Origin of the sequence: Paraburkholderia sp. BR10936 (assembly GCF_040965735.1) — a bacterium.
GTDB lineage: Bacteria > Pseudomonadota > Gammaproteobacteria > Burkholderiales > Burkholderiaceae > Paraburkholderia > Paraburkholderia nodosa_A.
On the sequence record NZ_JBFRCM010000026.1, the window covers coordinates 1 to 57,671 of the forward strand.

The 57,671-nt window shown below is 59.1% G+C and carries 44 protein-coding genes and 3 pseudogenes (1 of these 47 running past the window's edge); 19 read left to right on the top strand and 28 right to left on the bottom strand.

The features are described 5' to 3' along the window. Window positions 1-1,008: 1,008 nt before the first annotated feature. The 5 genes and pseudogenes from AB4Y36_RS35615 to AB4Y36_RS35635 form a co-directional block, all read right to left on the bottom strand. A pseudogene (locus AB4Y36_RS35615) lies at window positions 1,009-1,259 on the bottom strand (SDR family NAD(P)-dependent oxidoreductase); the annotation flags it as partial. 377 nt (window positions 1,260-1,636) lie between these two features. Then, window positions 1,637-1,927, bottom strand: coding sequence for a hypothetical protein (locus AB4Y36_RS35620; RefSeq protein WP_368685454.1), 291 nt, complete (start codon window positions 1,925-1,927; stop codon window positions 1,637-1,639). A 353-nt stretch (window positions 1,928-2,280) separates the two neighbouring features. Further along, a complete protein-coding gene (locus AB4Y36_RS35625; protein WP_368685455.1) occupies window positions 2,281-3,078 on the bottom strand; it encodes a helix-turn-helix transcriptional regulator in 798 nt (265 codons plus the stop codon). Between the two features lie 418 nt (window positions 3,079-3,496). After that, complete coding sequence (locus AB4Y36_RS35630) at window positions 3,497-4,732, bottom strand: diguanylate cyclase (RefSeq protein ID WP_368685456.1); 1,236 nt, start codon at window positions 4,730-4,732, stop codon at window positions 3,497-3,499. Window positions 4,733-5,518: 786 nt separating this feature from the next. Further along, window positions 5,519-5,674 (bottom strand): hypothetical protein, encoded by a 156-nt coding sequence (locus AB4Y36_RS35635; RefSeq protein ID WP_368685457.1) that lies wholly within the window; start codon window positions 5,672-5,674, stop codon window positions 5,519-5,521. 160 nt (window positions 5,675-5,834) lie between these two features. Between AB4Y36_RS35635 and AB4Y36_RS35640 the strand changes: the two genes are divergently transcribed. Then, window positions 5,835-7,055, top strand: coding sequence for an ISL3 family transposase (locus tag AB4Y36_RS35640; protein WP_368685458.1), 1,221 nt, complete (start codon window positions 5,835-5,837; stop codon window positions 7,053-7,055). A 125-nt stretch (window positions 7,056-7,180) separates the two neighbouring features. Here AB4Y36_RS35640 and AB4Y36_RS35645 read toward each other — a convergent pair whose 3' ends face one another. After that, window positions 7,181-7,840, bottom strand: coding sequence for a sensor histidine kinase (locus tag AB4Y36_RS35645; protein WP_368685459.1), 660 nt, complete (start codon window positions 7,838-7,840; stop codon window positions 7,181-7,183). Window positions 7,841-7,948: 108 nt separating this feature from the next. On the opposite strand from AB4Y36_RS35645, the pseudogene AB4Y36_RS35650 reads away from it, so the two are divergent. After that, window positions 7,949-8,097, top strand: a pseudogene (locus AB4Y36_RS35650) (DUF6429 family protein); the annotation flags it as partial. Between the two features lie 62 nt (window positions 8,098-8,159). Here AB4Y36_RS35650 and AB4Y36_RS35655 read toward each other — a convergent pair. Both AB4Y36_RS35655 and AB4Y36_RS35660 read right to left on the bottom strand, forming a co-directional pair. Beyond that, a complete protein-coding gene (locus AB4Y36_RS35655; protein ID WP_368685460.1) occupies window positions 8,160-8,615 on the bottom strand; it encodes a phosphate-starvation-inducible protein PsiE in 456 nt (151 codons plus the stop codon). Between the two features lie 461 nt (window positions 8,616-9,076). Further along, entirely contained in the window at window positions 9,077-10,267 is a 1,191-nt protein-coding gene (locus AB4Y36_RS35660) for a D-alanyl-D-alanine carboxypeptidase family protein (protein WP_368685461.1), read from the bottom strand. A gap of 458 nt (window positions 10,268-10,725) precedes the next feature. On the opposite strand from AB4Y36_RS35660, the gene AB4Y36_RS35665 reads away from it, so the two are divergent. After that, window positions 10,726-11,940 carry a class I SAM-dependent methyltransferase gene (locus AB4Y36_RS35665; RefSeq protein WP_368685462.1) on the top strand — a complete coding sequence of 405 codons (1,215 nt, stop codon included), beginning with the start codon at window positions 10,726-10,728 and terminating at the stop codon, window positions 11,938-11,940. Between the two features lie 1,342 nt (window positions 11,941-13,282). Here the strand turns inward: AB4Y36_RS35665 and cfa are convergent. Beyond that, window positions 13,283-14,497, bottom strand: coding sequence for a cyclopropane fatty acyl phospholipid synthase (gene cfa, locus AB4Y36_RS35670; protein ID WP_368685507.1), 1,215 nt, complete (start codon window positions 14,495-14,497; stop codon window positions 13,283-13,285). Window positions 14,498-15,625: 1,128 nt separating this feature from the next. Between cfa and AB4Y36_RS35675 the strand changes: the two genes are divergently transcribed. After that, complete coding sequence (locus AB4Y36_RS35675; protein WP_368685463.1) at window positions 15,626-16,555, top strand: LysR family transcriptional regulator; 930 nt, start codon at window positions 15,626-15,628, stop codon at window positions 16,553-16,555. A gap of 667 nt (window positions 16,556-17,222) precedes the next feature. Here AB4Y36_RS35675 and AB4Y36_RS35680 read toward each other — a convergent pair. Together AB4Y36_RS35680 and AB4Y36_RS35685 are read right to left on the bottom strand one after the other, a co-directional pair. Next, window positions 17,223-17,570: a transcriptional regulator gene (locus AB4Y36_RS35680; RefSeq protein ID WP_368685464.1), complete on the bottom strand. Its 348-nt coding sequence runs from the start codon at window positions 17,568-17,570 to the stop codon at window positions 17,223-17,225. A gap of 74 nt (window positions 17,571-17,644) precedes the next feature. Beyond that, window positions 17,645-19,069: a PLP-dependent aminotransferase family protein gene (locus AB4Y36_RS35685; protein WP_368685465.1), complete on the bottom strand. Its 1,425-nt coding sequence runs from the start codon at window positions 19,067-19,069 to the stop codon at window positions 17,645-17,647. 197 nt (window positions 19,070-19,266) lie between these two features. Here AB4Y36_RS35685 and AB4Y36_RS35690 point away from each other — a divergent pair, with 197 nt between their 5' ends. From AB4Y36_RS35690 to AB4Y36_RS35715, 6 genes are all read left to right on the top strand, one after another. Beyond that, complete coding sequence (locus tag AB4Y36_RS35690; RefSeq protein WP_368685466.1) at window positions 19,267-21,594, top strand: FdhF/YdeP family oxidoreductase; 2,328 nt, start codon at window positions 19,267-19,269, stop codon at window positions 21,592-21,594. 71 nt (window positions 21,595-21,665) lie between these two features. Then, window positions 21,666-23,060, top strand: a complete 1,395-nt coding sequence (locus AB4Y36_RS35695; protein WP_368685467.1) for a cytochrome ubiquinol oxidase subunit I — start codon at window positions 21,666-21,668, stop codon at window positions 23,058-23,060. Window positions 23,061-23,105: 45 nt separating this feature from the next. Then, window positions 23,106-24,092, top strand: a complete 987-nt coding sequence (locus tag AB4Y36_RS35700) for a cytochrome d ubiquinol oxidase subunit II (protein ID WP_368685468.1) — start codon at window positions 23,106-23,108, stop codon at window positions 24,090-24,092. A gap of 400 nt (window positions 24,093-24,492) precedes the next feature. Next, on the top strand, window positions 24,493-25,527 hold the full coding sequence (moaA, locus tag AB4Y36_RS35705) for a GTP 3',8-cyclase MoaA (protein ID WP_368685508.1): 1,035 nt from the start codon (window positions 24,493-24,495) through the stop codon (window positions 25,525-25,527). 42 nt (window positions 25,528-25,569) lie between these two features. Continuing rightward, entirely contained in the window at window positions 25,570-26,121 is a 552-nt protein-coding gene (locus AB4Y36_RS35710) for a molybdenum cofactor biosynthesis protein MoaE (RefSeq protein WP_368685469.1), read from the top strand. Window positions 26,122-26,160: 39 nt separating this feature from the next. Continuing rightward, window positions 26,161-26,418: a MoaD/ThiS family protein gene (locus AB4Y36_RS35715; RefSeq protein ID WP_368685470.1), complete on the top strand. Its 258-nt coding sequence runs from the start codon at window positions 26,161-26,163 to the stop codon at window positions 26,416-26,418. A 19-nt stretch (window positions 26,419-26,437) separates the two neighbouring features. On the opposite strand, the gene AB4Y36_RS35720 is transcribed toward AB4Y36_RS35715, so the two are convergent. From AB4Y36_RS35720 to AB4Y36_RS35740, 5 genes are all read right to left on the bottom strand, one after another. Then, window positions 26,438-28,111: a peptidoglycan D,D-transpeptidase FtsI family protein gene (locus AB4Y36_RS35720; RefSeq protein ID WP_368685471.1), complete on the bottom strand. Its 1,674-nt coding sequence runs from the start codon at window positions 28,109-28,111 to the stop codon at window positions 26,438-26,440. A gap of 699 nt (window positions 28,112-28,810) precedes the next feature. After that, a complete protein-coding gene (locus tag AB4Y36_RS35725) occupies window positions 28,811-29,758 on the bottom strand; it encodes a cupin domain-containing protein (RefSeq protein ID WP_368685472.1) in 948 nt (315 codons plus the stop codon). Between the two features lie 260 nt (window positions 29,759-30,018). Beyond that, a complete protein-coding gene (locus AB4Y36_RS35730; RefSeq protein WP_368685473.1) occupies window positions 30,019-30,939 on the bottom strand; it encodes a LysR substrate-binding domain-containing protein in 921 nt (306 codons plus the stop codon). 236 nt (window positions 30,940-31,175) lie between these two features. Next, the gene (locus tag AB4Y36_RS35735; RefSeq protein ID WP_368685474.1) at window positions 31,176-31,409 is read right to left on the bottom strand and encodes a rubredoxin; all 234 of its coding nucleotides are present in this window, start codon (window positions 31,407-31,409) and stop codon (window positions 31,176-31,178) included. Beyond that, window positions 31,406-32,353, bottom strand: coding sequence for an NAD(P)-dependent oxidoreductase (locus AB4Y36_RS35740; RefSeq protein WP_368685475.1), 948 nt, complete (start codon window positions 32,351-32,353; stop codon window positions 31,406-31,408). The genes AB4Y36_RS35735 and AB4Y36_RS35740 overlap by 4 nt, the downstream gene beginning before the upstream one ends. Window positions 32,354-32,849: 496 nt before the next feature. Between AB4Y36_RS35740 and AB4Y36_RS35745 the strand changes: the two genes are divergently transcribed. Both AB4Y36_RS35745 and AB4Y36_RS35750 read left to right on the top strand, forming a co-directional pair. Next, window positions 32,850-34,889, top strand: a complete 2,040-nt coding sequence (locus AB4Y36_RS35745) for an FUSC family protein (protein WP_368685476.1) — start codon at window positions 32,850-32,852, stop codon at window positions 34,887-34,889. Between the two features lie 323 nt (window positions 34,890-35,212). Continuing rightward, window positions 35,213-35,881, top strand: a complete 669-nt coding sequence (locus AB4Y36_RS35750) for a hypothetical protein (RefSeq protein WP_368685477.1) — start codon at window positions 35,213-35,215, stop codon at window positions 35,879-35,881. A gap of 137 nt (window positions 35,882-36,018) precedes the next feature. On the opposite strand, the gene pyk is transcribed toward AB4Y36_RS35750, so the two are convergent. From pyk to AB4Y36_RS35765, 3 genes are all read right to left on the bottom strand, one after another. Then, window positions 36,019-37,485 carry a pyruvate kinase gene (gene pyk, locus AB4Y36_RS35755; protein WP_368685478.1) on the bottom strand — a complete coding sequence of 489 codons (1,467 nt, stop codon included), beginning with the start codon at window positions 37,483-37,485 and terminating at the stop codon, window positions 36,019-36,021. Then, window positions 37,469-38,797: a glycerate kinase gene (locus tag AB4Y36_RS35760; protein WP_368685479.1), complete on the bottom strand. Its 1,329-nt coding sequence runs from the start codon at window positions 38,795-38,797 to the stop codon at window positions 37,469-37,471. The genes pyk and AB4Y36_RS35760 overlap by 17 nt, the downstream gene beginning before the upstream one ends. 339 nt (window positions 38,798-39,136) lie before the next feature. Further along, entirely contained in the window at window positions 39,137-39,448 is a 312-nt protein-coding gene (locus tag AB4Y36_RS35765) for a hypothetical protein (protein WP_368685480.1), read from the bottom strand. 285 nt (window positions 39,449-39,733) lie between these two features. Between AB4Y36_RS35765 and AB4Y36_RS35770 the strand changes: the two genes are divergently transcribed. After that, the gene (locus AB4Y36_RS35770) at window positions 39,734-40,468 is read left to right on the top strand and encodes a FadR/GntR family transcriptional regulator (RefSeq protein ID WP_368685481.1); all 735 of its coding nucleotides are present in this window, start codon (window positions 39,734-39,736) and stop codon (window positions 40,466-40,468) included. Between the two features lie 33 nt (window positions 40,469-40,501). On the opposite strand, the gene AB4Y36_RS35775 is transcribed toward AB4Y36_RS35770, so the two are convergent. From AB4Y36_RS35775 to glcD, 4 genes are all read right to left on the bottom strand, one after another. Beyond that, window positions 40,502-42,142, bottom strand: a complete 1,641-nt coding sequence (locus tag AB4Y36_RS35775; RefSeq protein WP_368685482.1) for an L-lactate permease — start codon at window positions 42,140-42,142, stop codon at window positions 40,502-40,504. A 188-nt stretch (window positions 42,143-42,330) separates the two neighbouring features. After that, a complete protein-coding gene (glcF, locus tag AB4Y36_RS35780) occupies window positions 42,331-43,566 on the bottom strand; it encodes a glycolate oxidase subunit GlcF (protein ID WP_368685509.1) in 1,236 nt (411 codons plus the stop codon). 19 nt (window positions 43,567-43,585) lie between these two features. Further along, window positions 43,586-44,653, bottom strand: coding sequence for a glycolate oxidase subunit GlcE (gene glcE / locus AB4Y36_RS35785; protein ID WP_368685483.1), 1,068 nt, complete (start codon window positions 44,651-44,653; stop codon window positions 43,586-43,588). Continuing rightward, window positions 44,653-46,152 carry a glycolate oxidase subunit GlcD gene (glcD, locus tag AB4Y36_RS35790; RefSeq protein ID WP_368685484.1) on the bottom strand — a complete coding sequence of 500 codons (1,500 nt, stop codon included), beginning with the start codon at window positions 46,150-46,152 and terminating at the stop codon, window positions 44,653-44,655. Before glcD ends, glcE begins: the two co-directional genes overlap by 1 nt. Window positions 46,153-47,060: 908 nt before the next feature. Here glcD and AB4Y36_RS35795 point away from each other — a divergent pair. After that, a pseudogene (locus tag AB4Y36_RS35795) lies at window positions 47,061-47,270 on the top strand (IS630 family transposase); the annotation flags it as partial. Here AB4Y36_RS35795 and AB4Y36_RS35800 read toward each other — a convergent pair. From AB4Y36_RS35800 to AB4Y36_RS35815, 4 genes are all read right to left on the bottom strand, one after another. After that, window positions 47,251-47,478 (bottom strand): hypothetical protein, encoded by a 228-nt coding sequence (locus tag AB4Y36_RS35800; RefSeq protein WP_368685510.1) that lies wholly within the window; start codon window positions 47,476-47,478, stop codon window positions 47,251-47,253. The pseudogene AB4Y36_RS35795 and the gene AB4Y36_RS35800 overlap by 20 nt on opposite strands. A gap of 251 nt (window positions 47,479-47,729) precedes the next feature. After that, window positions 47,730-48,692, bottom strand: a complete 963-nt coding sequence (locus AB4Y36_RS35805) for a sterol desaturase family protein (RefSeq protein WP_368685485.1) — start codon at window positions 48,690-48,692, stop codon at window positions 47,730-47,732. Between the two features lie 8 nt (window positions 48,693-48,700). Then, window positions 48,701-49,717: a YncE family protein gene (locus AB4Y36_RS35810; protein WP_368685486.1), complete on the bottom strand. Its 1,017-nt coding sequence runs from the start codon at window positions 49,715-49,717 to the stop codon at window positions 48,701-48,703. 447 nt (window positions 49,718-50,164) lie between these two features. Next, complete coding sequence (locus tag AB4Y36_RS35815; RefSeq protein WP_368685487.1) at window positions 50,165-51,427, bottom strand: PucR family transcriptional regulator; 1,263 nt, start codon at window positions 51,425-51,427, stop codon at window positions 50,165-50,167. A gap of 211 nt (window positions 51,428-51,638) precedes the next feature. On the opposite strand from AB4Y36_RS35815, the gene AB4Y36_RS35820 reads away from it, so the two are divergent. The 5 genes from AB4Y36_RS35820 (at window position 51,639) to AB4Y36_RS35840 (ending at window position 56,965) form a co-directional block, all read left to right on the top strand. Next, a complete protein-coding gene (locus AB4Y36_RS35820; protein WP_368685488.1) occupies window positions 51,639-51,974 on the top strand; it encodes a YtcA family lipoprotein in 336 nt (111 codons plus the stop codon). Between the two features lie 188 nt (window positions 51,975-52,162). Next, window positions 52,163-53,221, top strand: coding sequence for a multidrug transporter subunit MdtN (gene mdtN / locus AB4Y36_RS35825; protein ID WP_368685489.1), 1,059 nt, complete (start codon window positions 52,163-52,165; stop codon window positions 53,219-53,221). Window positions 53,222-53,334: 113 nt separating this feature from the next. After that, the gene (locus AB4Y36_RS35830) at window positions 53,335-55,287 is read left to right on the top strand and encodes an FUSC family protein (RefSeq protein ID WP_368685490.1); all 1,953 of its coding nucleotides are present in this window, start codon (window positions 53,335-53,337) and stop codon (window positions 55,285-55,287) included. Beyond that, the gene (locus AB4Y36_RS35835; protein ID WP_368685491.1) at window positions 55,284-56,771 is read left to right on the top strand and encodes an MdtP family multidrug efflux transporter outer membrane subunit; all 1,488 of its coding nucleotides are present in this window, start codon (window positions 55,284-55,286) and stop codon (window positions 56,769-56,771) included. Before AB4Y36_RS35830 ends, AB4Y36_RS35835 begins: the two co-directional genes overlap by 4 nt. Then, window positions 56,768-56,965 (top strand): hypothetical protein, encoded by a 198-nt coding sequence (locus AB4Y36_RS35840; protein WP_368685492.1) that lies wholly within the window; start codon window positions 56,768-56,770, stop codon window positions 56,963-56,965. The genes AB4Y36_RS35835 and AB4Y36_RS35840 overlap by 4 nt, the downstream gene beginning before the upstream one ends. Before the next feature lie 247 nt (window positions 56,966-57,212). Here the strand turns inward: AB4Y36_RS35840 and AB4Y36_RS35845 are convergent, their stop codons facing one another. After that, on the bottom strand, window positions 57,213-57,671 hold the final stretch of the coding sequence (locus AB4Y36_RS35845; protein ID WP_368685493.1) for a porin. The gene runs 687 nt beyond the window's last position; only the last 459 of its 1,146 coding nucleotides appear in the window; its start codon lies beyond the right edge, outside the window; it ends in the stop codon at window positions 57,213-57,215.

The window sequence follows — 57,671 nt, forward strand, 5'->3', positions numbered from 1 at the left end:
TCGCGCATGCTCAAACTCACCAGCGTCGTGTCCGGCTTCATGGCAGGCCCCGCAGCGGTTGCAGCAGTCTGCCAGCTTGCCAGCGCTCAAAAACACGACATCTGTAAATAGCCAGAACACGACATTAGGACGTAGCCCCCACAAACCAAAAAGTGATCATTTCTTTTATGTAAAATTTCTGGGAATATGGACAAACATCTCGTTGACCGCTGCGGCCGCCAGGATCGCAGCGCTGAATCCTGCGCCGCGCTCGCGTCCGTACGGCTCTTGATTGCCGCGCGCCGCCGGGAGGCCCGCGTGTAAATGGTCCATCCCTCCCATAAGGCTGCCTCGCTTAGGTCGAAGCTCCGTGCCGGACATGCGCTAGGCGCAGTCTCGCCAGACGGCGCAGCAGAAAGCGTGCCGCACCACCGGACCGCGGAGTGCGCGCAGGCCGTCAGGACATAAGAAACAGGCATTGACCGATAACGGCCGACGCCAAACTTCCTTCTATGTGCCGGGGCGCGCCGGAACCGAACCGAGGACGGCCTATCGGCCTCAAAATAGCAGGTTGAAGCGCATGTGAAACCATGTTTCCTGAAATGCCTAACGTCGCGTCTGGCACCGTTGCCACCAGTCGTCGTGACCAAGGTTGCGCAGGAGATCGGCTCGGCGCCGTTCACGACGGTAGTGCGCCATGACCGCAAACGCTGCGACAACAAGTACGCTCGTGCCAACAGCCATTCCCAGCCAAGATTGATCCACGTCAGCCTCCGTAGGTATGTCCGACTGCCTCCTGCTACGGGTGTTACGCACTACGCAAAGCCTTGCCATAGGCGGGTGGAAGCTCAACCACCAACTTCCGCGCCAGGAGGACGAAGTTCGCACGATGGCCCTGACGCCATTTGCGAGTGCAAGGACCAATTGCTCATCGGACATTGATATAGATGTGAAGGCCGCCGTTCAGCGAGACGTCTGCTCCAGTTGCACACGCCTATTCGTCACTCGCTAGCCACGAGACAATCGTCGAACCAGCACATCGATTTCACCAAGCTCCCTCTTTACCTTTGCGAAGGCGACCTCGGCCCAGTCCGCGACGTTCCCCTCCGACGCAGTGAAGTCAAAACCGAGCGGGGCCTGCTCCCCAGCCACCGCTCGCGCCGCGGCGAGTTTGGCCCACAGCCGGCAACAGCGGTAAGCCCGTCGCTATGGAGCCGCTAGCATATTGCGGTTCCAATACCACCCATTCCCCCGGTTACATACGTAATTCGTTTTGCCATATTGACGCACCCACAGTGCGCAAAGTTGATTAACTGAAAATGCGTTCGGGAGTGGTGACGACGAGTAGTACGTTGCTCGTCGTCGTGAATCTCAGTTAGAGCTGTCCAACAATTCGCGAATTCCATTGCCTTCCATGCAGACGATGGCGCGGCGTACAAAATCGCATGCATGACACCATCAACCACGTTGGGTGAATGAGAATCCTAAACGTATCACGCGTCCTTAATCAGTACGTCTGAAGGACGTTAGTGGGTATACCACCCCGATCGGACTCTTCGTCTAGCAATGGAATCACATTGTCCTCGTTATTCTGCCAGTTACCCTTCGGCAAGTGCACACCTATCCGATTTTTCCAGACTGGACAAGGAGCGATGGTTTACCGAGTTGTACCGGGCGATTGACCGCGCTTTACAAATGCCCTAAGCATTTCAACTGCTCTGAGATTTCCCCGTTCCTCCAGCTTCCTGACGAGTGCATGCATGAATATTTTAGATTCTGCGCTTCCGTACGCGGATTCAAACTGGAGAAGGGTTTCTTTCACGGCCGCTTGAATGCTTTCTTCATGTTGCATGCTCGCAATGTGAGAAGCGCTTCGCGCCAAGTCCATTTCATGATCGGCCAGCCACTGCGCATCACCTGCCATCCGGTTGCGGCGACCTGTTGTCATATCGATACCTCTCATATCATACGAATTGACCGGCGGTTCTTCCGCAACACCCGAAAAGGCGCGTCCGTGTACCCGTGCCAAGTAGTACAGAGCTAATTTGATACGTAAAAGCTAATCTCAAAGCTCATGCGTAGGCTTCGCCGTCATGGTGCGTAGGCAATCGCGTTTTCGGTTAATTTAGATTGTGCCGCAAGCCGCACGCAGCGCCTTGAATGAAACTGCTGTTTCCCATTTTGCCCCGTCCGGGGAATAGGAAGAGGGAGCCACCGAAGCCCTGAAATGTGCGATGCGCCGAGGGCCAAGTTACGCTGTCCTGTTCACATACGGGTCTCGCGCGCCATCTTCATGCCAGTTTAATCCCGGTTGTTGAAAGGTTCCTTGCTTATTTGCAGGCGTACGGATTCGGGATTTGAGAGAAACGAGGGACTGAGATCGAAGTACCGCCTGAAGGTCCTGCTCAAATGCGCCAGATCGGAGAATCCCGACGAATGTGCGATTTCGGTGAGCGTCACATTTGCGACAAACATTTCTGCGGCTTTGCACATCTTGAGCCAAAGCAGATATTCGCGAATCGCAACACCCGTCTCTTGTAAAAAAAGATGTGCGAGGCGGCTCTCCGAAAGGCCGCAGATACCGGCCAATCGACGCGGATCCGTGCGTACCGGCACGTGAGTGCGAAGCCAGGAGGCAACCGCGTCAACGCGGGCATCGGCCGATTGGGATCTTGCTGCCTCCGGAAACAGCGCCTTGAGCAGTCGCTGCGAGCCGATACGCACCACTTCGCAGTCTTGTCGTTCATTCAGAGCCGCTGCAGCGGTTCGCATCATAAAATCATCCATTCTGTTCGATAGATCGACAACCCGCTTGTCTTTTAGTACTTGTTTGAGCAGGCACTGGCAAAGCTCGCTCGCCGAGTCCAATTGGACGCTATATAGCCCGGAATCACGCGCCGCGATTGAGCGCCTGACATTGGGGGCAACCAGCAAGACGCGCCCAGTGTGACTCTCATCCATCGTATCGAGCCGCAGCGTGTTCCAGGTACCAATGACCACCACCATCGCGGGGCGGGACGTCGCCTTCGCCGTGATACCTGGCGCCGTGTAAATGATCCGATCCGAGAAGATCGAAAGGGAAGCCATTGGATCAACCATAAACTGAATTACCTTTCGAAAGGATCAACGTCGCACCGGCACTGCGCGGCGAGCGACCGTGATGGCCGCCACCAAAAGACCTATGTCATTCTCCCGCGATGCGGTAGGTCGATTCGACCGCAGTACCGCAATCGTACCCTGAGTCAGTTATCGTCAAGCGAAAGCTTCAACTACATAACCGAGTGTGCAAATGTAATTTTCCCAAAGCGGCTTGCCAAAGCGTCGATTTGAATGATATGAACATTTCAAAAAAAACGCGGCCCGAAAGCCGCATAAAAATGGATGAAAAGAGACCGCTCACTTGGTCAAAGGGGCCGAGGCAAATTTTATCGCTGCGCCGAGCGGAATCTCAGATCACAATCTGGAAACCCATACCGCTTTGTGCCCACTTGCATAAGCCGCCGCTCTTATCAACGTTTCATTCGTTCAGTTCGGCCCCATCGCTTGAGGGGCACAAAATTTCCGCACATCGCGGTTCCGGGGACGAACCGAAGAAATAGGTTGAGCGGCCAATACGCTTTGCTATATACATCGCCGCATCAGCGACATCGAGCAGTTCCTCGACACTCTGCACGCGATCGGGGAATGTCGCTATTCCAACACTCACGCCCACAGGAAAACGGCCGCTGTAGTTGCGCTCTCCTGCGGAACGTACGCAGCCGATCAGACGCCCCGCCAGATCGCGAAGCTGGCTGTCATCGCCGCAATCCTTAACAAGCAATACAAATTCGTCTCCGCCGACCCTTGCAAGTACATCGGCCTCTCGCGTCGCACCGCGGAGCGCCTCAGCGAGCCGGCACAGCAATGCGTCGCCAGCACTGTGCCCCAATGCATCATTGACGCGCTTGAATCCATCGATGTCCATGTACAGCAAGGCAACCCGCGCCGGACCTGCGTGCTCCGTCAAGGCCGCGATGGCCGCGAGCAGCCTGCGACGGTTGGGAAGGCCTGTCAGGGGATCCTGCGCCGCCTGTCTGTCAAGTACATCTGACCACGCGCGCATCCTGGCGAAGGCGCGACGTTGCACGAACAGCGCGTACAGCATTAGTGCGCAGACGAGCACAGCCGTAACGGCTAGCGCAGCCGTTTCCAGCTGGATTCTCTCCTGTGCGTCGCGCGTGGCCGAACGCCGCCTCTGGCGCCACACGTCGAGTAGCTGACCGAGATCCAGACGAAGCGTGTCCATGTAACGCCGGCCTTCGTCTGTCTGCACGAGCGCAATGGCGGCACGGCGTTGCCCCGCGCGCGCGAGTTCTACGGTTCGGGTGAGTTCCGCGACCTTTTCCGTCTTCACCTGCTCGATACGCCGAACGACCTCTAGCGAGTCCGGATCAACACCGACGATCTGCTTAAGCCGCAGCAGCGCGCCATCGAGGTCGTTCATGCCTTGACGGTACGGATTCAGATAGCTTTCATTTCCTGTAAGCAGAAAGCCGCGTTGTCCAGTTTCAGCGCTCTCCAGGTCGTGGAGGACCCAGGTCGCGGCTCCGAGAACCGCGAACGCTTCCTCGTCACGGAGATTGTCCTGAACAATGACGCGTGCTTGATACAAAAACATTGCGGCGGCCAGCAGGAGACTGAAGACGATCCCGTAATAAAGCGTCACGAAACGGTTGCGGTCGCCATTCGCCGAGCGGAACAGACGCGCAGGCACAGAGGGATCCCGGTACGCAGGAGTGAACAATTGCGGAATGTTACATCAAGTCAGTGCTCGCTAAATTGTTCATATGCTGGACCGCGAACGTCGAATGTTCCCGTTACATTTGCGATCGATCGAGACGGTCATCGAAGGGGTGCCAAAAATCCTCAGTCCGGCATTCGACACCACGACTTCCTTTAAACCGCGGCACGGACACGTCGCCACGCCTCTGGAGATTGGCCGCTTTCAGGGCCGGGGCGAGCGAATTTCTGAGTCGTACGCCCTCGTCTATTCGCGGCGTAGCCCCGACTCGACAGGTATTTCAGGGCCGCTCCCGCAATATGCTGGGACGCCACCCCTGATCCGGACAATCTCCAAGTTTTTCCCTCGGAATTTGATAGAGCCTCAACGACAGCCAGATCCCTTGTAGATACGCCTCATAGAATTGTGTGTACTCGCCCTCATCGGAGATGCCAGCGGCGATCCGGAAGACACCGTTGTCCACCACTACGACATATGCCTGATCCGTAAGCGGCGCTCTGAAAGCGGAACATTGCGAAAAAAGCTTCCTTTCGGAACCCATTTTCTCAATGGCATAAACATCGTAGTAAGCACCCACAGCATCCCTCAACTCATCGAACTTCGGGATTCAACTGATCGAACAAAGTGACAAAGCATGATCAGCCGCCTCGCCTGATTCTGCATGGTTTGGCACGCACATCTGTGTGGGTATTATGTGCCTACGTGACGCTTGTTCAGAGTGCACAAAATCGAGGTGTGCGCGCCGCCGGATGAAAGGACTCAGGCGCTGTCAAGCAGACAGAGCACCGCCGTGCCCGAGTCGGTCAGCGAAAAGCGCGCATTCACGACATCTACCAGCCCGGCACTCTGCAGCGCCAGGTAGTCTGGCGTGGCCGCCGTCGTTTCTACAGGCGCGGAGGCGAGCAGCAGCAGCACGGCGATTTCATGCAGACTTAATGCGCGCCACAAGCGCGAACGGGCTCAAGCGCGACGCGAGGAAAGGAGGCAAAAAAAGGTTCTTCGTAGGAAACCGTGGAACTTCTGAGGATGATTGCGTAACCTGAGTCCTGACTTTTATGGAATTCAGGAGGCGGAGTTGCTCGATCGCAAGGCACTTCAGGCGCTGGGCTGCTGGACAGGATATCGGCTGGAACGGGTTGAATGGCCACAAGGTGAAGGCCATACGCTCTCGCTGTATCTGAAGCCGGTGAGCAAGGTCATGTATTGCGAGCAATGTGGAGCGCGCTGTTCGCAGATTCATGAGACGAGCGTGCGACGCGTGCGTGATCTGCCGCTGTTCGAGTACCGGGTGGTGCTGCATGTGCCACGCCGACGCGTGTGGTGCGAACACTGTGGTGGTCCGAGGCTGGAGAAACTGGACTGGCTGGGCCGCTACCAGCGGGTGACCGAGCGGTTTGCCAAGGCCTGCGAGAAGCTGTTGCAGGCGGCCAGCGTGCAGGCGGTGGCCGCCTTTTACGATCTGGGCTGGCATACGGTCAAGTCGATCGACAAGATGCGCCTGCAGGCCCGTGTGGCCGAACCGGACTGGTCGGGCATCCGCTATCTGGCGATGGATGAGTTTGCGCTCCACAAAGGCCATCGCTATGCCACGGTCGTGGTCGATCCAGTCGGGCGCCAGGTGCTCTGGGTTGGGCAGGGACACTCGCGCGAGACCGCCCGCGCCTTCTTTGAGCAGCTTCCTGAGGGTGTCGCCGAGCGTATCGAAGCGGTGGCAATCGACATGACGACGGCCTACGAGCTGGAGATCAACGAGCATTGCCCGCAGGCCGAAATCGTCTACGACCTGTTCCATGTCGTAGCCAAATACGGGCGCGAGGTGATCGATCGGGTGCGCGTCGATCAGGCCAACCAGCTACGCCACGACCGGCCGGCGCGCAAGGTGCTCAAGTCCAGTCGCTGGCTTCTGCTGCGCAACCGTCGCAACCTCAAACCTGAGCAGTCAGTGCAACTGAAGGAACTGCTGCCTGCCAACCAGTCATTGCTATGCGTCTACGTGCTGCGCGACGAACTGAAACGGCTGTGGTTTTACCAGAAACCCGCGTGGGCGCAAAAGGCGTGGGAGCAGTGGTTCGAACAGGCGCAGCAAAGCGGGATCGCTGCCCTGCAGCTATTTGCCCAGCGCCTGCAAGGCTACTGGCATGGAATCCTGGCGCGCTGTCGCCATCCACTCAATACCAGCGTCGTCGAAGGGATCAACGACACCATCAAGGTCATCAAGCGTAGAGCCTACGGGTACCGCGACGAGGAGTACTTCTTCCTCAAGATCCGCGCCGCGTTCCCCGGTAATCCTCGATGAACCCAAAAAAAGCCGTGCCATCGTTATCCGAAATCACCTGAAGTCTACGCCGTGGGCCGTCGCAATCGGACTCGCAATGAACAGGCCCGAGCCCGAGTCCTGCCCCAGCCCGACGGGATGAATCGTCAGACGAAGTGCGCGTCAACGGATCGAAGATTGCCTGCAATGCAGAGGCCGGGATGGGCTCCCCCTTCATTGAACACCGATAAGTTGACCACGCCATTGGAACCGTGGATCGTGAGGATAACCGGGGTCTCGGGCCGGCCGTGATCAAGCGCGTTCTGCAGGAGGTTCGTGACCATCCGTGCGAGCCGCCCGCGGTCCCAACTACCTGACAGGTCACCGTCCACGAGCCACCACGCCGCGCTGTCCGGGTGCATCGTATTGATGTCCGCGATCGCCTGCTGGCAGAAGTTGCCCACGTTACAGGACGCCAGGGTAACCGGAAGCAGGTCACCCAGACGCGTGCGGGTAAAGTCCAGCACATCCGCGATCATGCGTTGCATTCGGGTGCCGCACGCGCCGACACGCAACACCTGTGCGGGAAGCTCGTCTGCCTGCAGCAGATATTGTACGGACATGGCAATGGCACCGAGCGGCGCGCGCAGGTCGTGCGCCAGAATCCCGACGAAGACGTCCCCGGCACGCGCCAGCAGGAACGAATAGCGCGACAGCGATTCCGAGAGTGCCTGGTCCACGGCGATGCACACACCGAGACTGCTGCGGTCTTCCAGCGCGTAACTTTCGGGCCGTCTAGGAACCACGAGATGGACTTTAACTGGCATGACTAAGTGCAGCCCACAGACAGATCCCCGAACCGATATCGATCGCAGCCTGAACACTCGACTTGCCTTCGGCCGCATGTGCACAACCGCGCCTGACATGGCCTCTATTGGGGTTCACTCAATCGTCTTTATGAGCGCGGCCTCATCGGCGATCCCGTCAACAAAGCAAATCTGCGATACTTACTCACGACGGTTCGCGCGAATCCGAACGACTCTTCAAGCCGCTCATCGGCAACGCTGGCAACAAAATCGACTAATGAAACGAATTTTTAACTCGCGATACTGTTTTGTGTGGTCGTCGTGTCGATCGGCTACAACGCTAATCCTGTTTTTCGCCTTCGAATTCGTCCCTCACGCCCACGCTCGTAACGCGCTTCTGCTCAATGTGGAGAATGAGTGTGCTCGCCGCGACGAGTGCTATCCCTATGGTTGTCGTTAGCAACTGTAGCCAGCCGTCAGCCATCCCGCGAAGTATCAGATCGCGCGCAAGCGATGCCATGGCGATGTAGAGTGGAAATCGAACCGGCAATTGCCCCAAGCGAAGATAACGCAGGTCCATTGCCAGCACCTCTAGATAGAGGAACATCAACAAAAGATCGGTAAGCGAAACATCGCGATCCTGAACGATCTTCCAGGCTTCTTTCCCAATTGCATACGCCGTCGCCAGACCAATAACGACTAGGCCGACAAGCTCAATTACGCCAAGGAACCGACCGAAGTGCTGGCGCACATATTCCGTCGCTGACTCGATTATATGATCGGGCTTCTTCGTCACAGGTCCATACCACGCATCGTGAACGCAACAGCGAATACCGCTGCACATCTGGAAAATTCTTCGATAGCCTGAGCAGACTTCAGCCGATCGAGGCAAGCCATCGCGTGCCATGCACCCGAACGTACCTTGTGTGGGCTCACATGATCAAGACGAAGAACACTGGATCTACGAAAAAAATCCCCAGCCGACAACGACCGGGGACGAATGCGCCAGTGTGTCACCGGCAGTCGCTGATCGCGTCTGCGAGTATAGTCTTCGACTTACCGCGGGAAAGCCCCTCCCTGCAAAACACTTTTGATTGCACACCTTGTGCGAAATGGGCAACTTGCCGACGTGGACTAGATATGACGCAAAAGCACAGATGAACTGAAAGGGCCGACAGACGGACCTCGCGTCGCGCAAACCGGCCGAATACTGTCGCGATAGTTGAGTGGGTCGCGACCGGAACAGCGTTCATCTCGTCAACCGACACTATCGAATTTCAGCAGCATGAAGTCCCACGCACGCGCCAGGACGCTTGCCTGTGGAACTGCCTCTAGCGCCACGAGTGGCGCATTCGCCAAGACCCGTCCGTTACGCGAAATGAGTTCGACATTTCCTACTTTCTGCCCCGCCGCTAGCGGTGCTATCAGCGGCGACATCATCGTTACTTTCGGCTCAACTCCCCGTTCATCACCGGCAGGCGCTGTCAACATTAGTGCATCCCGAACGCCAACCCTGACGCTGAGTTCTCTCCCCTCGTAAAGTCGTGAACTCTCAACTACTTGACCTGCCTTATAGAACGGGACTTCCACAAATTCGTTGAAGGCGAAGTCGAGCAGTTTCAGGCTGTCCCGTACGCGATCCGTTCCACTAGGATCCCCCATCACAACGCTTATAACCCGCCGAGTCAGCCCATCGCTGCCGGGCACCGGTCGTATGGCGCTCGCGATAAGGCAGTAGCCCGCAGTTGCGGTATGGCCGGTCTTCAGGCCGTCAACAGTCCGGTCGATCCAAAGTAGTCGATTTCGGTTTGGCTGGCGAATATTGTCGTACGAAAATGTCTTTGTGGAGAAAATAGGGTAATACTGAGGAAAATCATGAACGACCCTGCTCGCCAAGATGGCAAGATCACCAGCCGACGAGTAGTGATTGGAGTCGGGCATACCGTTCACGTTCGCGAAATGCGTATGACTCATTCCTATTGCCTGAGCTTGCGCGTTCATCATGGCGACGAACTGTGATTGCGTGCCGCCCACGACTTCGGCTAAGGCAATGGCTGCATCGTTACCGGAATCTACAAGCAAGCCGTACAGCAGGTCGTGTATAGACACGAGCTTGTTTGCCTCGAGGAACATTCTCGACTCGTCCTTCGCGACGGAATGGACAGCATCGTCAGGAAGCACCGTTTCGTCCATGCGAATTCTTTTATCCTGCAGCGCCTTAAAGACCAGATATGCGGTCATGAGTTTCGTCAGGGATGCCGGCTCCACTCGCGCGTCAGCATTCTCGGAAGCGAGCACCTGATTGCTGGTGGCATCCATCAGGACCCACGCACGCGCATTAACGGGGGGACCCGCAGACTGTGCCTGCGCGCTATTCACGGCAAACAGCATCGTGCTGATTGAAACGAGGAGGACATACCCGCTCTTGACGGATTTCCACAGATTCATACGAGAATTTTGGCATTCAAGGTTGATAAGTCGCGCCTAGGTTGACTGAACCGTCTGCACGAAACCGCGCAATGCAAGGTCATCAACGCCCGGACGATTGCGATCCACTACAGTAAGGGGCAGCCATTGCTACGCGCAAGCACCCATTCGTGAAGATTGATTTGCAATTTAAGGACCAGTGTGCATCACCTTATGACATGCCGCGCGCCATCACAGCTCACCTGGATCAGTTAGTTCGAGAGCGATCAACCGGCTTATTTTTGGTTCATCGAACGCCATAGATCCTGCTGCATTTAAACACACAAAAATTGCAAATCTAATTTGCATACTGGGTCTATTGGCCGGCCAATCTTTCCCATAAACTCGTCCCGAGAGCGACGTCACGCCTGACTTTCCGCACAAAAGTACGCGATTTAAGAGCTGACTCAACTCGCTTCAACAAAGAATGGAGAATTCAGATGCTCTGGGAAAAGAAACTGGCCCAGTGGGTGAACGAAGTACGGTCAAAGACCGAGCTCCCCGCGCGGCTCGCGCTGTGGAACGGCGAGCACTTCGACCTTGGGACGTTTCACCAGCCGCTCGTGACGCTAAGGATCAGGGACCTCTCTGCGCTGCCGTTCCTCCTGCACCCCAGTCTCGACAGGCTTGGAGAGGCCTACGTGAAAGGTAGGATAGATCTCGAGGGAGCGCTTAAGGACATTATCGACGTTGGATACTCCCTTGCACTTACCTGCGTCAGCGGCACGAGAAACGTCGCGCGTGCGAGTCCTTTCATGGCTCATTCGAAAAGGTCAGACAGGCAAGCGATCCGCTACCACTATGACGTATCCAATGCCTTCTACAGGCTTTGGCTTGATGAGAACATGGTCTACTCATGCGGCTACTTCGAGAACGGTGACGAAGACCTCGCGATTGCGCAGCTAAAAAAAATCGATCACGTGCTTACGAAGATCCAGTTGAAGGAAGGCCAGACGCTACTCGATATTGGTTGTGGATGGGGGGCGCTCGTTCTTCGCGCGGCCCAAAAGTTCGGTGCGCGCTGTGTAGGAGTGACGATTTCGCAGAACCAGTTTGATCTCGCCACCGAGCGCGTAAGGGCCGCCGGACTCGAAGACCGCATTGAGATCCGGTTGCAGGACTATCGCGACATAGAAGGACAGTTCGACCGCATCACAAGCGTAGGCATGTTTGAGCACGTCGGACGCAGAAAGCTGCCTTACTATTTCTCACGGATCCGGTCATTGCTCGCCCACGACGGAATCGCAATGAATCACGGAATCACATCGACGGATTCGAACGGCGATGAGAACGGCCTCGGCGGCGGCGAGTTCATGGACCGCTTCGTATTCCCTGACGGAGAACTGTCGCATATCAGCCTTGCTCTCGAGACAATGCAACGCGGCGGCTTGGAGCCGATCGACGTTGAGAATCTGCGGCGGCACTACGCGCGCACTCTCGGCATCTGGAGCGAAAACTTCGAGGCTCAAGCCAAGAAGGCGCGCACGCTCGTGGACGACGAGATATTCCGGATCTGGCGCGTCTATCTCGGGGGGTGCGCGTACGCATTTGAGCGCGACGATTTGTCGGTCTTTCAAATCGTATGCCGGAAGGCCGGCCGAAGCGCCAATACGCTCCCGTGGTCGCGCCGATATATGTACGACAATGCCGTTTAGTTGGAAGGTGCACAAACCTGCTCACGCAGTTCCTCTTCGCAGGACAAACGGTCGCCCTGCTGAGGAGCGCGGCGCTCGCGCCGCTACCACGGTTACCTTTCACAGCCGGCGCAGCGAACTGCCCCAGGTGGGAAGCCAATGCTCGCGCACCACTCCTCTGTACACGGCATGAACGCCTCGCCAGGCGGTCTCACGCGAATCCCTACTTTTCCTCGGAGGTAGCTCGAGGGCGTGGTGACCACACCGCACCGGAACACGGACTGCCGTGCGCGCGCGTAGGTAGCGTTCAGTCTACTTCTGTCCGCGACGGCCAATAACCCGCGGCGGCAGCATACACACTCCAGCCCCGTCGTGATGCTTACTTCACTGCACCGATGCTCGACGTCCAGGCTGCATTAATCCTGATGAGTTCGACACCCGCACGGAAGCATTTCGCCTCGAGTAGCTGCCGGTATTTCGAATAGAGCAGCCCCGAGAGCATGCGGGCTAGCTTCGGGCTGAACTGCGCCATCGCCTTCTACTTGGCCGTAAAGTCTAGTCTCCCGCAACAACCGGCTTGCGGACCTCCGTTGCCCAGTCGACGGTGAACGCCTTGCAGCCTGCGGCCTGAACTGTGCAACCTGATCATGAGATGAAACAGGGGTTGTAGCAGACGGTCTTGCCGATAGGCCCCCGTCCACCGCAAGCCTGGACAGGTGAACCCCCGCTCGGAGCGTCGATGCCCGCCAACCGCACGACCGGCCGGCGCCAGTCGAGCTTGCCGGTGCCAGCGTCGCGGTGTCCCTACTGCCACGCCCAGCTGTGCTGCTACCTTGCGGATTCGTAAGAGTTGCATCCGATATCTCCATTAAGATATCCGGTGTAGTACCTATTTTTTAAAACGCGATGAGCAGGCTTGTGCCGCTTCAATATGTACTCCTAAAACCCACACTGATGAGTCCACAGACCAAAAGGATCTCCGAAGAGATCCCTGGGAGGGTGCACGGGTAGGTGCGGAAAGGCTAAAAAAAACCCAGCCACGAAAGACCGTGGCTGGGGAAAATACCGCCGGTGAAGAACCGGCGGCCGGATGTGAGAGAAACTCAGCATATGTGCCAATCTGCGCGGCGGGCGCTCCCTGTTCCGCAAATCTCTTTTCCACGCGCCGCCTTGCATGCTCGCGAATGCCGATACCTCAGGCGCAGCGACGAGAAATGGAAATTGGGCTCCGGACCGTTTCGTAAAAAAGACTTTTTGGCCTCCGTGTCCGCATATAGCGCAGTCCCTCACAAAACAATCATGTCGTCGAGCCTCGATCCTCGATCCCCATCTGACGAAGCTCAGGCCCCGTAGCCTCCTTCGGCTACTCCCCGGAATGCACGATGCGCAGTCGGCCCCCTTCCTCCATAAAGCGCCGGCCAGTGCGTGCGCCTACCTCCAAGCGCGCATCTAAATTCGGCCTTACGGAACGATAGGCGCCTGAGCGCTGTGGGTGCGTGAGCACTACCTGCCACAGTTGGCCTTGGCGAGATCTAAAGAATCCAGCGCAACAATGCAAATAGTATTTCCACATGCGATAAAACCGTTCATCGTAGCGCGATTTAAGCTCCGGCCACGCGAGGGCAAAATTCTCCCACCAAGACATCAACGTCCGGTCGTAGTCTGCCCCGAAGTTGTGCAAGTCTTCGACGACGAAGTGTCCTTCGACGGCATCAGCAATCTGCCGTACCGACGGCAGCCTTCCGTTCGGAAAGATGTAGTGGTCGAGCCACGGGTCGGTTCCCGCAGATGTTTGTGCGATTCCGATCGTGTGCAAAAGAAATTGCCCACCCGGCTCGAGGAGTTCCTTAACCGTACGGAAGTACGTGTCGTAGTTCTTTTTCCCAACATGCTCGAACATTCCAACAGACGCAATCTTGTCGAAGCGACCGCCTAGTTCCCGGTAGTCCTGAAGAAGAAGGGTTACTGGAAGTCCACGGCACCGCTCGCGAGCGAGAACCAGTTGCTCCTTCGAAACAGTCACCCCGGTGACTCGTGCTCCATAATGTTCCGCAGCGAACCTTGCAAGTCCCCCCCATCCGCAGCCGATATCGAGAAGCGTCTCACCATACTTCAGATCCAGCTTGCGGCAGATCATGTCCAACTTGTCGAACTGTGCGGTTGTGAGATCTTGCGCGCTCTCCCAGTAGCCACACGAATAGATCATCCGATGATCGAGCATGGCCTCAAAGACGTCATTACCGACATCATAGTGGCGCTCCCCAACCTGAAATGCTCGCCGTACGGACTGGAGATTGAAAAGCCTGTGTCGAAGGTGCTCCCCGATAAGTCTAAATCTTGCGAGTCCCGAGGCCGCCGAATCGAGGTCAGCACACAAGATGCGCGTGAAGAACTCATCTAGTCTTTCACATTCCCATTGCCCGTCCATGTAGGCCTCCCCGAGTCCAAGAGACCAACTCGACAGGACCCGGCGATATACCTTCTCGTCAAAGACGCGTATATCCCATGGACGATCACCATTGATCGCAATATCGGCGTCCTCGAGCAACTTTGCGAGTCCTTTCGGTGGCGTTGCCATTGCCGCTTCACAGCCTCGTGAAGAGCCTTGCATATTTTGTCCAAGCTGCATTCCGACTCCGGATATGATATTTCCATCTAACAGTAATAATCCGCCACGAGAGTAACTAAACGCTCTCGACAAGTTCAATTCATTCGAATACCACGAATGCAAAGGATCCAATCCGTCGAAATTCATGTACCATCGTTGTCGTCGGCATGGATCGCACCGGGCCCGCATGCCACACAACTCACAACTGATTTGCCGATTGGATCTGAAATTTCGGGATGAAACGCAGCGGAAAAGTCACCACGATTGCGATGCGTCCGGGATGATTTCGAGCCGCATTTGGCAATCTTCATAGTATTTTGGATCGATTCGCTCAATATGTTCTCAACTCCGATCAACGCTGGCAAATCCATTTGCGCAATTCAGATTTCTCATGCGCGGCGAGGTGCAGTTAGCCGGATTCATGGCAACATGGCGACTAAGATTTCACATTCATCTCGCGCACACTCCAGCGGTGCTCAACCGGATCTCTGAATCATCAATTAGAAGGTGCGTGAATGGGAAAGATACGCAGAGGCCGGATTGTCGTATTTTTAAAACGTAAGTGGGGCGCGCCAATGCGGACAAGCAACCAAAGTGGCACTTGACGTCCCCTGCGCTCCCAGCCTCTGGCGGCCGCGCTGAAGGCGCGGTAAGAAGGGGGATGCCTACTGCTAGACGGCGACGTCTCGCCGCGAAAATGTTGTTCTCCACCGCATTGATGTCGCGATGGTAGTACGCAAACTCAAGGCAGGCATTCCCTTATTCCACGACCTTCCGGGCCCGTCGGGCTCTTGCGCTATTTCAGCAGCTAGAGGTCGGGGTTGACTACGCTTCATCCACTTCGTCGAACCCTACGCCGTCGTCATCCCGTTGTACTGCAGCATGGTCCGGAACAGGACCCCTCGCGCGGCAGCCACAGGCTGATGGCGGGGACGCGCGCGGGGGCACCACTCCGTGTTTTCGATAGGTCGCCAATAGATTCGCCTGTCGGCAGATTCAAATGGATAAAATAGGTAGCTTGCGTTATCCAGAACCATTCCCTCCCCAAGCGATCCTTCCCTCGATACGACGCGAGAACAGTCAATAAGGACCCCGCCAATGGACTATTTTGCTGCCGTGCGTGCATTCCTGCTCGCTGCTGATCTTCGTAGTTTCAATAAGGCTGCTGACCAACTCAAGGTCAAGACCTCGACAGTATCTCGTTACATCGCCGAACTGGAACGCGATCTTGGCATCGCGCTTTTCAACCGCTCAACTCGCGGCCTCACATTGACTGAGGGTGGGCGGGTATTCCGAGAACACAGCACGACCGCCATGCGTCTACTCGGTGAAGCGAGGGAGATGACTTCGTCGTTAAATGCTTCGCCGAAGGGACTTCTTCGCGTAACAATGCCGACATCGTTTGGCCGTCGCCACATTATCCCGCACCTACCCGAGTTCATCGAAAAATACCCAGATATCAGTATTGATGCCGTGTTCAACGACGAGGTACTCAATCTAGTCGATACGAGTATTGACCTCGCCATCCGAATCGGTGTCCTACCCGACTCTCAGTTGATGGCTCTGCGACTCGCAGATCACAAGCGCGTGGTATGCGCTAGCCCGACCCACATCAAACTCTATGGTGTACCTGCTTCGCCTGACCAACTTCAGTCACATCCGGCTATCCGTTTCACTTTGGCTGGTGATGATTCCTGGCTGCTCGTGCGGCGGGCAAGGGGTGGCAAACGCGAAAGGGAAATCGAAATCAAACTCCAAGGACGTCTACGTGCCGACGACACGGAGGCGATACTAGACCTGGCCGCTGCGGGATGCGGTATTGCATTGCTGCCCATTTGGTCTATTGGCCCAGCATTGCGCGCCGGGTCGCTCGCGCGCCTCCTCCCGGAATGGGAGGCACAGGCTACGCACGCAGAACCCGCTATCTGGGCAGTGTATCCACGCAAAAAAACCGTGTCGTCGAAAGTCCGTGCATTTCTTGACTTCTACTCCACGATCTTCGGCGAGCAATCCTATTGGCGGGTGTGACACCGACACTTGCACGCGAACGACAGGCCGGTGAGCGCCAATCTTGGCGAGCTCCCGGGCTCAATTCAGCCGAATCTGTTGACGTCCTGGCTTGCGAACTCGGTGGCATTGCGACTAGGCGTTCGCCCGATTAGCTTTCGTCGCTGCTCGAACACGTCACTCCGGATTTGACTTTGCCCGAATCGTGATCGCGGGCTTGGCCCGTTTTTGCAAAGCTAGGCCCTTCGCAACTGTACTTCGGATTTAACGCACGAACTGTGCATGTGAAGCGCACTAGTGACGAAATATCCTGCGACACGCGCCTGGCGGCCTGTATGCCGATCCGCCCCACACTTACTTACCCGCATGTCACCGGAGGTCACGCCAAGTGCGACCAGATGGAACGCCTGATCCGTCGCCCGTCCGCGACGCTACGCTGGACTTGATCCTCACTGCTATCGCCAAGGGGCAGACGCGTCCGCTGAAGCCTAGGACAAAAGTCACCACGGACTGGCTAGTCGAGCAGACGCAATTGCCGCCCGCTACCGTGCTACGCTATTTGCGTGCACTGGCTGACTCTGGGGCAATCGAGACGTTCCGGTTAGCCTCTCGAGTCGTCGTGATCAACCTGAACGCACAGGGCTTGGAGTTATTGGGCCACACAACTGATAACGCAAACAGGTAAGCCCTACGAGTCTGCATCGGCGGATATCTGGGCGATCTCCAAGCACAGGTCGACGCCCTGCGCACTGAGCGTAGCAAACCCTCTACCCTTCTCGTCGATTGAGAAGTCGGCAAGCCCAGCTGACTTAAGGCGAGTCAACGTCCGTCGAAGCGTACGCATCGGCAAATGCGCCTGCTTGGCGAGCCGTGCAATCGACGAATGCCGGCCATGACGATCGGTAAAATCCATCCAGAGCTGCTCAAGCACAACGGCAATTGAAGGCTCACAGGCGTCGTCTTGAGGTGGTTGAGTCAGACTCATAATCGCCATATCGCGTTTCAGCAATGCCGATTCTAGTACTGTAGCTGTCACGTGAGTGCCTTTCCGGCGGTGTGCAGCACTGTGCTTTCTTCCGCACAGGCGAGCTGTACCTGATCGTACCGAGGTCAGCGTGCGCAAGCCGCTGCAAGCTTACCGACTGTAATCACGGCCTGCTCGATTTCTGCGGACCATCGACTACTGTAGTTGAGTCGAATGAAGTTTCGATAGGTATCCGTGATCGAGAACATGTAACCAGGCCCGATGGTGATGCCCCTCTCCAAAGCAAGCTGATACAGCTTCATCGAGTCCACTTTCGCCGGCAATTCGACCCACAATACGTACCCACCGGCCGGACTGGACATACGTGTGCCCGCTGGAAAGAAACGCGTCACCATCGCGCGCATCAGATTCGCCTGCTGCGCGAAGTTTTTGCGGATGCGCCTGAGGTGATGCTCGTAGCCATCGCGTTCGAGGTATTCGGCAATCGCCAGTTGGGGAATCACTGACGTCGTCAGCGTATTCAGAAACTTCAGCTTTTCGACCTCATCGCGATAGCGCCCCGGCAATGCCCAGCCGATGCGATACGCGGCAGTCAGGCTCTTCGAAAATGAGCCGCAGTGCAACACGATACCTTTTTTGTCGTATGTTTTCAGAGTAGTGGGGTGCGAGTCGCCAAAATACAGTTCGTTGTAGACGCCGTTTTCGATGATTGGAATGTCGGCGTCAGTAGCCAGTTCTACAAGTGCACGCTTACGCTCGTCAGGCATCTGAAAGCCGAGCGGGTTTTGGAAATTCGGCATCACCATGCAAGCCGCAATCGGTTGGGATTTGATGATGTCCATCAACTCTTCAATCTCGATGCCGTACTCGGGGTGCGTCGCTACCTCAATCGCCTTCATTCCGGAGCGTTCGATAGCGTGCAGCATCGCGTAGAACGTTGGCGATTCGACGGCAATAACATCCCCGGGTCTTGCGACAGCCTGCAGGCAAAGATTAATCGCTTCGGTGGCTCCCACCGTCACGATGATCTCGTTAGGGTCCACGACCATGCCGTTTTCGAGGTAGCGCCGTGCGATTTGTCTCAAAAGTGCCGGAGAGCCCGGCGGCAAGGCGTACGCTACCCCCCACAACTCCTTGTTGCGCCCCGCCGCTGACGCGTAACGATTGAGCTTGTCGAATGGAAAGAGACTAGCTTCGGGATATGGCGAACCGAGTGGGATGGCATCGTCGGTGCTGATTGAGCGCAGCGTAGAGAGCACAAGGCGACTCATGTCGACAGAAGCCGATACGGCAATCGGGCGCGTCGGGCGTAGTTCGTCTGTCCGGTGACCACCCTGACCCATACGCAAACTCACAAAGTAGCCGGATTGCGGCCGGCTTTCGAGCACGCCTCGGCTCTCGAGGAGCACATACGCACGAATCACCGTGGTGATGCTGATGCGGTGCTGTTGACTCGCCTGCCTGACCGACGGCACCCGGTCACCCGGGCGATACACGCCCTTGCGGATCATGACTTCGAGGTCGTCCGCGAGCTTTTCATACAGATTCATTTTCGTGATTCCTGGAACCGCAGACAGCACAGATGTTTTACTGTCCTGCCGCTTTTACAACTGTACTCTAGCAAGTCGGAGGATTCTGTGTGCCTCTGAACCCGACCTTTACTTTTACTCTTTCGATAACGACACGCAGTGCGCGGCCGGCTCCAGATAACGGCAGTTTGCGGCGCGAAGTAAACAGAGGCAGGGTCATGAGCAAGGCAAAGTCAAAGGGAAAAATCGAGGCGTATCATCACCCCGCCGCAGGCTGGGGCGCACTGAAGTACGTCGCAATCAATCTGATTAAAGAGCGTGTTTCTGGTGGCAACTATCGCACGTTGTTCAAACAGAACCAGCCGGACGGTTTCGACTGCCCCGGCTGCGCCTGGCCCGATCGCGAGCACGCGTCGACGTTCGAGTTCTGCGAGAACGGCGTGAAGGCCGTGGCCGCCGAAGCGACGACCAAGCGCGTTACGCCGGCGTTCTTCGAAGCGCATACCGTCGAGTCGCTGATGAAACAGACCGACTACGAGCTCGAGCAGCACGGTCGCCTGACCGACCCGATGGTCTACGATGCGCTTACCGACCGCTACAAGCCCATCGCGTGGCGCGACGCATTCACCCTGATCGCGAAGCAACTGAACGAACTCGATTCACCCGACGAGGCCGCGTTTTACACATCGGGCCGCGCAAGCAACGAAGCTGCGTTCCTATATCAGTTGTTCGTACGCATGTACGGCACCAACAATTTCCCCGACTGCTCGAACATGTGCCATGAGGCCACGAGCCGCGGCCTGCCGACAACAGTCGGCATCGGCAAGGGCACAGTCACGCTCGATGACTTCGAAATCTCCGACACCATCATCATCTTCGGCCAGAATCCGGCGACCAACCATCCGCGCATGCTCGGCGAGTTGCGCGAGGCGTCGCGACGCGGCGCTGTCATCGTTTCGGTCAATCCGCTGCGCGAGCGCGGCCTCGAACGATTCACGAGCCCGCAGCATCCCGTCGAAATGATCACGTTCGGCAGCACCAAAATCGCGTCGATGTTCATTCAGCCAAAACTCGGCGGCGACTTCGCGCTCATCAAGGGGGTTGCCAAGCGCCTGATTGAACTCGACGACGAAGCGCTCGCGAACGGCACCGAACGCGTGATCGATATCGACTTCATCAGGCAGCACACGCTCGGCTTCAGCGACTTCGCGGAGGACCTCCGCAAGGAAAGCTGGCCGCTTCTCGAAGCGGAATCCGGCGTGGCGCGCGAGGATATCGAGGGCCTTGCGCGCATCTACGCGAACGGCAAACGCGTCATTGCCACGTGGGGCATGGGCATCACGCAGCACAAGCATTCGGTGCAGACCGTGCACATGCTCTCCAACCTGCTGATGATGCGCGGCAACATCGGTCGGGAAGGCGCGGGCCTGTGTCCCGTGCGTGGCCATTCAAATGTGCAGGGCAACCGCACCGTGGGTATCGAAGAAAAGCCTGCACAGGCGTTCCTCGACCGGCTCGGACAACTCTTCGACTTCGAGCCGCCGCGTGAACACGGCCTCGACGTCGTCGAAACAGTCGAGCACATGATTGAAGGGCACGTCAAAGTGTTCATGGGTCTTGGCGGCAACTTCTCCATGGCAACGCCTGACACGCTGCGCACCTTCGACGGCCTGCGCTCGTGCAAGCTCACTGTGCACATCACCACCAAACTCAACCGCAGCCACCTCGTCCATGGCGAGAATGCATTGATCCTCCCGACGCTCGGCCGCACCGAAATCGACGTGCAAAATGGTGTAGCGCAAGGTGTGACAGTCGAAGACTCGATGAGCATGGTCCACATCTCGTACGGCATGAACCGTCCAGCCTCGCCGAACCTGATGTCCGAGACGGCCATCGTCGCGAATATCGCTCACGCCACGCTCGGCGACGAGAAGGTCGACTGGCTCAGCTACGCGGCCGATTACGCGAAGGTACGCGACGCTATCGAGCAGACGATCGAAGGCTTCGACCAGTACAACGAGCGCATCAAGCATCCGGGTGGCTTCCATCTGCGCGTGGCCTCGCGAGAGCGCGACTGGAAAACCGAAACCGGCAAGGCGAACTTCATCGTGCACGCGGTGCAACAGGACACGCCGATCGCGCGCGCCAAGGCGCAGCACGGCGAACGTCTGATGACACTCATGACGACGCGCTCGCATGACCAGTACAACACCACCGTCTACGCTCTGGACGACCGCTATCGCGGCGTGTTCGGCCAGCGACGCGTGGTCTTCATCAATCGCGCCGACATTGAAATGCTGGGCTTCAAAAACGGTGACTGGGTGAATTTGACCACCGTCTGGGACGACAACCTTGAGCGCCGTGCAGACCATTTTCGCCTGGTTGAATACGACATTCCACGAGGCTGCATCGGCGCGTACTACCCAGAGACCAACCCGCTCGTACCCCTGTCGAGCGTTGGCGACGTCTGTAACACGCCGACGTCCAAGTCGATTCCCGTGCTACTGCACCGCTCGTCCGAGCCGTCGGTCCTACCCGCATTCTGATTCTTAACTAACTAGTCGAGTTGCGCCTTATGCGAGGCGCTTCCTCGTTCTCAATCTGCCTGGTGATCATCATGTCTGTCGAAGCCTTGAATCTGGCGCGGGGCCAGTTCGCAATGACCGCGATATTCCACATACTCTGGCCAATTCTTACCATCAGCCTTTCCGCGTTCCTGCTCGTTGTCGAAGTCCTCTGGGTCAAAACGAGCAATGTGGTCTGGTATCGCCACGCGCGATTCTGGAGCAAGCTGCTGCTCCTGAATTTTGCGGTCGGCGTTGTGAGCGGCATCCCGATGGAGTTCCAGTTCGGGACGAACTGGGGCCCGTTCTCCGAATACACCGGCCAGTTCTTTGGCAATATCCTGGGCTTTGAAGGTGCCATGGCCTTCATGCTGGAGGCCGGTTTCGTCGGCATCATGATGCTCGGCTGGAATCGCGTGCCGAAGGGCGTGCACCTCTTCGCAACGGCAATGGTCGCGCTCGGCTCCACGCTCTCCGCGTTCTGGATCATGGTGGCGAACTCGTGGCTGCAAACCCCGAGGGGCGTGGCCGTTGTGGACGGCAAGCTCGTGGTCACCAACTACGTGAAGGCGATCTTCAACCCCGATATGGCATGGGGCGTGTCGCATATGTGGTTCGCCGCGCTCGAAACGGGGCTCGTGGTGGTCGCCGGAATTTCGGCTTACTGCCTGCTCAAGCGTCGCAATCCAGAGTTCTTCGTGCGCTCTTTCAAGCTTGCGCTGGCTCTGCTCGTCTTCGTCGCGCCCGTGCAGATCTGGCTCGGCGATTCAAGCGGCGTTGACGTGTTCGCGACCCAACCGGCCAAGGGCGCCGCAATCGAAGGCCACTGGCAAACGAACGCACCGGGCACCGGCGCAAGCTGGTCGCTCGTGGCGTGGCCCGATGCCGCGAAGCAACGCAATGATTGGTCGCTCGAAGTGCCTGGCGCGCTCAGCATTCTCGGCACGCACAGCCTTCACGGCAAGGTGACGGGCCTGAAAGACATTCCCGTCGAGAACCAGCCGCCGATGATTCCGCTGCTCTACTACGCGTTCCGCGCCATGGCCGGAATCGGCTTCCTGTTCATGGTGCTCGCCTTCTGGACCGTCTATGCGCTGCGCAAGTCGCGGGGCCGCCTCGATGCGCTCCTCGCGCAACGCAAGCTGCTTCTCGCGTGGGTACTCGCGATTCCACTGCCATACATTGCAGTCGAATGCGGCTGGATCGTGCGTGAAGTGGGACGTCAGCCGTGGGTCGTGTATGGCCTGCTGCGCACCGACCAGGCTGCCTCCGCAATTCCTGCTGGTGCGATCACGGGCAGCATGGTCATGTTCGCGGTCTTCTACGTAGTGCTCATTAGCTCGTTTTTCGTCTTTGCGCGTCGCTGGCTGCGTCGAGGGCCGGACCTCACGCTGATGCCGGCCCCCGAGTCAGCGCGCAATGCAGTTACGCACGCGGTCGAATATTGATCGACGACCTATCCACTGATTCGCATTCGTATGCAGGAACTCATCATGACAGCCGCATCAACTCAGGATCTGTTAAATCAAGCATGGTTCGGGATCATCGGCCTTATGCTTGTGCTTTACGTGGTAACCGACGGCTTTGATCTCGGCGTGGGCATCCTCACGTTGCTGCGTCGCAAGGAAAGTGACCGGGATCTCATGATCCAGTCGATTGGCCACGTCTGGGATGCGAACGAAACCTGGCTAGTGGCGCTCGGCGGCGCCCTGTTCGGCGCATTCCCGTCGGCTTACGCCATGATTCTCTCGGATCTCTACGTCCCCGTGATGTTCCTGATCGCTAGCTTCATCATGCGTGGCGCCGCAATCGAATTCAGGCACGCCGCGCATACGAGCAAGTTGGTGTGGGACCGCGTATTCGGTATCGGCAGTCTGCTCGCGGCGATCTCCCAGGGCATCGTGCTCGGCAAGATCCTCACCGGTTTCGTTCCAGGCCTCTCGAGCCTCGGCTTCGTCGCCGTGACCGCGATAGGTGTCGTGTCAGGCTACTGCCTGCTCGGCGCGACGTGGGTCGTGAAGAAGACGAGCGGCGCAATCCAAAGCTCGGCGCGACGCCACGCTACGGTCGCCGTCTTCACCACTGTAGCCGCTGCTCTCGTTGTGTCGTTTGCTACGTTCAAGCTCAGTCCTGTAGGAGTGACGCGCTGGCAGGAGCACGGAGTTTTTCATCTGCTGATCGCACTCGCGATTCTCGCTGCTCTGGCGTTCGTCTACGTGCTCTATTCGATCCGCATGCACGGCGAGCACAGCCCGTTCGTAGGCTCGACGCTGCTCTTTGTGATCTCGTTCGTCGGACTTGCGATCAGCCTGTTTCCCTACATCGTGCCGGGCAAACTCACAGTTGACGCTGCGGCTTCGGATAGCCCGACGCTTACATTCATGCTGTTCGGTATCGGCATGGTGTTCCCGATCATGATTGGCTACAACCTTTACCAGTACCATCTTTTCCGCGGCAAGGTGGTGCCGGTCAAGCACTAGCAGTCACCACCCATTCGGCCGACAACAGCGCCTTCCGTATGCAAACGGTACGGAAGGCATTTTTTTTGGAGGCGATACGCAATTTGCACCGTTCTGCGCGTCCTCGCGAAACAGCGTCCCGGTAGCCAGCATACGCTCGCATTGCATCACAACATATGCCCTCCGACTGTGCTGGTGGATTTTGCAGACGACTGTGCATTCGAGGTGCGAAGCCGTCGCCCTATACTGAGGGCAAATCGATCAGGGGAGCATCGCCCGGCTATCCAGGCGCGAGCCCGGGCGGTCACCGCTTCTCTCCTCCCATCGCCCGCAACTCAATGTTGAAGAGATCGTGAACGCCATCGCAGAGCCCCTTGCCGCCGACACGTCACCGCGCGATTGTGCGCCGGCGAGTGCCGCAATTCCTGTTTCTGACACGTTTGCACGTCCGTTGCGAGACCTGCGTCTGTCCGTCATCGATCAGTGCAACTTTCGTTGCACTTATTGCATGCCGTCGGACGTCTTCGACGCAAACTATCCATTCCTGCGGGCATCGGAGCGCCTTTCGTTCGACGAAATGGTGAAAATCGCGAAGGCATTCGCGTCGCTTGGTGTCGAGAAGATCCGAATTACGGGCGGTGAGCCACTACTGAGGCGTGGCCTTGAGTCGCTCGTCGAACGGCTTGCCTGCCTTAGGACGGTGAGCGGCAGCGCGATGGAAATTGCGCTCACGACGAACGGCTCACTGCTCGCAAAAAGGGCCCGGTCGCTTCGAGACGCCGGGCTAAATCGCGTCACGGTAAGCCTTGACTCATTGGATGATGCGGTGTTTCGCCAGATGAGTGGCGCCCGTGAACCTGTACAGCGCATTCTCGAAGGCATCGAGCAGGCGTGCGCGGTGGGCCTTACCCCAGTCAAGATCAATGCCGTGATTGAACGGGGCGTCAACGACAGCCAGATTCTGCCGCTTGTGCGTCACTTCCGGCATACCGACGTGGCCGTGCGCTTCATTGAGTACATGGACGTCGGCGGCGCGAGCGGATGGTCGACTGCAAACGTGCTCACTGCGCCGGAAATTCACGCTATCGTCGAATCCGAGTTTGCGCTCATCCCGCTCGGGCCGCAGCCTGATGCAACCACCGCCGTCAATTTTCGTCACGCGGACGGGAGCGGCGAAGTGGGCTTCATCGCAAGCATCTCACAACCATTCTGCGGCACGTGCTCGCGTGCACGAGTATCCGCCGACGGCCATCTCTATACCTGCCTTTTCGCCGCTCGGGGCTATGATCTCACGCCGTGGCTTGATGAGAGCGGACCCGTCGATCAACTGGCCGACGTGCTCCGCTCCCGCTGGCGCGAACGCTACGATCGCTATTCAGAACTACGTGCAACCCGACACAAACCGCGCACAGGTAAGGCATATCCAACCGTGCGCATGTCGCTCGTTGGTGGTTGAGCCGAAGCATGCGCTTTATACAGAGATATTGGAGAACTCGTCATGTCGGCCTCTAGCCCCGCTTCTTCTTCCGTCCAACCATCCCCGCCCTCTTCCGAGAGTCCCGGCGAAGAAGCAACGCTACGCGCCGGCATAGCGTCCGGCTTCGAAGTACGCGTGCAGCACCAGCCAATCGACGTCCAAGCGGAAATCGCACCCATCATGCGCAACCCAAACGTGGGTGCCGTCGTCAACTTCATCGGCGTCGTGCGCAATAGCGGCGATTTCGACGACGTCGTCGCACTAGAACTCGAGCACTACTCCGGCATGACCGAGCAGTCGCTGTGGGGTATCGTCGAGGAAGCCATCGCACGCTGGAAAGTAGACGCTGTGAAGATCGTCCATCGAATTGGGCTCGTTCTACTCGGCCACGCCGTTGTATTGGTGGTTGTGGCAGCGCCGCACCGAGCCGCTGCGTTCGAAGCATGCGAGTTCGTCATGGATTTTCTTAAGACCCACGCTCCTTTCTGGAAAAAAGAGATTCGGGGCGATGGTACGTCAGAATGGGTCAAAGCCAAAAGACGAGACGAACAGGCGACGTTGCGCTGGGGCTAATCCGGGTCGCTTCGAACCCACGGTATCCGGAACGTACAAATGAAGCTCACTATCAAATACTTCGCGAGCATTCGCGAACAACTCGGCATCACTGAGGAAATCGTCGTTATCGACGTACCGCATCTCACAATCGACGGTCTCCGATCAAGACTCGGCTCGCGCGACGCCCGAACAGCGGACGCATTGCGCGATGGCCGACCGGTCCGCATAGCCGTCAACTACGAAATTGTAGCCCCAACCTTCGTCTTGCGCCAGGACAGCGAAATTGCCTTCTTCCCTCCGGTGACCGGTGGTTGAATACCTCGGCCCGTGGGCGCTAGGGCCTTGCGGCTCTGGGAAATTTTGGAGTCGCACCAAGGTCACCTGCGGCATTCTGTGTCGGCTCATCGGGCGCAACGCCAAGTTCATGCATCGCGGCGTACGCGATCTGTGCAAAAGCTGGGCCCGAGACGTCGCCGCCGAAGTGTTTGGCTCCCTGCGGTTTATCTACCGATACTGCGATTACGAGTCTCGGATTTCGAATCGGAATGATTCCGACGAAGGAGGCGCGGTATTCATTCTTCTCGTAGCCGTGCCTCGTTGCGGTATAGGCCGTTCCAGTTTTGCCCCCGACGCTATAGCCAGGAACCTGCGCATCAGGCGCCGTGCCCCCCTTTGAAACGACGCTCTGGAGCATCACTCGCATCTCGTCGGTCGTGTGTTTGGTGAAGACCTGTGTACCCTCGACCGTCGAACCATCCTGCTTGTAGAGCGTAAGCGGGAGAAGCCGTCCATTGTTCGCGAATACGGTGTACGCCTCTGCGAGCTGGACCAGCGACATCGACACACCGTACCCGTATGACATGGTCGCCTGCTCGATCCGCCGCCATCTATTCCATGGCCGCACGATACCGGCGGCCGCGCCTGGAAAGCCAAGATTGGGTGGGCGACCGAATCCCAGTGCGGAGTAAAGCCGCCACATCTCTTCTGGCTTCATGGTCAATGCGATCTTTGACGCGCCAATGTTGCTGGACTTCTGAATGACCCTCGCAACCGTTAGCGTTCCGAAGTTCGCATCATCAGTGATGACCGCACCGTCCAATGAAAATCGACCGTCTGTTTGTACAAGCGAATTTGGTGTGACCCGACCGAGATCAAGCGCCAGCGATACGGTTAACGGCTTCATGATGGATCCAGGCTCGAAGACGTCGGTCACCGCGCGGTTGCGCAATGTGGCGCCGCGCAGTGCAAACCGATCGTTCGGATCGTAGCTGGGAAAGTTTGCAAGGGCGAGAATCTCTCCAGTGTGCCCATCAACGACAATCGCCGATCCGCTTTCTGCATGGCTCGACGTTACCGCGTCTTGCAAGGCCTCGTAAGCGATGTACTGAATGTTGCGGTCAAGTGCGAGTTGGATATCAGCGCCTGGATGTGGGCTCTCTACGCTTCCGAGGTCTCTAACGATATGCCCCACCCGATCGCGCACGACGAGTTCTCTCCCGTCAACCGAGTTAAGCTTGCTTTGCGCCCCCAGTTCGATGCCCTCCTGGCCCTTGCCCTCCGTATCCGTGAAACCAACCAGTTGAGCGGTGAGCGCACCCTCGGGGTATACACGCTTATACTCTGGTATTTCGTGAATGCCCGGAATTGCGAGCGCTTCCACCTCACTGGCAACGTCGCGCGAGATCTGATGCCTCAGATATACGAACGTCTTGTCGCTATCGATTTCCGCATTCAGTCTCTCTTCTGAAATGCCAAGCAATTTCGCAAGCATCGCGAGTCTTCCCGGCTCAACGTTGTCCGGGACATCCTTTGCGTCGACCCATACTGCCATCGTGGGGACGCTCGTCGCCAGTACGCGGCCATTGCGGTCGACAATTCGACCTCGATCGACTTGCAAGTCAATGACATGGTCGACACGTGCGTCACCTTCCGATTGGTAGAAGCGGCTATCAAGCACCTGAACCCAAAGGGCACGCGCGATGCACGCTGCGAAAGCAATCGTGATCAAGCCCATCACGATAGTGGATCGCCCACGGTATCCAGTGGCTTTCAGGAGGGGGCTTTCGTTGAAAGTAACACGACGCGTCATTTACGAGGCACGAAGGGATTGCTCATTTCTGGCAGCAGCCGCCAACGGTCGTGGCGCACGCTCTTGAAGGAATTGGGGTGACGATTGCTACCCGCCAATACCGATGGCGAGTTGTTCGCCGCGCGGTGTAACGGAAAGAGAACCCGGTGCGCCGCGCTCGCAATGTGCAACGATCAGACCGGCAGCCAGTAGATCTTGCAGGCAGGTAGAAAGCGTTTCCGAATCGAGTCCCGTTCGGGCCATTATCAGACTACGTTGCTCGTGAAGCGATTTCCCTTCCCCGAAGACCACGAGGTGCCACATCAGGAGGTTGCCGATAGACTCCGGCGCATCAGTGTTAGAAGAATGAGAACAACCTGGTTCCGGCGGAGGACTATTTGATAAATGCATTTGAGATGACATTCTTGCGTCGTAGAGAAGTGACGAGGCAGACTGTCGAACTAGTGCTTCGCGTCAACACGGTGCGGGCCGACCATCTCCAGCCGGAGGCCGGGGCACCATGCTCTTGCCACTGCGGAGGCCGAGCATGGACGTCAATAACGCGGTGTGGCGACGCTAACGGTCCGTTGAAGGCCGCCCCCCGTCCAGGCAGCCATCTCCGGACCGATCGCCTAGCGCTTAGCGCGCGAACTGGATGTCGAGCGATCGCAGATACGTCTGCAGACCGGCATCTTGCAGCGGGATGACGTGAGCCACGTCATCGGACTCGTTGAAGTGCGCATGCCAGTAGCCCGGCGGCGTGACGAACGCCATACCAGGCGTCCAGTCGACACGCACCGGATCGATAATGTCGCCGTTAGCGTCCACTTCCGTGCCGACGAGCGTATAGACACCCGGCTTGCAGTTGGGGATGAAGTCGAGGGCGATCGACTGGTGACGATGGGGCTTCTGCATCGTTTTCGGTGCAACGACTCCGAACATTGCCCACATCGAATGCGTCACCGTGCGTGTCTGCGGGAAGTGCGTGTTACCGAGAAGAACGCTCACGCGATTGCGTTGAGCAGCGCCCGGTGCGTTCGAAACGTTTTCAAGTTCCTGCTGAGCTCGCGCGGCTGGATAGAGGGTCGGCGTAAAGCGAGCACGCGAGAAGTCGACGCCCAGATACGAAAGCAGCGGACCATCGTTGACGTAGTACAGGCGCGCAGTGGATTCAGCCGCGAGCACGACCTCGGCGCCACCGGGAAGCGAGAAGAAATCGCCCGCGCCGAAACGGAACGCCGAATCCTTCTGCGCGACCGTGCCATGTCCTTCGAGGACATAGAACACCTGCGAGGTCGCGTTCGGATTCACGGACAGCTTTTCACCTGCAACGATACGCAGGAAGTTTGCCATCAGGGCGGGACCCGTGGCCGGATAGTCGACACCGAGTTCGGTCGAGAGGTCCAGCGGCACGATGCGCGTGGGGCCGTCGTCGTAGAGCGAATTCAGGAACGAACGATACGGCACGCGCGAAATGAGCTTCGCCCCGATCGGATTCGCGGACGACGTGTACTCGAAATACTGCGCGTCTCGCATGACTTCATTATCCTGAAGGCGAAGCGTCGAGAAAGAGGTCTTGTCAAGCATTGGATCATCTCCAAAAAAAATAGGTGGGTTGCTTGAAGGGCGATCCGCTGAGGTGGACGACGATCGACCGTTTCCAGCAGCGTTGGACGCAACTATAGGAGTGCGCCTTGTTCCGCGGAACCACGCTCCCCCGAAATCACCTTTGCACGAAGGGCATAACTCCCGATTCCCCATTTGTCTTACAGTTAAGGGGCGCTATCGTTGATATGCAGGCTTGGTGAACCCCATCGATACTTCGTCATCGCTCTACGCACTTTCCGCTACCATTGCGGCGCCTGTTCAAAAATGGACACATAGAAGTCAACGAAGGCCCTGACTTTGGATGAAACCACTTTTTTTGGAGGATAAACCGCCCAGATTGCGGGCTCGGGTCGGGTCGCTCTCTCCTCCCAATCCGTCAATATGCCTACAAGCTCACCGGACTCAATCGCCGAGTTGATGCTCCACGACGGCAGCAATGCTATGCCTGAGCCGGCTTTCGCGAGATCGCGGAGAATGTCGATATCACTCACGAGAATGCGACTGTGTGGCTTCACCTTCGCCTCTGCCCTCTCGCCCTTCTGATCCCGATTAACGAAGGTCCACTTGGCGTCCGCTGCTTGTATGCATCGCAGTACGCGATGTTCAGTCAGATCTGACGGCGACGACGGAGTACCATACCTCGTAAGATATTGGGGACTCGCGCATAGCATCCGCCTGTGAGCGGCCAGCTTGCGCGCCATTAGTTGTGAATCAGGCAGCGTGCCAATCCTGATTGCGAGATCCATCTGGGTCTCGATGAGATTGACGGCCTCGTCCGACACAACTGCCTCCACCGAAATATCGGGGTACCGCTCAAGGAATATTGGCAGATGCTTCATGACATGGTGCCGACCAAACGATGTCGGCATTGCCACTCTCAGAACGCCTTTCGGCCTGGCGTTGAGCGACGAGGTAGCTTCGCGGGCATCGTCCAGCGCCTTCATCGCGACCAGCGCTTGAGCTTTAAAGATCCGCCCCCCTTCGGTAAGTGCCTGTCCACGTGTCGACCGGTTGAACAACGCGATGCCTAGATCACACTCCAGATCAGTCACGTACCGCGACACCGTCGACACCTTGAGATCCATCTGATGTGCTGCCTTGCTGAAACTGCCCAATTCAGCGGCTTGAAGAAACGCGCGCACTGCGGCGAAATAATCCATTTCCGATACTCGAAACTTGCAGACGTCGTTTGTGGAGCGGACGAGGCATGACTCCCGTCTGTGGCCAAGGTCGTGGTCGGGCAACACTTTCACATCAGTCGGCTGCCTCTGCGCGCTTGCAGTTGCGCTGCCAGGGCCCCGCGCGATGGATTCGTGCCCAACGTACGTCGATACGACGAGGCCATCATCTGCCCAGATCTGATCACGAAAGGGGTTCGGGAAGTCCGCAGAGCCGTCTAACATTCAACAACAACGAAATCGTCCTTTCCAACTTGGCACAGAGGGCATGTCCAGTTGTCCGGAATATCCGAGAACCGTGTTCCAGGCGCTATGCCGTCCTCTGGCAGGCCAAAGCGCTCGTCGTAGATCCAGCCGCAGATGACGCAGACCCATATCTTGGAGTGAGACGCCGCCTCCGACGATGCTGTGTCTGCTGCACGTTCATCCGCAGGCGAAGAGGTGATATTCATGATTCGATTCCAGCGCTGAATTGCGCAAGCTTGCCAAGTGCGGACCAGTCGAGGTCCCCCCAGCCGCGTGCTATCGCGGCAAGCATTCTGTCGCGGACAACGCTCGCAACAGGCATAGGCGCCAAAACCGTTTCAGCTTCGACCAGCGCGAGGCGCAGATCCTTGAGCCCCAATCGAGTGGTCATGCCTGGCGGAAGATAGCGCTGCTCCGCAATTCTTCCGCCGTACGCCTTATGCACCTTTCCGTCAAAGAGGGACCCGGTGAAAACGGTGAATGCAACTTCAGGCTCGATACCCGCTTTCTGCAGAAAAGCAAACACCTCACCCATGCTCTGCATCGTGGATGCCGTCAACACGTTCGCAGCGAGCTTCACCGTATTTGCGAGCTCCGGGACATTGCCAAGTAAAAAAGTGCGCTTTCCCAGCCTGTTCAGGATCGGTAGCGAGCACGCCAGATAGTCCTGCGTCCCAGCTGCCAGTACAAACAGCTCGCGAGACGCTGCAAGGTCCGGACTACCGAGGACCGGCGCAGCCACGTAACCCTGGCCGAGATGATTGTGCAGTCGCGCGATCCGCCGTGAGGCACCAGGACTGATCGTGCTCATCGAAATGTGAATGGCGCTCGTTGGGAGGACGTTCGCCAGCGACTCAGCCACTGATTCAGCCGCATCGTCGTCTGCCACCATACTGATGACGATGCTGCACTGCGCGAGATCCCCCCACCCGGCTGCGACGGTGGTGCCCCGCGTCTTCAGGGTGGCCAAGTTCTTTCCACTCCTGCTGTAGACAATTGTTTGGTAGCCGTCCGTAATCAGATTTTGGGCAAACGCAAGACCCATGCGTCCCAGCCCAACTACTCCGACCTGCTGCACTGCCGCCACGTTAGGGACAGTTTCGAGTTCGTGGCTCAGTCCAGGAGGAAGCGAGGGTGTCATCGCGTTCATGTTGCTGTCATCCGGTTAATAGAGTCCGGCTGCGTTACGCCTGGCGACTATCCTGTATGACGGCGAGCCGTGACTGAGTAACGGCCGCCGCAGTATTCAAATACTTGGCGGAAAGACGGCAGAATAGGTGCCCGACACGGCGCGGAGAAGTACTACTCTGGGAAGTCTGTATTGCGTAAATGGGCATGCTTTGGTCGTAGTAATCCGGGAGCTACCGCTTCCAGATGAGTGCATTTGACCGCTGCGCCCCGCTCAATGCTTTTGAGGTCATAAACCAGACAAGCTCTGTACCGCCCCAAAGTCAGATGGTCTGTACGCCCGCGGTGTGCATGCCAACGGCTAGAATCGCGCCAACCTAACTCCCCGAGTCCATGTAACGACGGACACTTCTCGCGGAAACGATACTGAGAGCGTGATGATCTTTTCCAGGTTTCACCGATTATCGAGTCGATACTGGTCTCTCCTTCGAGACCTCGCCCGTCGGCGCCCCTCCTGGATGGTTTCGTTTGCGATGGAGGAAGCGAGCCTATCTGAAGGAATGAGAGCAGCTTGTGCTGCAACCGCGATGCTCATCGCTGGCGAGTTCCTGCACAACCATCACTTTTCGTGGGCGGCAATCGGTGCGTTCTCGACCTGCCTCGCCGACGCTGGCGGTTCACCACGCCGGCGCTTCTCTTCGATGGTCGGTTTCACCGTGCTTTCGACCGTCTTCGGTGGACTAACCGCACTTGCTGCGGGGTCGGGTCTCGTCGCCGCGTGCGCCGCCGTGCTGGCGATCTCGTTCTCGGCGGGCCTCGCCTCGATATGGGCGCCTGCGGCCTATCAGGTTGCACTGGTCAGCGCGACCATCTGTATCGTCATGGTCGACTCTCCGATTCACAGCGTTCAGGAGGGTGCGCCGCTCTTGGGCATCTACGCGACCGGCTGTCTCGTTGCGACTCTGCTCAGCTTTAGCGTCTGGCGGATCCATCCGTCTGGGCCCAGCCGCTTTGCGGTACGGCTCGTTTATCAACGCCTTTCCGACGCGGCTTGCGATATTGCGGCGCTCGCCTCCAGCCCTGGCAGCCCCCAGGACGACTGGGATCGATGGGCGACCGATTTCCGGACCCAGGCCCGGCAGTCGCTCGAGGCGGCCCGCAGCGCGCTAATCGGGCCGCCACCTTCGCGGGTGGAAGGGCGCCAACTTCTCGGCGATCTTCTACTAGCACTCGACGACGCAGAATGGATCCTCGTTAGCCTCATTGTCATCGCCACCGCACTGGAAAATGCCTCGCTGGCAGGCGCTGACCGCCAAACGATGCGCACGCAAGCCAGACGTGTCGCACGCTGCCTCGACGCGCTGGCCGGACTGCTAACCCGAATTTCCGAGGCGCTCGCGAAGCCAGCTACACCGTTTCCCCATGAGTTACGCGGACGCTTGCCGGCATTTGCACGTCGCATCGAAGGCGCACTGAATCACACGCTGACGATCCGTTTCATTTCATCAAAGGTATCGGATCTCGCGTTGCGCATTCCGTCCTCCTCCAAAGAGACGACCTGGATACATGCGTTGACGGATGCGACCCGTGACGGGCTCCAAACGCTTCGCGCAAATCTTCGCCCCCAATCGCCCGGCCTTCGGCATGCGGCACGCCTTTGCGTCGCAACCACATCTGCCCTTGTAGTCGTTCGAAGTTTTCATATACCGTTCGGTTACTGGGCCACGATGGCGACACTTTTTGTGCTTCAGCCGGCGGGCGGAATGACACTGCTCAGAAGTATGGAGCGGGCAGCCGGCAGCACCGCTGGCGCATTGCTGGCCGCGGTGATCGGGCTCGCGATCCATAGCCCGCTCGCGATCTCTCTTGCAGTGTTCCCCTTGATCTGTCTCACAATGGGGCTCCGGCGAGTCAGCTACAGCCTGTACGTCGTGTTCCTGACACCCTCGTTCGTTCTTGTCGCCGATTTCGCAAAGCCTTCGAATGAATTCCTGTACGCGGTTGATCGGCTGGGGAACAACGTGCTCGGCTGTCTAGCCGCTTTGCTAGCCACCTGGTTGATTCGATCGGTAGGAGATCGCGACAAGCTTGAGGGCGCGGTCGAGCGCGCCGTCGACGCGAATCTCGCGTACCTCGCCGCGGCCTGCGCATCTCCGGGAAGTGACGCAGACATCGAAGACTTCCGGCGCAAGGCCGGCTTAGCTAGTTCGCATGCGGAAGCAATGTGCCGGTTCAACTGGACAATTCGAAAACGTCAGAGAATCAAGATTCTCTCGACCTTATCGTTGTTGCGGCGAATACTGGGCGTGGGCGCCGTGATACAGAATTCACCTGCATTCGCGGATAAGAATGCAATATTCCACCAGGTCCTATCGACAGCGATTGAGCAAGTCCGCGCGCAAGGTCACGGAAACATCGGCCAGCCGCCGACCATACCACGTCATTCTCGGTTAAAGCCTATCGAGAATGAACTGCTCCAGCAGTTAGTGCAGCTCCGGACGTTGCGTCAAAAGGATAACCGAAGCACTGCCGACCTCAGCGTCGCCGTCTCGCAGTAGGAATCCGCGTCCTTCCCACGCCTTGCGGTGCAACCGCAGGCTGAGGGCGGGGAAGACGTCAACAGGCGGCGGATACCTGGCATCGGTCCTTTCCGCATGTACGAGCAGCCATGATGTCCGAGGACCAAAAAACGGCGCGAAGCGCCTTCCCCACTTTTGCAACACACACTTCCCTGGATGGGATTGCGCGCAGTGTCCGCATAAGTGAACCTTCGGAACGGCGAGCGCTGTACGCGCGGTCCGGCATGACTGGGATACTCCTCCGTCGGGGCGTGCGCTACAAACGTTGCCCCGATAACTGAGCAGAAACGTGATGGATTGCAATGAAGCTTGCGGATAAAGTGGAACTGCGTGTTCTGGGACTGGCGCGCATACTATGTCTCGTCGCACTTGTATGCATCGTGCTGGCAATGATAGTCGTGGTCGTCTCGCTCCTGACACCTGGACATGCGACTGCGAACGCTAACCTTTCGGTGACGGCCAATGAGGTGCTTTCCTCCATCCCTGGCCTGGAATCCGAAAATGACGCTATTCCGGACGACGCCTCACCTTCGATTAGCGTTCCACGAGCTGCGGGACTCACCGTGCCAAAGGCACTCCTTGAAATGCTGACGGGTGATGATGCGAACCAAGCCTCGCTGGACGCGTGGTTAGGCAGCGTTCCCTTCGCCGACCGCCAGCAGTTCCTGAACGAGCTTTCCGATGTCGTTACCGAGGCTGATCGGCACGCAGCGACGTGGGAATGGGATGATCGCGAGCACTATATTGCAGCAGCTATGAATCGGTACGCCCAGGTCAAGATTAAGCGGATAACGTCGACACAACAGGCCATTGAGGCAGCCAATGCCCGGAGCAATCAGTTCCGGGCATCGCTGGGAACGCTTCTCGGTCTCGCGAGTGTGCTGACGCTGTTGCTCCTCCTGAGCTCGATCGAACGCAACACACGCCGTTTTCATGCAACGAACGAAGCACGTCCCGAATCAAAAACATAGCAATTTCGACGGACAATGCCTGAGATAAGACATTTGGTACGCAACGTGCCGTCGCTGCCATGCGCTCAGGCGAGTTGCCAGTCCGCGTGGCGATCGCGCCAGACAGCAGCCCGCCTGATTGGAGCCGGTACGTCAACTCATCCGTGAGTGGCTGAAGCCGCAACCACCGCTTCTCCAGATCGCCCAGTATGTGCAATGCGCGCAATCTGCAGCAGATTGGTTGTCCCCGATTCCCCAAACGGCAAGCCGGCGGCGATGGCAACCAGGTCGCCCTCGCGACCGAATCCCTCGTGGACAGCGGACTGGCACGCCAGGTCGATCATTTCGTCCACGTTGGACGCCTCCACGAATGGTACAGCGTGGATACCCCAAGCCAGCGCGAGTCGCCGTGCAACCACGCGTGAGGGGGTCAACGCGACGATACGCGTCGCTGCACGCTCACGGGCAGCGCGCAGGCTCGTGAAGCCCAAGCTCGTATAGGTGACGGTAACTGCGGGCTCGACCAACTGGACCGCCTTGCGCAGCGCGCAGCATATGGCGTCGGCGACCGTCGAATCCGCTCGCGTATGCGACGCGTCGATTTGCTCCCGATACGCAGGATCGCGCTCAACTCGCTCGACAATCCGGTTCATCGTCGCCACCGCTTCGAGCGGAAACTTGCCACTCGCCGACTCTGCGGACAGCATCACGGCGTCGGCACCCTCGTAGATGGCGCATGCCACGTCGGACGTTTCGGCGCGGGTCGGCACTGGCGAGTTCGTCATCGACTCGAGCATCTGTGTCGCCACCACCACCACCTTACCGACACGTCGGCACTCACGCACGATACGGCGCTGCAGCTCGGGAATCTGCTCGGCAGGCAGTTCGACTCCGAGGTCGCCGCGCGCCACCATGATCCCGTCCGCCCGCTGGACAATCTGCTCAAGATGGTCAATAGCGAGCGGCTTTTCGAGCTTCGCCATGATCCAGGCGCGGTCCCCAATCAGTTCGCGCGCTTCGTCGATGTCTTCCGCGCTTTGCACGAAAGACAGTGCGACCCAGTCGACACCCAGTTCGAGCCCAAATGCGAGGTCCTCGCGATCCTTGCGGGTGAGCGGCGAGATCGGCAACCGCGACCCCGGGACGTTGACACCCTTACGATCGGAAATACGTCCGCCAACCTGCACGACAGTTTCAGCAAAACCATCTCCCACCTCCTGCACGCGCAGGCGTACTTTGCCGTCATCGAGCAGCAACTCAGAACCGCTTCCAATTGCGCGGAAGATTTCCGGATGCGGGAGCGGCGCGCGCCTTGCGTTACCGGGCGCTGCGTCGAGATCGAGGCGAAAGCGTGCCCCTATTGCCAACTGCACGCCGCCGTCCTCGAACGTGCCGAGGCGAAGCTTCGGCCCCTGAAGATCGAGCAGAATGCCAACCGGCCGGCGGAACTCTTCTTCCATCCGCCGAATCTCCATCAGGCGGTTACGATGATCGTCGTGCGTGCCATGGCTGAAGTTCAGACGAAACACGTCGACCCCGGTCTCGAAGAGTCGCCGTATGGTCGTCGGGTCAGAGCTGGCCGGTCCGAGCGTGGCGATGATCTTGGCATTACGGTCGCGCTTCATGCGATATCTCCTGATTAGAATGAGCGATTCCCTGCAGTACGAGAATCGCCCGGAAGTCGTTCACATTTGTCAATGTTGGCCCGCACACGACTGCGTCGCCCAACGCGCCAAAGAAACCATGACCATCGTTATCGTCCAAGCTAGTCCGCGGACTGACGTTGAGCGCCCATGCCCGCGCAAGCGTGTCCGGCGCGAGCACTGCGCCGGCGACATCGTCCTGGCCGTCGACGCCGTCGGTGTCGCACGCAATGGCGTAGACATTGGGCGTGCCGCTCAAAGCGATGCCGAGCGAGAGCAGGAATTCGACGTTTCGGCCCCCGCGCCCGTTGCCCTTGACAGACACAGTCGTCTCTCCGCCCGATAGCAATACGCAAGGTGCTGTGAATGGCTGGTCGCGATGCGCGACCTGGAGAGCGATGCCCGCCATGACCTTTCCGACATCACGCGCTTCACCCTCGATCTGGTCGCCCAGAATATGACATCGTATGCCGGCCGCGCTGGCGACTTGCGCTGCAGCTTCGAGTGCGAGCTGTGGCGCTGCAATGATGTGATGGGTGGCGGCGGTAATCGACGGATCCCCGGGTTTCACTGTCTCACCCGCGCCGCTTTCAAGCAGCCTAAGCGCTGCCTCCGGTACGTCGACCTCGTAGCGCCGGATGATGTGAAGCGCATCTGCGCAGGTCGATGTGTCGGCGACAGTCGGTCCAGATCCGATGTCGCTTGCCGAATCGCCGGGTACATCGGAGATCAGAAGCGTGACAACACGTGCGGGGTGACACAGCGCTGCCAGTCTTCCGCCCTTGATCGCGGACAGGTGTCGCCGGACGCAGTTCATCTCGCTGATTGTTGCACCGGACTCCAGTAGCGAGCGGTTGATTCGCTGTTTATCTTCGAGCGAAAGTGGTTCGAGTGGGAGAGCCAGTAAAGACGACGCGCCTCCCGACATCAGGCAAATGACCAGGTCGTCGGAATTCAGCCCACTGACCAGTTGCACGATGTCTTGCGCCGCACGCTGGCCTGCCGCGTCTGGCACAGGGTGTCCGGCCTCGACGATAGTGATTTGCTCACAGGGCACTGCATAGCCGTATCTCGTCACAACGAGCCCCGTCAACTCGCCCTGCCACGCCAGTTCGAGCGCACGCGCCATCGACGCTGATGCCTTGCCAGCACCAATCACGATCGTTCTTCCCGCGGGCTTAGATGGCAAATACTGCCCGATGTGACATGACGGCTGTGCGGCTGCCACCGCCGCATCGAACATGGCACGCAGTAGCGCGCGCGGATCGAGAAGCTGTTGCTGGGGGACTTCCATGAGGCTCCCGGAGGTTAATGTAGAAGATGCATGCCGACGATCAAGACTGCGAATCACAATGAGCACGGTGCAAGCCATCGACGATGAATCACGTTAGCAAAAGCATCCGAGTGTCACCAAGCACCTTTTCGTATTTAATGTCGAGACGAAATGTATTGAGCGAGAGCGTCTGCCGTCGCCGTGTAGCAGTAGGACTCTGCTTCCTTTCCGCGCGTGGCGTGGCAGCCACAGACTGAGGACGTGGAGGACATCAATGCGGAAAGCACGGCCCCCCCCTTCCGGAGCGCACCTGTTCACGCTGAACTTCAGTTGCGTCACGCGCCGCACTAGAATCTTCAACTAGCAACTGCAAGTCTGAGTTGAATGGACCTCATCGATCTCATCGAACCATACTGCCGCGGTCATCACACATTTGTCCCAGGAGGCGCCGCTCGCGCTGCCAGACCTGGAACGCAGCTCGCTCACGTAGTTCCAGCCGAAGTTCATCTCACGCGCAATTTCGCGCAACAGCTTTGCGTACTTGTCTTTCAGCCTGAAGCGATGTCCGGCGGCCGACGAGCCGATCGCGACACCGCCGTAGCCACCGTTCGCAGCGACTTGCTGTGCGGCAACCTTCGCCTCAGCAGCTTCACCTTCTCGCAGGCAGGACAAGACTGCATCGCGGCATCAATGCGGCAGGGACGGCACGCGGCCGTCAAGCCGTAGAAGCCTCCGTCCTTCCCGCGCCCTGTGCGGCAACCAAAGGCTGTGGGCGGGACGGACTTCAACGCGTACATCTGCCTGCGGATTTGGAGTGAGCGGCCCACTAGCTGGACGAGGAGCCACCTTCCCGCCGCATCACCAAAACTGTGTGAAAATTGAGGAAAACGCCGCCACAGCGCCCGACCCGCAAGGCTGTGACGGCATAACCCAAGGCGCGAAGAGGAAGAGAGGCCGATGTCCTATACCCCCATAGTCCCCCCGGCACGGTTCCGGCTGTCGGACGCGGTCTGCGATCAACTGGAGCAGCTTATCGTTGACGGCAAGCTACGCGCGGGTGAATCATTGCCGTCTGAGCGGGATCTCGCTCAGCAACTCAATGTCTCGCGGCCGTCGTTGCGCGAAGCGCTGCTGCGGCTCGAAGGCAGTAAGCTGATCCGGGCGAAAACCGGGGGCGGCTACGTGGTTGCCGACCCGAGCGCCCCACTGATAGCCGAACCACTCGCGCATCTGATGGCTCGCCATCGCAAGGCGGCAGGTGACATCCTCGAAATGCGCGAAGGCTTGGAAGCCGTCGCCGTCGAGCTTGCTGCAGTGCGGGCCACGAAATCGGACATCAAGAACATCAAGTCCGCACTCGACTCACTGGACGTCGCGTTCCAGCAAAAGGACCCTTATGCCGTCACCTCAGGCCAGCGCTCGTTGCCCCTGCTCGACGCGGCATTTCACCTGCAGATTGCGGAGGCCACGCATAACGTCGTACTCATCCATGTGATGCATGGACTGCACAATCTCGTGCAGCGTTCGATCGAAGAAACCTACTCGGCCTTCGAGAAACACGACGCGGATCTCTCCCACTTAATGGCGCAGCATCAACGCATCTACGACGCGATCCAGCAGCACGACCCGGTAGCCGCGCGCAACGCTCTTGTCACGCACCTTGCGTTTATCCGTGAGAACGCCACGCGCTGAATGAGGCGCGGTTTCTCGCGCCCCCGTTGACAATCACTGGGGCAGCGAGGGGATCATCCACGTCAGGAAGTGCTGCTGCAGAAAGACCAGAACACCCAGCATCACGGTCAACAAGATGCTGTGCCAGAAGGTCCGAGCGAAGACCAAACCTTCCTGGCCTTTCAGCTCGGTCGTCGACACCCCAGTTGCGATATTTTGTGGCGAGATCATCTTGCCCATCACACCGCCCGACGAGTTTGTCGCCGCCATCAACACCGGGCTAAGGTTGAGCTGCTTTGCCGCGACGACCTGCAGGTTGCCAAACAGCGCGTTACCCGACGTATCGCTGCCTGAAAGGAACACCGCCACCCATCCGAGCGACGCTGAAACCAGTGGGAACAGCGCACCGGTCGATGCGACGCCCATGCCAAGCGTATAGCTCATGCCCGAATAATTGAGCAGATAGGCAAGGCCGACGATCATCATCACGGTCAGGATCGCGATGCGAGTCTGCCGCCACGTTTTCGCCACGCAACTCAAGAAGTCAGCGATACCGACACGTGCCCAAACGGCCGTGATGATAGTGGCAACCAGAATTGCCGTACCGGTGCCGAGCGGCTGGAAGTCCCACACGGCAGCGTAAGGCTTGTTATATAGCGTGACAAACACGGCATTGTGCAAACCGGGCCATTGCACTTTCATCTCGCCGAACGACGAGATCTGCGCGTGTACCCATACGATCACCACGAACGACACGACGATCCACGGCATCCAACCGCCGAAGCCAACGCGCGCGCTGCCGTGAGCGGGCGCAGCCGGACGCGACATCGCAAAGGCAGGATCGCACTCCGGCCGCCAGACCTTGAGGAACGCGATGGTCACGATCAGCGACGTCATTGACGACAGCACATCAGTCAACTGGTAGCCAAGAAAGTTCGACGTAGCAAACTGTGTGATCGCGAAGCTCCCGCCCGATACTACGAGCGCGGGCCACAGCTTCGGAATCGAGCGCATGCCGCCATAGATTGACACCACGTAAAACGGCAGCAGGAACGCAAAAAACGGCAATTGCCGTCCGACCATCGCACCAAGCGCACCGGCGTGAAGCGAGGTCACGGCACCGAGCACGGTGATTGGCGCGCCAAGCGCACCGAACGCCACCGGCGCCGTGTTGAAGATGAGTGTGAAGCTCAGCGCCTCAAGTGCCGGAAAGCCAAGGCCGACAAGCAGCGCGCTGGTAATAGCCACCGGAGTGCCGAACCCCGAAATGCCTTCGAGCAGGCAGCCAAACGAGAACGCAACGACGAGCAACACGAGGCGTCTGTCGTCTGGCAGATGATCAAGCATCCACTGACGAAACTGGTCGAAACGACCCGACCTTACGGCTATGTTGTAGAGCAGGAGCGCAGTGAAAACGATCCACATCACTGGCATCAGAGCGAGCGACATACCAGCCGCGACTGCATTGAGCGCGAGACCGGCAGGCATGCCCCATATGCCGATGGCGATTGCGAGCCCAGCAATCAGGCCCACAAGAGCGGCCTGCCACGCCGGGCGCCGCAATACACCCAGCATGACGAGCGCGACGCCAATCGGCACGGCGGCAATCAGAAACGACCATAGTAGCGAGTGCGCCACGGGAGTGAGAGGCTGTGCGTAGACCACACCAGAGGGTAAAGCGGCTGCCGGATTCATTCTGTCTCCTGCGCCCGTGCCCGCCGGGCTATACGTATTGATGTGGCGGCCATGACGAACGGGCGCAAGGACAAGGCCGCCGGTCTTGTCCCGCGTTAGATTGGGGTTTGCCTTTGTGAATGTGGAATAATCGCGCGCCGCGAGGTCTGCGGCAGTGTTCCGGTTGATGCCCGCGATGGGCGCGAGGTTCAGGCCGGCCCGTCCAAAGCCGCCTCCACGAGTTCGATCCAGTGCTGCACCTGCTTGCGGCCTGCGCTATTCAAGTGAGTCTGGCATCCGATGTTTGCTGTCACAATCGTGTCGGGGCGACCCGCTTCGAGGGCATCAAGCTTGTTGTCGCGCAGCCTGCGCGCCAGTTCGGGTTGCGTAATCGAATACGTGCCTGCCGATCCGCAACACAGGTGCGCGTCTGCCACGGCGGTCATGTCAAAGCCCAGCCGACGCAGCAAGGCTTCGACGGCGCCGCCGAGCTTCTGTGCATGCTGTAGCGTGCACGGACAATGAAACGCGATTCGGCGCGGTGCGTGCCCCGCCTGCGGCGTCAGCGTATCGAGCGGCTCGGCGCCCAGTACTTCGACCAGATCGCGTGCGAGCGAGCTTACGCGCTGAGCCTTCTGCGCGTATGCAAGATCGTGCTTAAGGATGTCTGCGTATTCCTTGACGAACGCGCCACAGCCGCTCGCCGGAATCACGATCGCTTCGGCGCCCGCCTCGATCGACGGCCACCACGCGTCGATATTGCGGCGTGCCCGGTTCAGCCCGGCTTCGTGCGCACCCAGGTGATAGTCGGTGGCGCCGCAGCAGCCGGCCCGCACCACCGCGGCCACACTGATGCCGAGCCTGTCCAGTACGCGCGTCGCAGCGGCATTTGTATTTGGTGAGAGCGAAGGCTGCACGCAACCTTCGAGCATCAGCATGCGCCTCGCGTGGCGAACCGGCGGCCGCGCCTTCCCTTTTGCTGGTGCCGCAGGAATCTTCTGCCGAACCGCCTCTGGCATCAGTGGCGTTAGCGCGCGCCCCGCTTTCAGCGCAGTCGCAAACAGCGACGAACGAGGCACGAGGTGCCGCAGGCCTTCACGCAACAAGCGGTCCTTCGCGGGCCGCGCGACACGCCGCTCGACCTCTGCTCGCCCGATATCGAGCAGCGTGTGATATTTCACGCCCGACGGGCACGTCGTCTCACAGTTGCGGCAACTGAGGCAGCGATCCAGATGCAGTTGCGTCGTCTCGCTGACGGCCTCGCCTTCGAGCACCTGCTTGATCAGATAGATTCTCCCGCGTGGACCGTCGAGTTCATTGCCGAGGAGTTGGTACGTCGGACAGGTTGCATTGCAAAATCCGCAGTGCACGCAGGAGCGGAGAATCGACTCCGCTTCATCGGCGCGAGCGAGCGTCTTTGCTTCGGTACTGAGGTTGGTTTGCATGGCGGAGACGCGTTGACGTTCAGAAGTCCGCGTAGAGGCGGCCCGGGTTGAAGATCGCATGCGGATCAAGCTGCTGCTTGAGCGCGCGGTGATAACGCAGCAGCGCAGCCGGCAGTGGATGGAACGCTTCGCCCGAAGCGACGTCCGTAAAGGCGGTTGCATGGCCACCAAGTCGCTGCGCGGACTCTCGCATCACTGCGGCGGGCGCGTCGCTCTTCAGCCAGCGCTGTGCGCCTCCCCAATCGAGAAGGCAGGAGCCAGGCAGTTCAATGAGCGGTGCCGTCGGGGGCACGGAAAGGCGCCACAACGGGCGTGGATCATCGAAGAAAGACAACCGTTGCTCGCGCAGCGCGCGCCAGAACAAATCGTCGACGCTGGTGCCTCCGAGGCGCGCATGCGCGGCACGCACGGATTCCACACCACCTTCGAGACGCACATGCAAGGTCTCACCATCGTGGCATGCGCCGGCGATCGGCAGACCCGCCCGCCGCCACTCGGTCAATCCGGCCAGCGCGGCAGCAGCCGGGATTTGAAGTTCAATATGGCGCGTCGCGCGCGGCTTCGGCAGTACCTTCAACGACACTTCAGTGAGGAGTCCGAGGCATCCAAAACTGCCAGTCACGAGCCGCGAAACGTCGTAGCCCGCCACGTTCTTCATCACCTCACCGCCGAAGCGCAGGTGTCGGCCCTGCCCTGTGATCAGCCGACAACCGAGCACGAAATCGCGCACTGAGCCGACCCACGGTCTACGCGGCCCGGCGAGCCCGCTCGCGACCATGCCACCAACCGTCGCGACTCCGCCGAAGGTTGCTGCCTCGCACGGCAGCATCTGGCCAGCTGAGTCGAGCGCCTCGTCGAGTTCAGAGACTGGCGTGCCCGCACGCACCGTTATGACGAGTTCGGTCGGATCATAGTTCACGATGCCGCGATGCGCACGAGTGTCAATCGGCGCCGCTTCGACTTTCCGGCCGGGAAACGGTTTGCTTGCACCGCCACGAATGAAGAGCGGAGATTTGACCGCGACGGCCTCGCGAACCTGTTCAATTAGCTCGACACTTTTGTCCTGGGCTTGAAACTCGCGTTGCATCAGAATCGCTCCAGTTCGGGAAACGGCAACCTGCCGAGATGCACGTGCATTGCGCCAAATTCGGCACAGCGCTGCAATGTCGGGATGTTCTTGCCAGGATTGAGCAGACCATTCGAATCAAATGCGGCTTTTACCGCATGGAAAAAGCGCAGCTCGTCGAGATTGAACTGCGAGCACATCTGGTTGATCTTCTCGCGTCCTACGCCGTGCTCTCCTGTAATGCTGCCGCCAACGGCCACGCACAGCTCGAGGATGCGGCCGCCGAGCGCTTCAGCGCGGTCCATTTCACCGGGCAAGTTCGCATCGAAGAGGATGAGCGGATGCATGTTGCCGTCGCCCGCGTGAAAGACGTTGGCAACACGCAAGCCATATTCCGCAGAAAGATCAGCAATCCCCTGCAGCACGCGCGGCAATTCGCGGCGCGGGATTGTGCCATCCATGCAGTAATAGTCGGGGGAAATCCGGCCCACCGCCGGGAATGCATTTTTGCGACCAGCCCAGAACTTTTGACGCTCGCCTTCGTCACGCGCAAGGCGCACCTCAGTTGCGCCCGCCTCGCGCAGGATCGCGTCGACGCGTGCGACGTCCTCGTCGACGTCGCTTTGCACGCCGTCCAGTTCGCAAAGCAGGATCGCCTCAGCATCGACGGGATAGCCCGCCTTCACGAAATCTTCGGCTGCACGGATTGCGAGGTTGTCCATCATCTCCAGACCACCGGGGATGATCCCTTCTCCGATGATGCTCGCGACTGCCGCGCCCGCCCGCCCGACATCGTTGAAGCTCGCTAGTAGCACCTTCACCGCCTGAACCTTCGGCAAGAGCCGGACGGTCACCTCCGTTACGATGCCGAGCATGCCTTCCGAGCCTGTGACCAGCGCGAGGAAGTCGAAGCCTGGCGAATCGAGTGCGTCGGCACCGAGTGTGAGCCGCTCTCCTTCAATGGTCAGCAGTTCGACCTTCACGATGTTGTGGACCGTCAGGCCGTACTTCAGGCAGTGGACGCCACCAGCATTTTCCGCAACGTTGCCGCCAATCGAGCACGCGATCTGCGATGATGGATCAGGCGCATAGTAGAGTCTATGCGGTGCCGCCGCCTGCGAGATGGCGAGATTGCGCACTCCGGGCTGCACGCGCGCAGTGAGCGCCGCCACGTCGATGTCGAGGATCCTGTTGAATCGCGCCATCACGAGCAGAATGCCTCGTTCGAGTGGCATCGCGCCGCCGGAAAGGCCAGTGCCAGCCCCGCGCGCGACGACGGGCACACGGTGCCGATGTGCATATTTCAGTAGCGCTTCGACCTGCTCAACGCGGTCAGGCAGCGCTACCACTTGCGGCGTGCAGCGATACGCGGACAGTCCGTCGCATTCGAAGGGCTTTAAATCCTCGCTCGCATGCAGCACCTCGAGATCAGGAATTGCTTTGCGCAGTTCCGCTACCAGCTTCTCCTTGTCGATCACCGGCAGGGGACCGTCGATCTTTTCGTCGTAGAGATAGCTCATTGCGCAGTCTCCACCAACCGGTAAAGCAGCGCCCTCGCGCCATCTAAACATGGGCTCGTCTGCAATGACATAACGTCTCCTCCAAGCCATGCGACAGCACTTTCCGCCGCGATTCGGCTTACTGATTTTCGGTACGTTGGTCTACTGGTCGACCATTCGACCAAATCTTAGGCGCGCGGATCGAGAGGGGGCAACAAGTGGAAACCCCCAGTCCATGCTTCCAAGGTCAAGCTGAGGCGAACGTTCGAACAACATCAATTTGCGGAACACCTGACAACCCGCATGCGTCCCGCAGGAGACGGGCTTTTCGCTCCATGCCCCCTCGGACAGAGATCCTCTTTATGCAAATCTGTTTTGCTTTTTTGGGGTAACTTCTCTGAAACGCCCCACGACGTGATACAGAGATGGCACGCGCATCTACCAAGGTCATGAAGCAAGCTGCGCAATGATCGCCTTGGTGACTAAGCCAGGCCAGACGAGGATCATGCAAAACGGTCCGGTGTGGCGCGGATGATGGTTCATGTATGGGACGTCAAATGGATCGACGAAATGCAGCCGGACGCGATCATTGCGCTAACGCGCCGATAATCAAACGAACCGCTACGTCTACTCTAGCGGAGACAGACACACTACTGGACGCTCGCATCGCTCGTCTCGTCTGGTTGCGCGCACAAGCCGCTCTGGGCAACGGAGTGAGCACCGGCGTGACGATCGTCGAGGCAGCGAATTGCGGCGTGGCCACGGCAACAAGGGAACCTGGCGTTCCGTTCCGTTGTTAACTGATCTATGCTTGCGTAGCATGTTGATGTCAATGAAACCAGAGACATCAACGTGACGATTGAACTTTCTGGAACAGCGCATCAATCCACGAACCCAGTGCACGTGCGTATGCTCCAGTGCGTAGAGCAAACCAGGTCGAACGCTTCTTCGCGCTGATCACTCGCAAAGCCATACGCCGTGGCTCGTTTGGTTCGCTCAGGCAACTGGTAAAGCGTATCGATCAATTCGTCTCTCACTACAACCAAGACTGCAAGCCATTCATAAGCATCGCTACCGCTGATTCGATCCTCGCCAAGCTACGAAGACTATGTACGCGAATTAGCGGAACGGAACGCTAGCACCGGTTGCATGAGCTTGTGCAAGCCGTTCCTCGGCACGCCTTTTCGCAATGTGACGTCCCACAATGCAGCCGCTGACTGCTCCAACGACTGCGTGGTGACCGGCGTAATGACCGGCTACACCGCCCACGACCGCGCCCTTCAGGCAGCCCGACGCATTTGCTGTTGCGGCTTCCGTCAGTCCTAGTGCTGCAGCCGCCGCGAGCATCCTGATTCGGTGATAGATATTCATGACATTTCCGTAGTATTTCAAGACCGACTACGTTCAATAGCGCTAGTTCGCGCGGTCGTGTCACCCGTTCGCATGTTGATCCCTGCACCTCTCGCTTCCACCACACCGATAGCGCCACGGAGACGTTACATCGCGAAGCAGTTCCGCTAGTAGTGCCAATGAAATCGAGTTCAATTTCTACAGTGGCGATGCATAACAAGTCACTTGGGTCAGGGATGGAGCCTGCCTCATGTCTTGCGTCGCCGCGACCTCGAGCGACGCCATTCCTGAGCGAAGAATTGCAGCCCGCCTAGCTGCTGCGCAAAATAGCCGCCCGTAGCCATCGACTCCGGTGCTCGTCGATCACCCGTCGGCGGATATTCGTCGGAGAAGTCGGCAGTGCGGAATACGATGTCCCAGATTGGGAATACGGCACCGTAATTGCACGAATTTCTTCCGGCGGCGCGCAGGCCGTGGTGCAAACGGTGAAATCGCGGGGAGACGATCAGACGGTCCCCGAGCCATCCGAACGAGAGCTTGATATTGGCGTGGCTCAGACTTTCGATAAAGCGCATGATCAGAAACAGCAGCGGGAACTGCAGAGGTGGAATGCCGATGGCGAGGCCCACAACGCCAAACCAAATGCCAGCGACGATATCGTCTAGTACATGGTTGCGGTCGTCTGACCAGAAACTCATCTGTCGTTGGGCGTGATGCAAAGCGTGGAGCGCATAGCTGCTACGCGAAATATGCGACAGGCGGTGACGCCAGTAATCCGTGCAGTCAAGAATCAACGCATATGCGATGAAGGTGATGACAGGATGCCCGAGAAGCGGCGGGATGAGTGTCTCGAGCATTGGAGGAATGTAACCATGGGCAACCAGGAACGCGTTCACCCATACCTGAACTTGATAAAACAGCAAGAAGCTAAAGACAGGTAAGACACCGACCCGATTAAAGATAGTGTAGAGAGCATCGATCACGACGGTCTTGCGGTTCTCCCAGCGCTCGATCGGGAAAAACGCTTCGAGCGGCCAGCAGACAGCATATGTGACCACCACGGCAAAGAAACCGTAGACGCCGATCAGTACCCAGTCAAAGGACAACTCCTCCCACTCCATCCAGCCGAAATGATAGAGCACGGGCAGCATTATGTAGGTGTCGATGTCGCCGGCAATCATACTGAACCAACGATCGAGAAATACAAGCATGAAGTGCCTCAGAGGAGTTCGGCCGTAATCAGCCCGGGCTGGCTCAATTGACTGGTGAGGAAGATACCGTGGGGTGACCGACCCACGTCGATAGTTGTGTAGTCGCCGCTGACAGGATCCAGGACTGCAACCTGCTCGCGGAAGCGCAGCGTCACCCACACTTTGCCATCCGGTGCGACGCTGAGGTCGTCAGGGCCACCAGCGTGCAACGCATACGTGCGTCGAAGCTTGAGTGTGACCGCGTCGAGTGCGGCCAGCGATCCGCCTACCCGGTTGGTGACATAGAGCGTTGTGCGATCCGGCGTAACGAAGACGTTATGTGGCCCGACCCCTGTCTTTATGCGTCGAAGTACTTTGCCCGTCGCGGGATCAACTTCGGCGACATGGTCTTCGCCCATCACGCAGACAAGCACCTTGCCGTTATGCCAGAGCACGCCTGCGGGCGTTGCGCCGACATATGCTTTCCAGCGAATCGTCATATTCGTCAGGTCAAACGATACAAGCGTGCTCGACTCCTGCATCGAATTGAAACTCCAGCGGGAATCCGGCGAAAAGTCCAGATGGCTCGGCATTTCGCCGGGTGAAAAGCGCTTGACCAGCGTCAGGTCATCCGCCCGATAAACGTCCACGTAGTTGATACGCAGCGCATTAATGACGAGGTACCGGCGATCGGGTGTGAATCCCAACTGATACGGATCCGCAATGATCTTGTGGCCCAACGACGTTCCGGTGTGCGGATCGACGATGAAGAGTGCATTGCCGCTGGCATCCGCAATATAGAGCTTGCTCCTGTCCGGCGAAAGAGCCCAATGACTCGGTTCCCGCATCGTCGGGAGCGTACGGATCACCCGAAGCGAGTCCGTATCGATGACAGAAACACTCGCTTCCCCAGAATTCATCACGATTGCAAGCGATGCTGGCGCAGCTTCGGCCTCGATCGTTCGGAGTGCGAGAAGGGGGGAAAGTCCCGCGCTCAGCGGGAGAGCCAGGCTATGACGAAGTAAGGCGCGACGGGATAATTTCATAGATGACCTTCATGTTGCGTCCCGGCTGCTGCTGCTCGTGGCAAGTCCGCCGAAGTGGAATGGAGCTTGCCTCGATCGCGAGTGTTCAAATGTTGCGTGACGTACGAGACCATGACCGTCAAGCCACTCATAAAGACCACGCATCCGACTATTTTTTGCACAAGTCGGCGCGGGTGCGATCTACGGTTCACCCGATGATTCTTCATGGGATGCTCAGCAATGACTTCGCGTCGCCATGGCGCACGACTTCGGCGGAACACAGTCACGAGGCACGTAAAGGCATCGTTGGACGGTGTTACCGCCGCGGGAAAAAGGTTTGAGGAGAAGCCCTCAGTGGAGTGTACGAGCAACGTCCTGCGCACCCATATACCCACGGCGCAAAGCAGATTTGTCAAGATCGACAATCACTGTTCGTTGGTCGTGGCAGGACCGCCCGCTGCTTCGCCCTTACTCGCGCCCGGTGCCGTGCGCCAGCTTCAGCGCGAGATCGAGCCGCGCGATCCACTGCGCGTCGTCGAGCGAAGCGCCGAGCATCTTTTCAATGCGCTCCAGCCGGTAGTTGAGCGTGTTCAGATGAATGCCGAGCGCGTCCGCCGTAGGGCGGCGGCGTCTGCCGTTGGCATAGAACGCGGTCAGCGTCGCCAGCAGATCCGAGTCGGCTCTGATCTGCTCGATGAGCGAGACGAGATAGCGCGTCACATCGCCTGCCGTGCGCACCGTTTCTTCGAGTGCGATGTCGGAGTATCGCGCGACCCGCGCCCCGTTTGTGCAGCGCAGCGAAACCTCCACCGCGCGAATGGCCTCGTTGGCGGAGGCCGCCCATCCCGCGGCTCCTTCGTTCAATAAGCCGACGCCGACCGCACGAAGGCGCTCTTCCGCGTCCACAAGGTTTTGCGCGCATTGACTCGCTGCGAGATCACTTTGCGCAGCCAGATCTCCGCGCTGGCCCGGAAGCCAGAAGATTGCACGTCCACGATGCCACACGTGAACGATCGTCTCTCGCTCAATCCGGAAGTGACGCGACACGGCAAGCGCGTAGCGCTCGGATTCGCGGCGACGGATTTCTGACGTGAGCGCTTCGAACCCGGCATCGAGCGCGATCGCGATTCGCGGCACCGAAGCGTCGAGCCCCAGCGCGCTCATCGCCATTATGAAGCTCGCGTGATCGTCAGGAGAATGGAAGATCGCAGCATGCAGCTGGTAAAGATTCGCCTCACGCCAATTCGCGCGGTGGAGTTGCTCCTCAACATATGCTTGCGCGAGGGTCTGCGCGATACCTTCGAAGAACTCGAAAAGGAACGGCGCCACCGTCAGCGCCAGCTCGCGCGCGAGGTGTACTTCCTCACCGGCCACTTCCACGCTGGCTTGCCAGACTTCGCGCGCGCCAATCTGGGTGGCGCGTAGCAACGCCTGCAGTGGCACGCTTTGGTGAACGCGTCGACGGGCTGATTCCTCGATTTCCGCGTTCACGGGTTCCGCGGGCTGGCTCCCGGTCAGCAGGAGCCGGAACCACAGCCTCGCCAGTTGCTCGACGGACTGGAATATGTCGTCGCGGATAGCGGGTGGAAGCGCCTCATAGCCCTCCAGTTTCATGAGCGAAGCGTACACACGCTCGATGGGCAGATGCGGGTCGTTAGCAAGGGCTGTCAACCCTTCGCGCAGTCGCGGGCTGATCTGGGGAGCGGTAATGAGCAAAGGGGTTCCTGCCATGAGTCGTCAGTGCATGCGTACCACAGGGACAGAATGAGGCGGTAGGCCGTTTCGTGAAATGACCCACCGGGCCTGTGCCGTTTGCCAATTTACCACGCACCTTTGTCCGCCTAGGATAAGCGCTCGGGACAAGAGGCTTCCCGCCGATGTCCGCTTTTGTTGAGTATCGGCCTGCCGGCCCCCGCGCCCGCAGCGCGACCAGCACACGGGGTTGCTTGCGCGCCGGCCCGCCCTTCACCGCGTTTGCATCGTCTGCGATGCCTGTGATTCATTCATGACCCTTTCCACTGCAAAACGGCTTGCCTGGTCGGCGTGCGCATCGCTGTCATTGGGCGGATGCGCGATTTCGCCATCCTTACCGCTCTTTGGCGCTGCCTTTCCCGACTGGCTTTTCTGCATCGTGGGCGGCGTCGCGGCAACGATCATCGTGCATCGTGAGCTTGGCCGCCGCGACTTGCGCAGGGCGCTGTCGCCCGTTGCCGTGAGCTATCCGGCCCTGACCGCCATCTTCGCGACGGCAGCCTGGCTCATTTTCTTTTCCCGCTGAAGGTGCGCTCGCCCATGACACCTGACGCCCGCTCCTTTCGCAATACCACGTGCACCGCAGCCGCAATCGTCCTCGCCGGCGCCGCAGCATCGCTGTTAGTGCTGTGGCGGCTTGACTGCGTCCTGGGGACCGCCTTTTCGTCGCTCGCATCGACGGTTTTTTCTTTTCTATGACTGCGCGTATCGCATATGACTGACAACGCTCGCGCACCGCTGCGCACGAAACGGCTGCCCGCGGCGGTAATCGCACTTATCGCCATCGCACTGCTTTGCATCGTCGTCTGGCGCAAAGATCACGCCCCCAGCACCGACGACGCATATGTGTATGCGGACACTATCGACGTGGTTCCAGAAGTCAGCGGACGGATCGTGGACCTTCCCGTACACGACAATCAGGCCGTCAGGAAAGGCGATCTGCTTTTGCGCGTCGATCCTCGTCCTTATCAAGACGCACTCGCTCAAGCAAGCGCGCGCCTTGTCGCGCTCGACAAGCAGATCGAGCTGACCCAGCGCTCGGTAAACGCGCAGCAATACAACGCCGAATCGGTGAAGGCTGCGGTCGAGCGCGCGCGCGCCGTGGCAGCCCAGGCTGCCGACACGCTGCGCCGGACCGAGCCTCTGCTCGGACAGGGTTATGTTTCTGCGGAAGAAGTCGATCGCGCACGCACGGCTCAACGTTCCGCGCAGGCGGAACTCGACGCCGCGGCGCTGCAGGCCCGGCAAGCCAACGCCGCGGTGAGCGGCGTCGATGCACTGGTCGCGCAGCGCGCCGAGGTCCAGGCGCAGATTGCGATTGCCGAGCTGAACGTCGCGTTCACCGAAGTTCGCGCGCCGTTCGACGGCCGCATCGTGTCGCTGCACACGACGGTCGGCCAGTACGCCTCGCCGTTGAAGCCTGTCTTTACGCTGATCGACACGGAACATTGGTACGTGGTCGCCAACTTCCGCGAAACGGAACTCAAAGACGTGCGCGCAGGAACGGCAGCCGCCCTCTACCTGATGACCGATACCAGCAAGCGCTTCTCGGGTGTCGTGGATTCGGTCGGCTACGGTGTGCTGCCCGACGACGGCGGCCTCGTGCTCGAAGGGCTCCCGCGCGTCCAGCGCAGCATCAACTGGGTCCACGTTTCCCAGCGATTCCCGGTGAAGATCGCCGTGCGCAATCCCGACCCGATGCTGTTCCGCCTTGGCACCTCGGCCGTTGCCACGCTCGAGCGCACCCGTGCGGTAGGCGGTCCGGCGCAATGAACGTCGCCATGGATGCCGCCGCCCGGTCCCCGACAGGTTTCGCGCGACTCGCCCGCTTTTTCGCGGAGGAGGTTCGCGCCTACCCGGGAAGGGCGAACTTGATGCTGCGTTGCATGCTGGCCAGCGCAATCGTGATCACCGTGTCCATGGCGTTGCAGGTGCCGTTTCTCGCGCTCTCTCTCATCGCGGTGTTTTTCGTGACGCAGTCGAACGTGGTGATGACGCGCCTGATCGGCATCCTGTTTATTCTCGGCACGACGCTCGGCATCGGCTGCATCATTGTCGTGCTCAAGCTGACGTACGACTTCCCGCTGCTGCGCATCGTGATTTCGGCGGCCCTGTTCTTCGCAAGCGCTTACCTGATGCGCGTGGCGAAGGTCGGCGCCGCGTTCATGCTGGTTGGCATCGTCGTCATCTACGTACAGTCGTTCGTCGATTTGACCGACCAGGCCGAGGCGCTGGTTCGCGTCTCACTATGGGTGTGGGTCGCCAACACCTATGCCATTGCCGTCACGCTCGTGATCAACACCCTGTTCCTGCCCGCGGAGCCCGCGCGCCAGCTCGAAGACGCGATGCTCGGTCAAATTGAGGCGGTCGACGGGCTCCTCGCAGCGCTCGAACGCGGCGACATTTCGGTGGCCCGCCCCAACGCGAGCCGCGTCCAGAACGCCGCGCTTACGCTGCAGAAACTGCTGCGCTTTTCGACGATGCGCGATCCGGAGTTCAGGCGCCGACAGGCCTTTCACCTGGCCCGCGTGGCGACCGTCTCGCGACTGTTCACAGCGGCGGCGCATCTGGACGGCAGCGCCGGGAGTGCCGGAGCCGGAATCGTCCCCGCGCTGCGCGAGGGTTGCGCGCGTCTCGCGGAGTCCATCCGCTCGGGCGAGCACTTCGTATTCGCCGGCGCGGCGCCCGTTTCCCGCGCCGCGCCCCTGCCCGGCGCGCTGTTCGAAATCGGCAATGCCCTGCGGGCCTTCGCCGACCGCTGCGCAGCGCCGGAGCCGGCAGAGTCGCCCGCGGAGAAAGAGCGGATGCTCGTGCAAGACGCCTTTTCCAATCCCGTGTATGCGCAATTCGCACTGAAGACGTTGTTTGCGGCATTGCTCGGCTACCTCTTTTACCGCGCCACGGACTGGCAGGGCATTCACACCGTCATGCTGACGGCGCTGATCGTGGCGCAGCCGAGCCTCGGCGCGACGGGCCGGCGCGCGATATTGCGTATCGCTGGAGCCGCCGCGGGCAGCCTGCTCGCGCTCGCCATGGTGATCTGGGTGGTACCGAACATCGACGGGCTCACCGGCTTGCTGCTGATCTCACTGCCCGTGATCGCGCTCGGCGCGTGGCTGGCTGCCGGATCGGAGCACATCAGCTATGCGGGCACCCAGCTCATGTTCACGTTTGCACTCGCCCTGCTCGAGCAGTTCGGGCCGACCACCGATCTCACAGAAATCCGCGACCGCATGCTCGGCATTCTGCTGGGTGTGGCCATCTCCGCAGTCATCCACGCGTCGCTGTGGCCCGAGGCGGAAGGCGAGGCGCTGCGCCAGCGTGTCGCGCGCCTGCTGCGCCACATCGCGGCGCGCCTGCGGCAACCGCAAGACGCGATTCCCGCCCTGCTGTGGGCCGAACTCGCCGACTGCGAGGCAATGGCGGCCCGTGTCGCGCTGGAACCCGGCTGGCAGCCGGGCGAAGCGCAACACGAGATGTTCCAGCTACATATGCAGGCAGTGCTCGCGCAGACCCGCGAGATCCTGCTGGCAAGCGACGCATTCGAGGCAGAGTGGCGCGCGCTGCCCATACAGACACCCGACAGCCTGGGTACCACGACCCAGTTCGGCGAAACGAGCGCCGCCTCGCTGGAAGGCTACGCAGACGACTTGACTGCCCGGCCTGGATCGGTACGCGCGCCCGCGCTCGTCGTTCCCGCGCCGATCGCCGAACCGCACAGCGCCGATGAGCGCATCGTCGCAGGCGCCACAAAACTGGCCGCGCAGATTTCGACGCTGCCCCACTGGGGCGTGGCTTCGTCAGACCGCGCCTTCACTACCCACGCATCGCAAGCATGACCCTATCCTCCGTTTCCGTTGTGTCCCGCTGTCTGCGCTGGGGCGCAAGCGCCGCCATGGCCTGCGCCTTGTCCGCTTGCGCATTGGTCCACAAAGACAGCAAAGCCCCGGCGCCTGTCGCCGCGGAGCAGATCCGTCTCGCCAGCGACATCCAGCTCGCGCACGGGAACTGGCCCGCCGGTACATGGTGGAGAGCGTACGCGGACCCGCAGTTGGACGCTCTCATCGAGCGCGCGTTGGCTTCCTCGCCGTCGATCCTGATCGCGCGCACGCGCGTCGCTCAGGCGAAGTCGGACATCGATCTGGTACGGGCGGGCACCAATCTCCAGATCGCGGCGCTGGGAGCCATAGATCGCCAGCACGTGTCGTCCAACGGGTTCCTCGGCGCGTACTCGGGCAACCAGCCGCTAATTGGCGCCACGGGGCCGTGGTACACGGAAGGCATTGTCGGCCTCGGCGCCAGCCTGAGCGTCGACATCTGGGGCAAGCAGCGCGCCCAGGTACAAGCCGCGATGGGCGTGAGCAATGCGCGGCGCGCCGAACTGGTGGCCATGGAACTCGAACTGTCCACCGATGTGGCGCAGCTTTATTACGGTATCCAGACGACATTCCAGCTGGTCGACCTGCTCGACCAGCTACAGGACGAGGCGGCGTTTTTTGTCGACGCTCACGCCGCCCGCGCAGCACGCGGCCTCGAGCCCAAAACGCAGACTGAACTCGCACGTGCGCACCTACTGGCGACGCAGCGTCAGATCGTGGCGGCTCAGGCCCGGATCATGCAGTTGCGCGAATCGCTGCGCGCGCTGCTCGGCGCGGGGCCAGACGATCTCCCGCAAATTCGGCCCATGCCGTTGCCCCTGCCGCAGGCCAGCTTGCCGCCTACCCTGTCGTACGAGCTGTTGGCTCGCCGCCCGGATCTCCAGGCCATGCGCTGGTACGTGCAGTCCTCGTTCGACCGCATCGACGCCGCCAGGGCAGCGTTCTACCCGAGCTTCGACATCAAGGCTTTCTTTGGCGTGAATGCGCTGCATCTCTCCGACCTGTTCACGCATGCGAGCCAGCAGATCAACCTGATCCCGGGGCTGTATTTGCCGATCTTCGAGGGCGGCCGCCTCAATGCAAACCTTGATGCCGCGCGCAATGCGCGCAATGCGCTGATCGAGCAGTACAACCAGTCCGTGCTCGATGCGGTACGCGACGTGGCCGTGACGGGCAACAGGTTGCAGGACCTCGAAGAGGAGACGAACCTGCAGACACAGAAGATCGAGGCGGTATCGTTCGCCGAAGCGAGCGCGCAGGCGCAGTACCAACGCGGCGTAGCGAGCCGCCTCGCGGTCACGGACGCGCGCCAGGCGGTCGTGCTTGAGCGCATCGCCCTGCTCGATATCGACGCGCAGCGGCTGAGCCAGAACATCGCGCTCACGAAGTCGCTGGGCGGTGGCTACAACGCCAAGGCGGTTGCCCTTGTGGCTGATCACCCATGACGACGATCCTGTGGGCAACGTTCGGTACGCCCCCTGACCAGGGCCATGCCATGCTGCGCGACCAGTGCGCCCCTTCGAGCGCCATTGCAATCGTGAATCGCGCCGTGGATTGTGATGTGTTCGTCGTAGGTGAAGTTGATGCAGACTTGTCGCTTGATGTAGTGACTCGTTCAGTTGTGTGTGACAGTGCGTGAACCTTCAAACCGAACGGCATTGCAGGCTGGCTGTAATGCAGGCTATGTCGAAATATCACCGCTTGGGACACATCGCCGTAATTATTGGCCGTTCCGCGAATGTGTTGTCCGAGACCACAGCGAAAAGGGATCGCTGTTTGGTCTGCGAAGCGAATCGACGCGCCTTCGTCGTGCACGCGCCGTACGAAACAATAACTTGTTATACGTCATGCCGCACGGCTGAACGTGCGGCACGTTCCATGACAGCTTAGAACTGGTGACGCATCCCGATACGAGCGATAAACTGGTTGGACGTCGTAGCCGGCGAGTCTGCGCCAGTAATGAAAGCTGTGTTGAGCGGCGCGGCCACTGCACTACCACCCGCCGTATGCTGGTACATGCCTTGGATGTACACGTCGGTGCGCACAGACAGATTGTAGTCAGCCATCAGGCCGATCTGATGCCATTTCGGCGTCGAATCGCCGGCGGTACTTTGGAAGTGACCGATGGTGTAGTTATACATCGCGCCAACAAAGGCGTTTTTCACTAACTGATACTTCGCATTCACCTCGAAGTTGTCAAACTTAAGGCTGCTGGCCGTGTTAGCGAAATTGCCGACATAGGCTGAACCCGTCGCATCGTTCAGGCTCGTGTGGCTATAAACAAAACCAAGAAGCGCCGATCCGACCGTATAGTTTATGCCGGCGCCCCAAACTTGCTCGCGGTT

Coding starts and splice junctions, on each gene's coding strand:
- AB4Y36_RS35620 (WP_368685454.1), bottom strand. CDS start 1,927: ATGACAACAGGTCGCCGCAACCGGATGGCAGGTGATGCGCAGTGGCTG.
- AB4Y36_RS35710 (WP_368685469.1), top strand. CDS start 25,570: ATGTCGGCCTCTAGCCCCGCTTCTTCTTCCGTCCAACCATCCCCGCCC.
- AB4Y36_RS35800 (WP_368685510.1), bottom strand. CDS start 47,478: ATGCTCGCGGCGGCTGCAGCACTAGGACTGACGGAAGCCGCAACAGCA.
- AB4Y36_RS35675 (WP_368685463.1), top strand. CDS start 15,626: ATGGACTATTTTGCTGCCGTGCGTGCATTCCTGCTCGCTGCTGATCTT.
- AB4Y36_RS35700 (WP_368685468.1), top strand. CDS start 23,106: ATGACAGCCGCATCAACTCAGGATCTGTTAAATCAAGCATGGTTCGGG.
- AB4Y36_RS35725 (WP_368685472.1), bottom strand. CDS start 29,758: ATGCTTGACAAGACCTCTTTCTCGACGCTTCGCCTTCAGGATAATGAA.
- AB4Y36_RS35715 (WP_368685470.1), top strand. CDS start 26,161: ATGAAGCTCACTATCAAATACTTCGCGAGCATTCGCGAACAACTCGGC.
- AB4Y36_RS35810 (WP_368685486.1), bottom strand. CDS start 49,717: ATGAAATTATCCCGTCGCGCCTTACTTCGTCATAGCCTGGCTCTCCCG.
- cfa (WP_368685507.1), bottom strand. CDS start 14,497: ATGGCAACGCCACCGAAAGGACTCGCAAAGTTGCTCGAGGACGCCGAT.
- AB4Y36_RS35805 (WP_368685485.1), bottom strand. CDS start 48,692: ATGCTTGTATTTCTCGATCGTTGGTTCAGTATGATTGCCGGCGACATC.
- pyk (WP_368685478.1), bottom strand. CDS start 37,485: ATGAAGCGCGACCGTAATGCCAAGATCATCGCCACGCTCGGACCGGCC.
- AB4Y36_RS35840 (WP_368685492.1), top strand. CDS start 56,768: ATGACGACGATCCTGTGGGCAACGTTCGGTACGCCCCCTGACCAGGGC.
- AB4Y36_RS35835 (WP_368685491.1), top strand. CDS start 55,284: ATGACCCTATCCTCCGTTTCCGTTGTGTCCCGCTGTCTGCGCTGGGGC.
- glcF (WP_368685509.1), bottom strand. CDS start 43,566: ATGCAAACCAACCTCAGTACCGAAGCAAAGACGCTCGCTCGCGCCGAT.
- AB4Y36_RS35660 (WP_368685461.1), bottom strand. CDS start 10,267: ATGAATCTGTGGAAATCCGTCAAGAGCGGGTATGTCCTCCTCGTTTCA.
- AB4Y36_RS35690 (WP_368685466.1), top strand. CDS start 19,267: ATGAGCAAGGCAAAGTCAAAGGGAAAAATCGAGGCGTATCATCACCCC.
- AB4Y36_RS35815 (WP_368685487.1), bottom strand. CDS start 51,427: ATGGCAGGAACCCCTTTGCTCATTACCGCTCCCCAGATCAGCCCGCGA.
- AB4Y36_RS35745 (WP_368685476.1), top strand. CDS start 32,850: ATGGTTTCGTTTGCGATGGAGGAAGCGAGCCTATCTGAAGGAATGAGA.
- glcD (WP_368685484.1), bottom strand. CDS start 46,152: ATGAGCTATCTCTACGACGAAAAGATCGACGGTCCCCTGCCGGTGATC.
- AB4Y36_RS35625 (WP_368685455.1), bottom strand. CDS start 3,078: ATGGTTGATCCAATGGCTTCCCTTTCGATCTTCTCGGATCGGATCATT.
- AB4Y36_RS35685 (WP_368685465.1), bottom strand. CDS start 19,069: ATGAATCTGTATGAAAAGCTCGCGGACGACCTCGAAGTCATGATCCGC.
- AB4Y36_RS35760 (WP_368685479.1), bottom strand. CDS start 38,797: ATGGAAGTCCCCCAGCAACAGCTTCTCGATCCGCGCGCGCTACTGCGT.
- AB4Y36_RS35830 (WP_368685490.1), top strand. CDS start 53,335: ATGCTGGCCAGCGCAATCGTGATCACCGTGTCCATGGCGTTGCAGGTG.
- AB4Y36_RS35665 (WP_368685462.1), top strand. CDS start 10,726: ATGCTCTGGGAAAAGAAACTGGCCCAGTGGGTGAACGAAGTACGGTCA.
- AB4Y36_RS35730 (WP_368685473.1), bottom strand. CDS start 30,939: ATGGATTATTTCGCCGCAGTGCGCGCGTTTCTTCAAGCCGCTGAATTG.
- AB4Y36_RS35775 (WP_368685482.1), bottom strand. CDS start 42,142: ATGAATCCGGCAGCCGCTTTACCCTCTGGTGTGGTCTACGCACAGCCT.
- mdtN (WP_368685489.1), top strand. CDS start 52,163: ATGACTGACAACGCTCGCGCACCGCTGCGCACGAAACGGCTGCCCGCG.
- AB4Y36_RS35770 (WP_368685481.1), top strand. CDS start 39,734: ATGTCCTATACCCCCATAGTCCCCCCGGCACGGTTCCGGCTGTCGGAC.
- glcE (WP_368685483.1), bottom strand. CDS start 44,653: ATGCAACGCGAGTTTCAAGCCCAGGACAAAAGTGTCGAGCTAATTGAA.
- AB4Y36_RS35645 (WP_368685459.1), bottom strand. CDS start 7,840: ATGCCAGTTAAAGTCCATCTCGTGGTTCCTAGACGGCCCGAAAGTTAC.
- AB4Y36_RS35695 (WP_368685467.1), top strand. CDS start 21,666: ATGTCTGTCGAAGCCTTGAATCTGGCGCGGGGCCAGTTCGCAATGACC.
- AB4Y36_RS35750 (WP_368685477.1), top strand. CDS start 35,213: ATGAAGCTTGCGGATAAAGTGGAACTGCGTGTTCTGGGACTGGCGCGC.
- AB4Y36_RS35740 (WP_368685475.1), bottom strand. CDS start 32,353: ATGAACGCGATGACACCCTCGCTTCCTCCTGGACTGAGCCACGAACTC.
- AB4Y36_RS35735 (WP_368685474.1), bottom strand. CDS start 31,409: ATGAATATCACCTCTTCGCCTGCGGATGAACGTGCAGCAGACACAGCA.